This is a genomic window from Amycolatopsis sp. NPDC034160 (assembly GCF_055575355.1).
This window is the reverse complement of sequence record NZ_JBVISU010000006.1, coordinates 281,868-326,329: the sequence shown is the minus strand read 5'-3', so window position 1 is coordinate 326,329 and position 44,462 is coordinate 281,868. Positions and strand designations below refer to the sequence as shown.

Sequence of the window (44,462 nt, the reverse complement as noted above, 5' to 3'; positions counted from 1 at the left end):
GGCGCCCGGAGACCGGTGAACAACCGGCGCATCCCACCGTGCCGGATCACGTCCAGATCCTCGATCGAGTCCCCGCCGGCGACCATTCCGGCCACTACCGACAGTGCTTTCGCGCCCGTGTTCGCCCCGACCGCAATCCCCAGGTCAACCCGGTCTTCGATCAGCTGGCCGAGGCCGATGGCCTCGGCCAGCCGCAGCACCGGCACCAGCCCCGCGCACGACACGAGACCCTCATCATCGAACCTCACCGACACCGATCCGGCGGTATGAGATGATCGCATCCAGCAGATGCCCTCTCGCTACGTGGTTTTTGTTCCGTCGCAAGAACAATCATCCCAAGCCAGAGGGCATTTGCGTACCCAGACACACCCCAAACACCCACACCACACCGGTGGATCCAGGTTGAGTGTCTCGGATCTTGCGTTGATCAAGGGCTGAGACCGGGCGACCCGTCCGACGAGGCGGGAAATCAGGACACTCACCGTTCGGATTCCTCGGACACCCGATAGCCGACGTCCACTCCCGCGGGACCCAGGTAAGAAAGCTTCCAATGCTTGGTCGCGGGCCACGGCAAGGGATGGCCCGCCGGTCGCTGATTCAAGGTCAGGCACAACGGTGTCGCGAAAGCCACTCCCGCAATCACTTCGTTCTCACTCGGTGGTTCGATCGTCGTCTTTCCGCTCGGGGCGTCCGAGCACGGAGTCCACCATCTCCATGGCCTTCTTCTTCGCGTCGTCGAGGTCGAGTGCCCGCGGCGGCGGTGCGGCGACCGGGCGGCCCAGCACCTGGGGAGCGTTGCCGGAGGCGTCCCAGACCTTGGGGTCGACGCCGAGCAGACCCATCGGCTGCCGTTCGTTCTCCGTGTCCTGGCCTCCGCCGACAGCACCGCCTCCGAGCATCGGTGACATGAGACCGCCACCGGTGCCGTGCATGGCCTCCCCGGGCATCCGGGGCGAACCGGTCCCGCCGGGAACCACCGGAGGAAGTCCGGGGGTGGAACTGCTGTCGAAGCCACCGACGGGCCGGAACGCCGGTGAAGCGGGCAGTGCGCTCGGCAAGGAAGTCTCCCCCGCGACCGGCGCGACGACCGGTTGCACCGGAACGCCCAGTGATACCGGAGTGGCGTTGCCGGGAAGTCCGGCGCCGGAGCCGTGCGGTAGCGGAGGTGTTTTGAGGACCTCCGCCGGTGCGGCGGTTCCCGACGGCGAAGGCGCTGTCGCGGGAGCGGGTGCGGAGGCCGAAGGCGGAGGAAGCTCGGAAGCCGAAGCCTCGGCATGGACCGGTTCGTGACTCGCAGGAGCCGCGGACGCAGCGTCGGTCGCGGACACTGTCGCCACCGACGGGGCCGGCTCCGCGGTGCTCTCCGGAAGATCCGCGTCGAAGGTGGCCTCCGCGCGCGCCGAAGCACCCGGCGAAGTGAGGTCCGCGTTCGGGATCTCAGGCTTCAACGGTGGCTCGTCCTGCTCCGCGGTCGCGCTTTCGTCCCCGCGCGAATCCTTGTGCTTGTCCTTCTTCGACTCGGTGTTCCGCGGCCCGGCCTGGACCCCTTGCGTCCGGCCCAGTACCGCGAAGTAGGCGCCGTTTCCCTGCCCGTCGACGGTTTCGCCACTCGACTCCGGTTGCGCGGCCGACGTTCCCTTCCCCACGACCGCGGGCGCCACCAAGGCGGGCGTGCCCTGGGTCGTGTCCCCCAGCAACCCGGCCCAGACATCGCCCTGACGACCCGACCGTCCTTCCGCCATCGGTCCGCCCATAGGCAGCAAGGCGGCGGCAGGCACGATTCCGCCACCTCCGGATGTTGTTGTCCCGTCGCCATGGCGGCCCAGCTGACCGTCGGCGGAGGGCTGGACGGCGCCCGTGGCCGGCGTCGGCCCCGTGGGAGCGGACGCGTTCACCGCCGGGCCCTGACCGTTCATCGGGACATCGGTTTCGGCACCGGGGAACGGAGTGATCGCCGTCCCGATCTCCTGATACGCGACTCCGAGGTCGTGCACCACCTGCCGAGCGGCCGGGAGGTCGCCTTCCCGTTTCTGCGCCTGCAGGTCGCGGATACGTTGCTGCGCGAGCGCGAGAGCGTCACCGGCCCGGCGGAGCGTGGCACCGTAGCCGGGACTGGCCATCGCTTGGATCGCCGTGTTGCCGAGGGCGTTGACATTCCGGACGTCGTCGCCGAAGGCTTCGGCACCTTCGCCTCGCCAGGCATCCCACAACTCACGAGTCCCGCGCGCCAGGTCGTCCTGGATCTGTTCCAACCGTGCTGTCGCCGTGTCGAAAGCCTGCGCACGCTCGTAGTAGGAATCCGGGCTGACCTCGTTGACCAGCTGGACAAGCTGCTCGAAGGTCAGCACTTCGATCTCCGGGTCCACGATCGTTACCGGTTCGGACGCCGTCACGGATCAGCCCCTGTTCAGCACGTGTACCAGGTCGGCCGGAGGCTCCGGCCGGCTTGTTCTCACCGTCCGAAATGGACGGTAGCTTCGCCGCGTTCTTTGTGCGATGCTGTGTTCGCTCTACCTCAGGTGACAGGCCCTTTCTTCCAGGTCCAGGCCCTCGTCCCGGCATCCAAGCTAAGCCCGGCCGCACTGCGGGCGGCCAAGCCGGACCGAGATCCCCGAAAAACGGGGAGAACCACTCACCAAGGGAGAGCCTGTGAGCACCACGCTGTTCGCCCGGCGCGCGCGACGGCCCAAACCGCCCGCCCCCGAGATCGAAACCGAGCTCCAACCGCCTCCTGGCGTGCCCGAGAACACCGGCGGCGGCATCAGCAGCGTGCTGATGTACGCCCCCATGGCACTCGGCTCACTCGCCATGGTGATGATGTTCGTCCGTCCCGGCGCCGGGGCCTTCGCCTACATCGGCGGTGGCCTCATGGTGCTGTCGGCGCTCGGCATGCTCATCACGCAGATGGTACGGAACTCGGTCACCCACAAGCAGAAGCTGAACGGCCACCGGCGTGACTACATCCGCTATCTCGGCCAATTGCGCAAACAGGCCCGCGACGCGCTGAGCGCGCAGCGGAAGGCCGCCCGCTGGATCCATCCCGACCCGCACGCGCTGTGGTCGATGGCGCTGGGCTACCGGCTCTGGGAACGGCGCCCCGCCCACGACGACTTCGGCGAGATCAGGCTCGGCCTGGGCACCCAGCGCTCGACCTTCAAGCTGGTCCCCCCGAACAGCCAGCCGATCGAGGACCTCGAACCGCTCACCGCGCACGCCCTGCGCCGGTTCATGCGCGCCTATAACACGCTCCCGGACGCGCCGATCGCGGTGTATCTCCGAGGGTTCGGGCAGATTCAGTTCTCCGGCGACGACGACGCCGTCCTCGGCCTGACGCGGGCGGTCCTCGCCCAGCTGGTCACCGCGCACGCCCCCGGTGACGTGCGGGTCGCGGTCTGCGCCTCCGAAGAGCATATGGACCGCTGGGACTGGCTGAAGTGGCTTCCCCACCACCAAGACACCGAAAGCCGCGACGCCGCCGGAGCACGACGGCTCGCCGCCGACGACATCACCCAGGCGGAACTCCTGCTCGGCGGGCCCTCGTTCACCGGGCGGCCGCGGTTCGAGGCCGACACGCCGATCACCGCGTCCGAGCCGTTCGTCATCCTCGTGCTCGACGGGGTCTCGGTGCCCGCCGACCACCGGGTCGCGGACGAGGGCTACCGCAACACCGTGGTCCTGGACGTCTCCGGATCGCTGCCCTGGCAGCAGCGGGCCGGAGCGTTGTTCCTGGAGGTCGACGCGGACGAGGTCCGGACGGTGTCGTTCGACCGGGTCGGCAAGCAGCAGACCGCCCGGCTCTGCCGTCCCGACCGGATGAGCGAGGTCGCCGCGAACGCGCTCGCCCGGACGATGGCCCAGTTCCGGATCGGCGAGGTTTCCGAGGACGACGAACCGCTCGCCGTCGACTACGACCTGGCCACCCTCCTCGGCATCGGCGACGTCGCCACCTTCGACCCGGTGAAATACCGCCGCGACCGGATGACCGGCAAACGGCGCTTGCGCGTGCCGATCGGCATCGCCGGGGCGGGTTCCCCGCTCGAACTCGACATCAAGGAATCCGCCGAAGACGGCATGGGGCCGCACGGACTGTGCGTCGGCGCCACCGGCTCCGGCAAGAGCGAACTGCTGCGCACGCTGGTGCTCGCGCTCGCCACCACCCATTCCCCGGAAGACCTCAACTTCGTGCTGGTGGACTTCAAGGGAGGCGCGGCCTTCCTCGGTTTCGACCAGCTGCCGCACACCTCGGCGGTGATCACCAACCTCGCCGAAGAACTCGAACTGGTCGACCGTATGCAGGACGCGCTGACCGGCGAGATGAACCGGCGTCAGGAACACCTGCGCGCGGCCGGCAACTACGCCTCCCGGCGCGACTACGAGGCCGCCCGCGCCCAGGGTGTGCCGCTCGAGCCGATGCCCGCGTTGTTCATCGTGGTGGACGAGTTCAGTGAGATGCTCTCGAGCAAACCCGAGTTCATCGACGTCTTCGCCATGATCGGCAGGCTCGGCCGCAGCCTCGGGGTACATCTGCTGCTGGCCTCACAGCGCCTGGACGAAGGCCGGATCCACAAGGTCGAGACGCACCTTTCCTACCGGATCGGCCTCCGGACCTTCTCCGCGATGGAGAGCCGCAGCGTCATCGGCGTCCCGGACGCCTACGAACTGCCCAACAGCCCGGGCAACGGCTACCTCCGGCCGGACACCCAGACCCTGGTGCGGTTCAAGGGCGCGTTCTCCTCGGCGCCCTACCGGCCGAAGCGACGACAGACCGGGCTCGCCGTCGAGCAGCACATCGTCGCGTTCGGACAGCGGTACATCGAACCTCCGGTGGCGCCAGAGCCCGAAACCGTCGAAGAGGACCAGCCCAACGAAGCCACGGAGACCATGATCGACGTGCTGATCGGCAGGCTACGAGGCATCGGCCCGAGGGCGCACCAGGTCTGGCTGCCACCGCTGAAGACGTCGGCGACCCTGGATCAGCTGCTACCGCCGCTGGTGGACCACCCGACCTACGGCCCGCGTCCGGTCGGCGACCTGAACACGGCGAACATGACCGTGCCCGTCGGGCTCATCGACCTGCCCGCACAGCAACGGCGCGAGCTGCTGATCGCCGACCTGTCGGGCAGCAAGGGCAACGCGGCGGTGGTCGGCGGACCGCAGAGTGGCAAGAGCACGATGCTGCGCACGCTGATCTGCGGCCTCGCGCTCACCCACACCGCCGAACAGGTCCAGTTCTACTGCCTGGATTTCGGCGGGACGCTGTCCTCGCTCGCGGCGATGCCGCATATCGGCAGTATCGCCAACCGGCTCGACCGCGACCGCGTCACCCGCACGGTCCTGGAGATCACCAACCTGATGGCGCGGCGGGAGACCATCTTCGCCGAACACAACGTCGACTCGATGGTCAGTTACCGCCGGGCCCGTGCCGAGGGCCGTTTCCATGACCTCGATCCCTACGGCGACGTGTTCCTCGTGGTCGACGGCTGGTACACGATCCGGCAGGACTTCGAGGAAATCGAGGAGAAGTTCACCGAACTCGCCGCACGAGGACTGAGCTTCGGTATCCACCTCGTCGTCGCGTCCAACCGGTGGTCGGAAATGCGGCCGTGGCTCCGGGACGTCATGGGCACGCGCTTCGAACTCAAACTCGGCGACCCGGTCGACTCGGAAATCAACAGCCGGTTCGCCGCGACCGTGCCGTCGATCCCCGGGCGCGGGATCACCCCGGACCGGCTGCACTTCCTTGCCGCACTCCCCCGGATCGACGGCGACTCCCGTACCGACGACCTCGCGGACGCGACGGTGGAACTCGCCGAAGCGCTGGCACCGCCCGGAGCACCGCGCGCGCCGAAGGTCCGGCTTTTGCCGCAGACCCTGCACGCGCGGGAACTACCGGCCCCGCGCGCACCGTCCCCGGCGGCGGAGATGCGCATGGCGCTCGGCCTCGAGGACCAGCACCTCGAACCGGAGTGGCACGACTTCGACGTCACGCCACACCTGCTGATCTACGGTGACGCCGAATCGGGCAAGACCAACATCCTCAAGCACATCGCCCGTTCGATCGTGGCGCACCACAGCAGCGACGAAGCCCGCATCATGTTCGGCGACTTCCGCCGCGAACTGCGCGATTCGATCCCGGCCGAGTACCAGCTCGAATACGCCGTGGGCGCCGAAGCACTGACGAAATCGATCGCCGGTGCGGCTTCCGTCATCGAGAAACGCATTCCCGGTCCGGAAATCAGCCCGAGCAGGCTTCCCCTGCGCGACTGGTGGACCGGTGGACGGCTCTACATCATCATCGACGACTTCGAACTGTCGGAATCCGCCGGAAGCGCCGGCCCGCTGCAGGGCCTGATGCCGGTGCTCGCCCAGGCCGCCGACGTCGGCGTGCACATCATCCTCGCGCGCAGTATCGCGGGAGCGAGCCGGTCGATGAGCAACCCGGCGATCCGGCGCATGTGGGAACTCGGCACACCGGCGCTCCTGTTGTCCTGCCCGAAAACCGAAGGTTCCTTCCTCGGCAACCTCAAGCCTCGGGTGCTTCCGCCGGGACGCGCGCAGTTCATCAACCGCCGCCGATCGGTCCGATTGGTACAGACGCCGCTGGTGGAGGATGGGTCGGCACCACTGCCATAGAGAGAAACAGGCTCACTCAAGAGGCTCGATCCGCCTCTTGAGTGTCCAAAAAGGACATTTTTCGAGATGGGAGCGCCCGAGCGCGTAAAACTGTGTCGCGAAAGCCACTTTCAGGACATGTGGTGTCCCGAAAGTGGCTTTCGCGACATGAGCAGCAGCGACCTTCCCCAGTACATGATGGCCCCCTTCCTTGCGCCTGACGCAAGGAAGGGGGCCATCATGTACTTCACGCGAGCCGTGAACCCGCAGGTGGGCGTAGATCAAGCTCCGGTGCGAGGGCGGGAGAATTCGACCACCCGGGCCCGCTTCCAGCCGCGGCGCTTGGCACCCAGGCACAGGCGGAACACCAGCAGGCCGAGCAGCGCGAGAACCGGCACGGAGACCGTGGCGACGACGGCGACGACCTCGCCGGGACCGTCCGGGCGGACAGGCACCGGCAACGGCGCCGGTTCGGCCGCGACGACGGGCGCCGCGGTGCCGGATTCCTCGGGCAGCAGTGTCGTCACGGCGGCCATCGCGTTGACCGTTCCCCAGCCCAGTTGTGCGTCGGGCAGCACCGCGGCCGGGTGGTCCGCGGTCGCCTCCAGCCGGTGCTTGACCTGCTCGGCGGACAGTTGCGGCCGGTAGGCGCGCACGAGTGCGGCGACGCCCGCCACGAACGGCGCGGCGTAGCTGGTGCCGCTGCCCACCCAGTGCCCGGCGCCGCCGGGGCCGAGGCTGGTGACCCCGACGCCGGGAGCGACCAGGGAGAGGAACTTCCCGGTCTGCGAGAAGTCCGCCTTCTTGCCGAGCATGTCGATCGCGCCGACGGCGATGACGGTGGGATACGAGGCGGGGTAGGTGATCGGGTCCCCTTGTTGGGCGGTGTTCGCCGCGGAGGCGACCACCACGACGTCGCGCTGGGCGGCGTACCGGACGGCTTCGGCGAGTTCCGGATCCGGGTTGTCGGTGCTGGCCGAAATGTTGATCACCCGGGCGCCGCCGTCGACGGCGGCGCGGATACCCTTGGCCATCTCGGCCGCGGTCAGGACCGGAGGTGAGCCGTCCGCGGTCGTGATCGCGCACCGGATCGGGAGAATCGTGGCCTCGGGCGCGACCCCGGCGAATCCGGTCCCCGGCCGAACGGCGGCGCCGATGATCCCGGCGACGAACGTGCCGTGCCCGAAGCAGTCGTCGTTCGCCGGCTTCCGTTCCGGGGTGGTGACATCGAGGCCGGGCTTCACGCGTCCGCCGGACAGCTGGGGCGTATTCCCGTCGACACCGGTGTCGACCACCCCCACGGTGACGCCGGCGCCTTTCGTCAACGACCAAACCCGGTCCACCGCCATCCGCTGCTGAGCCCAGGGCACGCCGGGCTCGGTGGCCTCCGGTGCCTGCAGACAGCCCTTCTGCTCGGTCGGCAGCGGAGCGGGCGCCTGCTGTGCCGCGGCGGGTGACGACGCCCAGAGCAGGCCCGTGACCACCGTGATCGCCAGAACGCCGGGGCGCCCCGCCTTCCCGTTGCTCATCAGATGTCCTCTCGAGTCCGCTTACCCCGCACCGATCCGGACGGCGGACGGGTCCAGTGCACAGTCGACCACACCGGCCTCAACGAAATCTCTATCCCGCACCCGGGAGATCCTCACGCGTCATCCTCGGGTTCCGGCTTGACGATGTCCTTTTCCGCCATCATGTCTCATCATCTTTCGAAGCTTGCCGTTATTATCCGGACACCCTCTCGCGCAGGATGCGCGTATCCACACACCATCTGACAAGCAGTCCAGCGGTCCGGCAGATGGAAGCGATCCCGCTCCCCGCCTGACGCGGCGGGTGCTCACCCCGGCCTACAAGCTGGCCATGGTCACCGGGTACGAGAACGCCCCAATGGAGAGAAGGGCGCGGTCCTGCGTCGTAAAAGCCTGTGCCCCTCGCACATCATCGAATGGACGCAGGCTCGTGACGCCGGGGTCTTATCCAGCGGCCAGGCAGAGTCAGCAGCCCCGGCGAACGCGGAAAGAAATCGGCTGAACCGATCGAATTGGAGAAACTTCGCCGGCGGAACGAGAAATTGGAATCCGATCTGCGGACAACGACAGGCCGCCGAGGACATCACGATTACCACCTTCACCCAATTGCGTTCGATAGAGATATCGGTGAAGAAACCCTGCGCGCTGACCGGAACATATTTGTTTCGGGGCCGCGACAATGGAGGTGACCGAGCTTGCTCGTGTTGCCTGAATCCGGTGGGCGATCGAGTAGTACTTCCAAACCACGGAAAAACGAGACCGGCTGGACCGTTACCAAGTGCGCGGTTACGAAGCGTGGTATCGGCATATCACCCTCTCCATGGCCGCTGCGGCATTCTTGGTCACGATCCGGAATGCCGCAAAAAAGGGACTCCTCCCCGTGCGGCATTTCACTACCCACATCCTTCACTGGCCACTGTGGCGCCGGACCAGTCAGGCGCGAGCGCGAGCCAGTCACTACCGCCGAAGACAACGTCACAAAGTGTCACTGCAGTCCTAAGGCACGCTCTTATTCGGGTTCTTCTTTAATGACTGGAAGCCCGCTGAAGAATTCGTGACTGTACTCGGCCCAGAGCACGTGGTGCGGGTTATCAGAGGAGTCGTATGCGTTATCCAGTACGATCAGCGCGATAACCATGTCTTCTACATCTTTGCCGTCTTTGCCTGGGATTATGACTTTAAAGGGGATGAGCAGCGAGTTGACCGCGCTGTGATTGATTTCCAGCGGGTACACCCCTGGTACGGTCGGCGCGTTCACAAAACCGACGGAGTTGGTCATCCCTTCCCCGGCGATGTGGGTGGTGTTCGCGCCCCTTGAACGCGTAGCGAAAGTGTAGTGCGGGGCCTGTCGGTATTTCTCTTTCCACTCCTTCTGAGCATCAGGCGTTCTCAACGCCGCCCCCATGTACAAACCCTTCGAGTCGATTTTGCTCCCCGCCAGAGCGCGGTTCCCGGGCATGGCCGCCTCGGTGTCGCTCAGCTGCACCCCTCGCTGTATCCCGTCGGCCAGTCCCTGGTCATGATTCCGAACATGCTCCCGCAACACCGGGCCCACCTCGAGCCGAGGCGCCGGCAACGATTTACCCAGAACCACCCGCTTCAGCTCCGCCGCCACCTTTCTTTCCAGGAATCGTTGCACGGCAGTCATCCTCGTCATCAGCTCCGCGGGCAACCGGGGATCGTCGGGGTCCTCGACGATGCCTTTGAGCATCGCCATGCCCTCCGCCATCTTGGCGGTGATCCGATCGGCGCCTTTTTTCACCGCGGGGTGCACATCACCGTTGTCATCGGCGTAGGGCTCGTCGACCCGGTCCGGATCACGGCGATCACGCAAGATGAACAGGTCGTCCATGCCCGGGAACGGTTCGACCTGGTGCCTTACAGCCCGCAACATGTACGTTCCCTCGCCGACCTCGAGCCCGGACTCGCCCCACACGGTTTCTTCCCTGCCCCGGTCAAGGGTCCGCTGCTCAGCGCGAGCCGGAACGCTCCCGCTGTCGTCGCCGGCGGGGGCCACGCCCGCGGTGTGCTCCCGGTCTTCCAGATCGCTGACCCTGGTCGGCTCACCGGCGCCGGACTGTCCACCTGGCATCATGGCCGTCCCGGGCGGGACGTAGAGCATCGTGTTGCCATCACGATCGAACACGTGGGAGTAGAAATCACGGAAATTATACATTTCCCAGGACGCGTCCTCGGTTCGCGCATACAGGGTTTCAGGAAGCCTGGGCTGGTCGGCCCAGATGTCACCATTCTGGATGTCGACATACACGAGCGTGCCCTCATCGTTGACGATGTTGATCGCATGCCCGTGCAGATCGCCTTCGGCGTCCTCATAATCGAAGGTGACGATCGCGCTGGCCCCGGGCCCCAGCCGCTCAAGCTTGACACCTACCTGGCGCAGATCACGAAGGCTTTCACCCTCATAGTCCTGATGTTTACCGGCGAACTGATCCAGCTTCGACACCGGCTCTTCAGCAAAGACCAGATTCCCCTGCTCGTCGTGTTCAGCGTATATAGAGGCCGCGACCGTCGGCTGACCCCGCCACGTCTGCTCGAGCGCCAACGCCGTATCGTAACAATTATCCCGGCGGAGCTGAAAGTTATCCTTTTTGGGGTTGATTCGCGCGAGCCACGCAACGGGGTTTTTGTTCGCTGTCCGCATCCGCGCGTGCACCCGGAAAAAACCATCCCTGTCTCGAGGGAAAGCGTTCTCCATCTTGGCCTGATACGTGTCCGGCACCGGCTGCACTCCACCCTTGCCATACACGCGGACCTCATCCAGCGACCGGCCCACACCGGAAAGCACCCTCCCGGCCACTACCCCGACCGGGCGAGGCCGCCCCACCCGGTCATACATTTTGACGCTGCCCGCGTAGTCCCCAGCGGTCTTGGTAAGCAACCATCCACCTCTATACCGGACAACGGTGAAGCCGGCAGCGGGCTCGCCATGATCGGTCACCACCACCTCACCGGTGTCACGACTCCACCGCACGACCAGGTCGTGCCCGTAAGTCCTCTCCGTGGGAAGGTCGACCTCCTCCGACAGCAACCGCCCGGAAGCATCCACCACCCACTCCAGACCAACCTCGGACAAGATGATCCGCCCCGCCCCGTCCTGAGCCCATTCCACAAGCTTGGGCGCGTGCCCCGGCAGGATCAGCTCATGAGTCACCCGGCCCTCCGCCACTCCCCCGATCGCCCTCAGCAACTCCAGCACACCCGTGACAGGTGACCCATCCATACCCGCATCCGCGTCACCACCTGTCCCGTCCTGTGGCGAATCCGCCACGACCGGCGCATCCTCCATCTCCACATCGTGGCCGCCCTCTTCCTCCGCCATCTCCACATCGTCGCCGCTCTCGTCTGCCGCGAGAGGCCGCGATGCCGCCCGGCTTCGCGCCATCGCCTCCTGCGCCTCATCCCGAAGTTCCGCGGGTATCGCCGACGCGCCAGCCAGGGACAGCGATTCCGGAATCGAGAAGTCGTCTTCCGTGCCCGGAAGCAATCCCTTGATCGGCTGGTCTGAGATGAGCTTCTTGAGTTCCTCGATGTCCTTGTGATCGATCTGCTCGGCTCCTTGTTCCTGCTTGTTCAGCAGCCAAGCGCGGATCCAGATCAGCGTCGCTTCCGGGAGCACGCCGCGGCTATTGGGCACCAGCGACACGTTGTAAGGAAGTTTGCTTTCGTTCGCCGCGAGGAACTCCATCAGCGTCTTCGGCGAACCAGGTGAGGAATCAGGCCACCACCCGGTCACCCACTCCGGTACCAGCGACAACGCCTCGTCCAGGCTTCGCTGCTCGAGACCGGCGCTCCAGGAGGTTTCGATGGTGCCCTTCGCGGCCATACCGCCGGACAACATCGACATCATCGCCGCAGGGATCAACCGGCCCGTGAGCTGCAAAGACTCCTTTTGCATGGCGAGAAACCACTCATGTACCCAGAGCAACGTCGCCTCCGGATACTGACCCCTCTCGTTGCGGTCCAGCTCGATGATCAGCGGCAGGTCGTCTTTGCGCGTTCGCAGTAACGACAACAGATCGGGAAGGAATTCCGGCCCCCTCCCCGGCCGGAATCCCTTGAGCCAGGCCGGAACCAGGGCCAAGGCCGCCTTCGCGTCGCTCCTCGGCAGGTTCTCGGTCCACGCGCCGACGGTGCTCGGACCGGCCAGTCCGCCGGTGTGCAACGCGAGCCTTTGCACTGAGATTCGCAGGCCTGTCAGCCGCAGTGACTCTGCCTGCACCTCTTGTACCCACACCTCGGCCCACCGCCTCGACGGCTCCCCGAAACCGTTCGTGCCCATCGGCTCCACCGAGACAGCGATCGGCAGCCTGGCACGGTTCGCCTTCAAAAGGGACAACAGATCGGCGGGCTGCCCGGGACCAGGACGATAATCCTTGACCCAATCCGGCATCAACTCGGCAACCGACTCCAGCCGAGACTTAACAGCGTCTTTGTTGTACTCACGCACTGTTCTCTCCGCGATCAGCTCACCGGAGAGAACACTCAGCACATTCGCGGGCACCCGCAAACCGGTCTTCCCCACCGACTCCTTCTGCATACTGTGCACCCATTTATTCAACACCTCCGGCGTCGCCAGATCCAGCCAGCCCGCCTTCTCCAGGTACGCCTTCAACGTCTGCGGCTTGGTCTCATCGTCGTCGGGACGCCACGCAATCACATCGAGCACCTGCGTTTCGGTAGCTTCTACTAGCCACCGCGACTTCTTTCGCGGCCTACTCACAACACTGAGACCGCCCTCATTGGAAGTACCGGCCTCGCCCACCGGAGATTCGCGAACGACCGAATTCGGCAGGTCGGCTACCCAGTGGCCTACGGTCGACTCGGCGACGATTCCACCGATGAACCCATGAAGGTCACTTGCTATGAAGCGACGACCGGTCCGCCGCAACGACTCCGTTTGTACATGACGCAGCCACAACTTAGCCCACTTCTTCAACGGTTCGGGATAACCCTCCGTGTCCACCGGCTCCAGCCAGATGCTGAGCGGTAGCTTTTCCTTGTTCTCCTTCAAGAGGGACAACAGATCGGCGGGCTGCCCGGGATCAGTCCCAGGACGGAACTTCTTGACCCAATCCGGCATGAGCAAAAAAATCTCGTCCGGCCCGAGATCGTCGATGCCTTCGCTGAGCCCACGCGCCCTTGTGGTGGTGATCAGTCCACCGGAAACGAGCGACAGCACATTCGGAGGTACCCGCATACCGGTCTTCTCAATGGCCTCACGCTGGACACTCAGCAGCCACTCACGCCACCAACTCGGTTCTGCTTCAGCCAAGAGGCCCTCCTCTACCAAGAACGCCCGCAAGGTCTCCACCCCATTACCTGGACGCCATTTCACCACTTTCTCCGGAATTCCCCCGGAGCGGCTCGTTGCCGATGACTCCGATTCCGGTATCCGCTGCTTTTGCCGCGCCCTCTCCGAAACGTGACTCTGGTCCGACGGGCCGGGGACAGCTGGATGATCGTCTTCGTGCACGGGGGATTCGTCAACGGCCGGATTCGCGGCCCTCATATCGAATTCTATGACCAAATGCACTGTCCACTTGTGCAGAGCCCATCCGGTGGCGATTCCGCCAGCGTACTGCTCGAACTTTAACAGCGGGATCCCCTTGCCGGTCAGCCGCAGCGATTCCTCCTGCATTTCCAGCGCCCATATTTTGACCCACTCCTGCAAAGGCGCCGTGTATCCTTCGCCCACCTTCTCCAGCCAGATGTTGATCGGCAACTCATTTTTTTTCGACTTCAAGAGGGCCAACAGATTAGCGGGCTGCCCGGGACCAGGACGATAATCCTTGACCCAATCCGGCATCAACTTGGCAATCAACTCCGGCTTATCCTTGGGACCCGTCTCGTTGTACGTACGCGCCCTTCTCCCATCGATCTCCCCACCGGAGAGAACACCCAGCAAATTCGCCTGCACCCGCATACCGGTCTTCTTCACCGCCTCCTCCTGCACACTGTGCACCCATGCACGCAACACCCGCGGCGTCGCCAGATGCGATCGGCGCGTGCTGTCCAGGTACGCCTTCAACGTCTGCGGCTTGGTCTCGTCGTCGTCGGGACGCCACGCCACCACATCCGCCGGAATTTCCGGAGCAGGGCGACGCACCACCGGCGCGCGCCACTCAATGCGGGGCTCCTCCGATGGCCCGGGAACCGAAGAACTGCTGGTCTCCTCCGGGATGGCCTCGCCGACGGACGGATCCGCGTCAAGCTTGGCCAGCTTGGCCATCCACGCGGACACCGTCGGCCTCTGGGCGATACTTCCGCTGAACGAAACGAGGTTCGTCAGCAAGATGCCTTTGCCGGTCCGCCGCAGCGACTCCCTCTGCACCTCCCGCATCCACAGCTCGGTCCACCGCATCAACGGCTCCGTGTATACGGCCCTACCGGCCTTACCCACCGTCTCCAGCCAGATGTTGACCGGCAACTCATTTTTTTTCGACTTCAAGAGGGTCAACAGATCGGCGGGCTGCCCGGGACCAGGACGATAATCCTTGACCCAATCCGGCATCAACTCGGCGATCAACTCCGGCTTATCCTTCGGGGCATCCGCGTTGTAGTTCATCGCCCTTCTCGAATCGACCAACCCGCCGGACAAGATCGACAACAAGATCACGGGGACACGCATGCCGGTCTTCTCCACAGCCTCATTCTGGATGGAGATCGTCCACTCGCGCAGCCACTGCGTCTTGTCCGCCAGATTCATCGTGGCCAGGTACGCCTTCAACGTGTTGACCCCACCGACACCGGGACGCCACGCCACCACCTCAGGCGGAGCACCCCCAGGAGGAACCAGCATCGGTTCTCCGCCAGGCCCGAAGGACACGGACTCGGCGGCGCTGCCCGGCACGGTACCGCCGACTTCCCCCAGGGCACCGGCGTGGGGACTCTCGGTTACGCCATCCAGGCGCTCCGCACGAAGTGGCCCCGGCCGCCTCGTTCTCGAAGCGGACGCGCCGGGGGTTTCGCCAGTTTGCTCCGGAAGCGTTGGCAACACCGCCTGCAGATGACTTTGCGGCAGATCGGCGATCCGGCTGTCTTCGCTATTCGCACTGGCGGTTCCGCCGGTGAGGGCCGACATCCTGCTCGACGGGATCCGCCTGCCGGTCACCCGCAGCGCCTCCTCCTGCACCTCTCGCGACCACACCCGCCACCACCGCAGCAACGGCTCGGCGTACTCATTCCCGATGGGCTCCAACCAGATGTTGACCGGCAACCTGGCCTTGTTCGCCCTCAGGAACGACAACAGGTCCGAGAACGACTCCGAACCCTCTCCCGGCCGGAACTGCTTGACCCAGTCCGGAACCAACCCGTCAATCAACTCCAGCCGGGCCGGCGGAGCACTCACGCTGTACGCACTCGCCCGCACATAATTGAGCAACCCGCCGGACAAAGCCGTCAACACCAGCACCGGCACCCGCATACCCGTCTGCTGCACGGCCTCCCGCTGCACACTCGACACCCAGTCGCCCAACGCCGCCGGACTCAGTTCGTCCAACCCCTCCGCCTCCACGAAGCCCCGCAACGTGTCCGCACCACCAACCCCAGGACGCCAGGACACCACATCCGCCGAGACCGCGGCGGGAAGACTCACCGAAGGCGCGCCGTCCCCATCGAAGGACACCTCCGGATTCTGGACGTTTCGCTGAGAATCAAGCGATTCGCCCCCCGAACGTGAGGATTCCCCACGAGGATCATCGGACGCGAGGTGCCGTGGTTCGTCGAGGCCGAGGTTGGCAGGAGCCGTAGCCGGGAGATGCAGACGATAAGTTCCTTCGATCCGGCCGTCACGGTTCTGCGCCGAAGGCGCGACGTGCCAGACCCAGCCATCACCATCGGCATCCGGCAACACCGGTGTCCCATCCTCGGTATAACCAAGCGACCCCACCCGCACCGCGGTACCCACCCCCGGAACACCCAACCACAACAAATCCACCGGATGCCCCACCGGAACCCTGAACCGCTCCCGCAAACTCACCGCCAACGGCTCCAGATCACCGACCTCATCCGCATACAACCGAATCGCTTCACCCTCTTGCCAACCCGAACCCCGGATCACCCGCTCGATCACCTCCACATCACGCAGACCGTGATCCAGCAACACCACCCCAAACACACCCTCCTCCTTCGGCAACCACCGCGCCGCAACCGCCAACGCCGAAGAACCATCACCGACAAGCACACCCACCGCCGCCAACGGCGACATGGTGAACGGCGAATCCTCCTCGGGCTCCGGCTTGACGATGTTCAGACCCTTGAAGATGTCCAGGTAGGACTTACCGTAGGAGATAGTGATGATACCGAAGGGGTTGAGAACCGGATCGAAGGCGTTGTCCAGAGCGACCAACACCGAACTCATCATCTTTCGAATCTTTCCTTCCCTGTCCGGAATGCGGACCGCGAAAGAAACGAAAAAAGCGTTGATACGAGAGTCGTCGTAGGCGATTTCACCGGGTTTGAGCGCTGTGTTCACGAACGCCGCCGCGTTCGCGGCCCCCTCCGCGCTCATGGTGTACTTGACTCCTCCACCTAGACCCATGTGATAGGAGGGAAACAACCGATAGGTTTGTTTCCAGGTATCTTCCGTCTCGTCGTCATCAATGACCGCACCGAGATACATCGCCAACACCCGGCCGTCACGCACGGACGGCCGATCACCGGGCGCTATTTCGGCCGGAGACTTCGACAGTCGCGCACCCCACTTGTCCACGAGGAATTCCCGCTCATGTTCGACCAGATGCTCCGCCAGCATCCTGGTCGGAACAATCCTGGGCTCCGGGCCCTGTTCCGGGTCCTCCAGCGCGAGCAACTTCACGAGTTCCGCGACATCCCGCTCCAACTGAGGCCACAACGCCGTCATGTCTTTCGCCGACAAGCCCGTCAAACGTGGGTCATCCGGACTAGCGGCTATTTCCTTGAGGAATTGTTTTTCGCCGACCATTTTGGCAGTGACCTGATCCAGGGCGGCCAGCACCGCCGGATGCACACGCCCGTTCTCGTCCGCGAAGGGCGCGTACACCCGGTTCACCGGATCCGCCGCGTCGCGCCACGGGAACTTGTAATCCATCCCAAGTTCCGGCTCCCATCGCAGCTCGTGCTCCACCGCACGTGTCATCTGCAGATCGGTATCCTCCCCGCGCTGGTGGAAGAACACCTCACTCCGCCCCTGGTCCAGGATTCGGACCTCTTCACGCGGCGGCGAAGCCTCCACGACAGGCGCATCCTCCATCTCCACATCGTGGCCGCCCTCATGCGGCGGACCGGGAACCGAAAGACTGCCGGTCTCCTCCGAGATGGCCTCGCCGATGGACGCATCCGCGTCACGCTGTGCCGACTCGTTAATCCACCTTTGCACCGCCGACATTTTGGCGATTTCTCCGATGCGCGAAACGAAGTCCTTCAGCTTGACTTTTTTGCCGTCCTGCCGCAGTCGCTGTGACTCTTCCTTCACCCACACCTCGGCCCACCGCACCAACGGCTCCGTGTATATGGCCTTACCGGGCTTGCCCACTTTCTCCAGCCAGATGTTGACCGGCAACTCCTTTTTTTTCGACTTCAAGAGGGCCAACAGATCGGCGGGCTGCCCGGGACCAGGACGATAATCCTTGACCCAATCCGGCATCAACTCGGCAACCGACTCCAGCCGAGACTTAACAGCGTCTTCGTTGTACCTACGCACTGTTCTGTCCGCGATCAGCTCACCGGAGAGAACACTCAGCACATTCGTGGGCACCCGCAAACCGGTCTTCCCCACCGACTCCTTCTGCATACTGTGCACCCATTTCTTCAACACCTCCGGCGTCGCCAGATTCGACCGGCCCGCCTTCGCCAGGTACGCCTTCAACGTCTGCGGCTTGGTCTCATCGTCGTCGGGCCGCCACGCCACCACAGCCTCCTCCGTGACCTCCTCGGCATCGACCGCCGGCGTTCCCGCAGCTTCTCGCCCGCTGCCGGCCTCCTCCGGGATGGCCTCGCCGATGGACGCATCCGCGTCACGCTGTGCCCACTCGGAGATCCAGTCATGCACCGTCGACTTTTTGGCGATTTCTCCGATGCGCGAAACGAAGTCCTTCAGCGTGCGTTTTTCTCCTGCCTGCTTCAGCCGCAGTAACTCTTCCTTCACCCACACCTCGGCCCACCGCACCAACGGCTCCGTGTATACGGCCCTACCGGCCTTACTCACCGTCTCCAGCCAGATATTGACCGGCAACTTTTCCTTGTTCTCATTCAAGAGGGACAACAGATCGGCGGGCTGCCCGGGACCAGTCCCAGGACGGAACTTTTTGACCCAATCCGGCGTCAACTCGGCGATCAACTCCGGCTTTTCCTTGGGGAGAGCATTCTCGTTGACCGTGCGCGCCCTTTTCGTATGGACCAACCCGCCGGAAAAGATCGACAACAAGACCGCGGGGACACGCATGCCGGTCTTCTCCACAGCCTCATTCTGGATGGAGATCGTCCACTCGTTCAGCCACTGCGTCGTCATCTTGTCAGCCAGATTCATCTTGGCCAGGTACGCCTTCAACGTGTCGACCTCACCGTCACCGGGACGCCATGCCACCACTTCAGGCGGAGCATCTCCAGGAGGAACCAGCATCGGTTCTCCGCCAGGCCCGAAGGACACGGACTCGGCGGCGCTGCCCGGCACGGTACCGCCGACTTCGCTATTCGCACCGGCGGTCTCTCCGGTGAGGGCCGACATCCTGCTCGACGGGATCCGCGTGCCGGTCACCCGCAGCGCCCCCTCCGGCACCTCTCGCGACCACACCCGCCACCACTTCAGCAATGGCTCGGCGTACTCATTCCCGATGGGCTCCAACCAGATGTTGACCGGCAACCTGGCCTTATTCGTCCTCAGGAACGACCACAGGTCCGGGTACGACTCCGACGGCCGGAACTGCTTGACCCAGTCCGGAACCAACTCGTCAATCAAATCCAGTCGGTCCGCCGGAGCACTCGCGCTGTACGCACTCGCCCGCACCCGATTGAGCAACCCGCCGGACAAAGCCGCCAACACCTGCTCCGGCACCCGCATACCCGTCTCTGCCACAGCCTCCTGCTGCACACTTTCCACCCAGGCGCGCAACGCCTGCGGACTCAGTTCGTCCAACCCCTCCGCCTCCACGAAGGCCCGCAACGTGTCCGCACCACCAACCCCAGGACGCCAGGACACCACATCCGCCGAGCCCGAGCCCCCCGAACGTGAGGATTCCCCACGAGGATCACCGGGCGCGAGGTGCTGTGGTTCGTCGAGGCCGAGGTCGGCAGGAGCCGTAGCCGGGAGATGCAGACGATAAGTTCCTTCGATCCGGCCGTCACGGTTCTGCGCCGAAGGCGCGACATGCCAGACCCAGCCATCACCATCGGCATCCGGCAACACCGGCGTCCCATCCTCGGTATAACCAAGCGGCCCCACCCGCACCGCGGTACCCACCCCCGGAACACCCAGCCACAACAAATCAACCGGATGCCCCACCGGAACCCTGAACCGATCCCACAAACTCACCGCCAACGGCTCCAGATCACCGATCTCACACGCATACAACCGAATCGCCTCACCCTGCCAATCCGAACCCCGGATCGCCCGCTCGATCACCTCCACATCACGCAGACCGTGATCCAGCAACACCACCCCAAACACGCCCTCCTCCTTCGGCAACCACCGCGCCGCAACCGCCAACGCCGAAGAACCATCACCGACAAGCACACCCACCGCCGCCAGCGTCACCTGATCAACCTGATCAACCCACTCCGGCGCCTCCCAGACGATCGAATCCCACGGCCCCGACGAAAGCCACTCCGGCAAGGTCTCCACCATCGCCTCGAAATCAAAAACCCCCGAGAACAGATCCAGTTCCGGATTGGTGATATCCGGCAGGAATCCCACGAGATCTTCCGTCGAAGGCGCGATCGCCGGCCGACCGTCCTGCCCGACCGTGACCCGGACCCCGGCCATTTCTGTGGCCAGCCCGCTGCCGTCGGACTCGTGCACTCCAGCGCGCGCGTCCCGCCGGCCGCGATTCCGGGCCTGTTCCGCTTCCCGTGCCAGCCCGGCAGGAATTCCGGAACCGGCGTCGCCGGTTCCGGCCGGCCGGTCTCCCAGCGGTTCACCGACGCGGACATTCGCCGGGACATGCGCACCCGACCGAACCACGTGATCCGAGCGGTCCAACCTCACTTCGGCGGCAAACTCCGCGAGGTCGACCTGCCCGGTCCACCCCCGCGACCGCAGCCCCAGCACAACCGACGTGGCACCGTCCAAGACAATCTTCTGGACAGCGGCCTGCCGTTGCACCTCGATACCCTCAGGCTCGCTCCGCGACGACCCCAAGGTCAAAGTCAACGGCCGCATTTTCGATTCACCCGCCTTGAGCGCCCGAAGCGTCTCAGTCTGCGACATCCACCGCACCCGATCGACCTGCGCGGCCGTCAAGCCCGGCTTCCTCGGCGGGAAAGCGACATCCAGCGAAGTCATTCTCCGATACGCGATGGGCGACTTCGCCTCATCGTCATACCGCAGCAGCTCAAGCCGCATCTTCTGGGTACTGGTACGCGTCCCCAAGCTGATCCTCAGCTTCAAAGACTCCTCGAGCCCGACTTCACTTAATCCCGCCAGCTCCAATTCTTCGCGCATGAGCGCGGCGGCATCGCGCAACCGCGTCGTATGCGCGGGAGTGCCCTCGGTGCGCGGACTGATGTTCAGGACAATCCGCAGATCAGGAGCCTGAAGACGTGCCTCGCGACGCCGGGACACCTCGGGAGCCAACGCCCTCACCGCGGCACGGAACGCCTCCAGGTCCTCCGGCGACAGGGTGAACGAGGTGTCGCGAGTCAGCGGCGCCGACCACTCCACCACCGGCGCTCCGCCGGCCTTGAACGCGGCCAGAGTCGCCGCGTCGACCCGAGCCACCGGCGCCGAGTCCTCGCTCGCCAGCATCGCCAGCAAGGCGGCCTTCAAATCCGCCGTGGACGGTGCCTCCTCGGAATCGAGGTCCCGTACGTCATCGGGCTCGGCCGACGGCTGGTCGAGGCTCATCTCGACCAGGTCTGGGCCGTGGGTCTTGGCGGCGCGGCCGGAGTCTTCGAACGTCACCTCGCCGACGAAGCTGTCGAGGTCGATCTCGGCACCACCGGCCGTCCGCCACGCGGTCAAGACCGTCGCCGCCGCGGCCTCGACCAAGTCCGTCAGATGGCCCTCCCGCTGCTCCCGCAATTCCGGCGAACCATGGAAGGCGGGGTCCAGGACGAAAGTGACCGGGCTCATCCTGTCCTTTCCGGACAGAATCGCCCGCACCACCTCGCCCTGCACCGCCCAGAAAACCTGATCGAAGTACGCCACCGGCAACTTCACCGCCCGCTGCGCGAACGCGACCACCTGCCTGGTCGACTCCCGATACTCATCCGGTCGCAGCTCGTGGTCGGAATACCGCACCAACTCGAAACGCGTCCGCCCGCCTGCGTTCAGCCGTTGCGGAGCTTGATCGATCTTCACCCGGAGATCCGGCCCCGCAACCGGGACCTCCGCGCCCGCCGCCACCAGCGCCTCGATCCCATCGTCGATCATCTTCTGCGCCAGCGCGGCCACCGCCTCCAGCCGCTGCCGCTGAATCGGACGGTGCGTGTCCTTGTGATCGACATGCAGACGCAACCTGAGATGGGGAGCCTGGATTCCTTCCCTCCGGCGCCGCACGATCTCCGGGAGTAATCCGGCCACCGCCCCCTGCAAGCCACCGAGATCCTCCGCGGCCACGACAGTGGTCTCACTACGCCCGGCCACACGCCCCGTCCACTCCACAGTCGGTGGCGCGTACACGACCTCGGCACCCGGCGGCAGCGCCAGGGCGGCGGCATTGCGTACACGCCGCTGAACTGCCCCCGCTCGCCTTGCTTCTTGCTCGGCAGGCCCTTCATCGGCGGCCGGACGCACCCCCTTGAGCCACTGACCCACCACGTCGAGGCTGACCAAATTGCCGGCGAGAAGCCACACAGCAGTGTTCTTGTAAATCCGGCCGGTGCTGGGATCGATCTCGGTCGCCATTCCCTCCACCCAGGCCCGTATCCATTTCAGGGTGGCTCTGTTCAGCCTTCCGGACGCCGGGACCGAAATACCTTCGGGCAGAGTGAGTGTTTTCAGATAAGCCCGCAACGTTTTCGGCCCTGTTTCACGCGGCCGCCATTCCGCCACGTCCGCGGGAACGGTCGCCGAAGCTTCGCCCGAGGTCCGCGCCGGCACCTCTTCGGCGACGTCCGGCACCTCTTCGGCGACGTCCGGCACCACCAGATGCAGGTCCTCCAGCGTTTTGCCCTGCGCGAGCTCCTTCCATAAGCGACCGACCTCGACATGGTCGGTCACCCTCCCGGACAGCCGGACGACATCGCGCGGGGTGTATTCCTTGCCAGAAGGACCCCTCTCGCCGCGAAGCCCTGCCACCCAGACAAGGATCCATTTCTTGGCGGCTCGGCTGTTCCTCGTGTTCGCGGCGGCCGATTTCAGGACGTAGCCCGCCGGAAGCCTGCCCTCGGCCAAGAATGCGTCGAACGTCCGCGGACCGGATCCATCCGCGTTGGGCCGCCACCGCGCCACCTCATCCGGCATCGGGACGTCGGCCACCTTGCCGGAACGCCTGGGCACAGTACTTCCGGGCGCACCACTCGACGGTCCCGCGACCGGCTCCTGCTCCGTGACCACCGGCGCCGCCAGCCCCAGCTCCACCAGTGTCTTACCCTGCTCGAGGTCCTTCCACAGCTCACGGATCTCCTCACGGGTGATCAGCCCTCCGGACATCTGTGAGACTTCATTCTGGGTATAGGGATCACCCAAGGCGTCTTTCGCACCGAAAAACCCTGCCGCCCACGCCCGGATCCAAATCTTGGCGGCCTTGTTCGAAGTCCGACGAGCCTCCGATTTCAGGCTGAAACCCGCCGGAAGCCCCCGATCGACCAGATACGCCTTCAACGTCTGCGGCTTCGTCTCATCCTCGTCGGGCCGCCACTCCACCACATCATCCGGCACTGGGAACACCGCGGGCGCGAGGTGTCGGGGTTCGTCGAGGCCGAGTTCGGCAGGAGCCGTGGCCGGGAGGTGCAGACCATAGGTTCCTTCGATCCGGCCCTCACGGTTCCGCTCCGAAGGCGCGACCTGCCAGACCCAGCCACCACCATCGGCATCCGGCAACACCGGCATCCCATCCTCGGTATATCCAAGCGACCCCACCCGCACCGCGGCACCCACCCCCGGAACACCCAACCACAACAAATCCACCGGATGCCCCACCGGAACCCCGAACCGCTCCCACAAACTCACCGCCAACGACTCCAGATCACCGACCTCACACGCATACAACCGAATCGCCTCACCCTGCCAATCCGAACCCCGGATCGCCCGCTCGATCACCTCCACATCACGCAGACCGTGATCCAGCAACACCACCCCAAACACGCCCTCCTCCTTCGGCAACCACCGCGCCGCAACCGCCAACGCCGAAGAACCATCACCGACAAGCACACCCACCGCCGCCAGCGTCACCTGATCAACCTGATCAACCCACTCCGGCGCCTCCCAGACAATCGAATCCCACGGCCCCGACGAAAGCCACTCCGGCAAGGTCTCCACCATCGCCTCGAAATCAAAAACCCCCGAGAACAGATCCAGTTCCGGATTGGTGATATCCGGCAGGAATCCCACGGGATCTTCCGTCGAAGGCGCGATCGCCGGCCGACCGTCCTGCCCGACCGTGACCCGGACCCCGGCCATTTCTGTGGCCAGCCCGCTGCCGTCGGACTCGTGCACTCCAGCGCGCGCGTCCCGCCGGCCGCGATTCCGGGCCTGTTCCGCTTCCCGTGCCAGCCCGGCAGGAATTTCAAACCTGCCTTCACTGCTTCCGACTACGTGACTGCGTTGCGACGCTCCTACGCGGACACTCGCCGGCACATGCGCGCCCAGCCGGGCCTCGTGAATCGAGCGGTCCAACCTCACTTCGGCGACGAACCTCGCGAGGTCGACCTGCCCGGTCCACCCCCGCGACCGCAGCCCCAGCACAACCGACGTGGCACCGTCCAAGACAATCTTCTGGACAGCGGCCTGCCGTTGCACCTCGATACCCTCAGGCTCGCTCCGCGACGACCCCAAGGTCAGAATCAACGGCCGCATTTTCGATTCACCCGCCTTGAGCGCCCGAAGCGTCTCAGTCTGCGAAATCCACCGCACCCGATCGACCTGCGCGGCCGTCAAGCCCGGCTTCCTCGGCGGGAAAGCGACATCCAGCGAAGTCATTCTCCGATACGCGATGGGCGACTTCGCCTCATCGTCATACCGCAGCAGCTCAAGCCGCATCTTCTGGGTACTGGTACGCGTCCCCAAGCTGATCCTCAGCTTCAAAGACTCCTCGAATCCGGCTTCGTCCACTCCCGCCAGCCGCAGTTCTTCGCGGACGAGCGCGGCGGCATCGCGCAACCGCGTCGTATGCGCGGGAGTCCCCTCGGTGCCCGGACTGATAGTCAGGACGATCCCGATGTCAGGGGCCTGCAGTCCCCCTTGCAGGCGCCGGATCCTTTCGGGCGCCAAGGCCCTCAACGCAGTGCGCAATGCCGTCAAATCATCTGCCGAGAGAGTGAAGGAGGTGTCACGACTCAACGGCGCCGACCACTCCACCACAGGCGATCCGACCGCTCTGAAGGCGGCAAAGCTCATTCCGCCACCCGGTATCAGCGGCTGCGTCGAATTATCGTCCGCGGCCAGGATCGAAAGCAGCAAGGCCTTCAGATTCACGGTTTCCGGTGTCGCCGCGATTCCCGTGCTGTTCTCGTCGGACGGCTGTTCGATGGTCATGCCGACCAGATCCGCACCGAACTTCCTGGCGGCCCGGCCGGAGGGCTCGACCGTCACCTCACCGACGAACCCCTCGAGATCGATCTCGGGTTGCCCGGCCGTCCGCCACGCGGCCAGGACCGTCGCCGCCGCGGCCTTGACCAAACCTTCCAAGTGGTCCGCTCGCTGCTCCCGCAATTCGTCCGACTCCTGATACGCGGGATCCAGGGCGAACTTGATCGGGCTCATCTTGCGTCTTCCGGAAAGAGCCGTTCGTACCGCTTCGCCCTGAACGGCCCAGAAAACCTGATCGAAGTGCGCCGTCGGCAACTTCGCCGACCTCTGCGGGAAGGCGATCACCTGCCGAGTCGATTCCCGGTATTCACCCGGCTTCAGCTGATGATCGGCGAAGCGCAACAGTTCGAAATGTACTTGCCCGCCGGCGGTCAGGCTCTGCGTATCCTTGTCGATCTTCACCCGGAGTTCTCCGGCGGGAGGCGGACTTTCCCCGGCCGGGGTCGCCGCGATGACTCCTTCGTTGATCATCTTCTCCAGCAGCGAAGCGACCTCCTCCAGTCGCTGCCAGTGAATCTGGCTGCGCATGCTCGCGTGATCGACGTGGAGACGCAGCCGGAGGTCAAGGGGCTGGATGCCTTCCCGCTGTCGCCGCATGATCTCCGGCAGCAGCCTGGCCACCACCGCTTTGAGCTGCTCGACATCCTCCGCCGTCCTGATCCCGACGTCGGTACGGCCCTCCACGTTCTTCGTCCACTCGACCGTGGGGGCCCGGTCGACAACGCCGGCACCCTGCAGGGGGGTCGCGGCGAGGCTCGGTGCGACGGCGGCGGCACCGGGCGCGCGCCGTGGCCCCGCGATCCCTTCGGCCGCGCGAGCCTCCTTGAGCCATCTGTTCGCCCGGTCGACGCTGACCAGGCCACCGGAAAGAATGACCACGCCGGTGCCTTGGTAAAGCCGGCCCTTTTTGGGATCGTTCTCGTTCGCCAATCCCTTGACCCAAGCCTGTACCCATTTCATAGTGGCGTGGTTAAACCGCCCGGTCGCCGAAGTGAATGAAATACCTTCCGGCAGCGCGAGTGTCTCGAGGTAGGCGCGCAATGTCCGCGGTCCGGATCCATCCTCGGCGGGGCGCCATCGCGTCACCTCCGCCGGCACCTCGACGTCGGCTGTCTCGCCGGAACGCTTGACCCCGCGGCGTCGCGGCGCGGCGCTCGCCGGCCCCGCCTCCGACGCCTGTCCGGCATCGGCCGGCGCCGTCAATCCCAGGTCCTCCAGGCTTTTACCCTGCGCGAGGCTGTTCCACAGCTCGCCGAGTTCCTGACGATCGATCAGGCCACCGGACATCCGGACGACGTCCTTGTAAAGCAGGTTCTTCCCGTCGCGGTCCGTCTTTCGGTAAAGCCTTGCCGCCCAGGCCCGGATCCAGGTCTTGGCGGGCTTGTTCGACTTCTGGCTCGTGTCCGATTTCAGGACGAAGCCGTCCGGAAGCGGCAGATCGATCAAGAACTGCCGCAATGTCCTTGGACCGGACCCGTCTTCGGCAGGCCACCACTGCAGCACCTCGTCCGGTATCGGGAAAATCGTGGCGGCGGTTCGCGCCCCCGAACGCGAAGACTCACCACGACCCGGCGCACCACCCAGCGCTCCCTGCTGCCGAGGCCACATCACCTCATCGACCAGGTCGCGTGAGATTGCCTCGGCCGAGGCGAGTCCCTGCCCGTCATCGTCATGGAACAGTTCCCAGGCGACCAGATCCACCGCGGCCCGATACCGTGACCGATGGGCACGGTCGGCCCACGACGATCTCTCGACGAATGTCCGGGGTGCCTGATGCCGTCGGTTCACGATTTCCCGCGCCCGCTCGAACACCGGGTCCGACTCCGCGAGCCCGGCCAGCCCGGCCCGCGCCCGCGCCAGCTCCGCCGCCCGGTGCGGCAACGGATTCGCCGGATCGGTGAAGACCTCCGGGCCGAACAAGCCCACGGCAGGCCGTTGCCCGGACACCTGAAGCTGCACCGCGCCCACCGACCTGTCACCGGACGGCCGTTCGATCGACGACACCTTCACCCGGGCCAGGACTTCCTCGGCGGACACACCGGCCGCACCGGGCGGATACGCGTTCAGTCGCCCTCGGATCGCCGACTCCACAAGCGACAACACCCGGCCGGTCGTGGCTCCGGACTCCGGCGACACGAACACGCCGCCTCGCAATGACGGGGTCACACCCCGTCGAGCGGCCACCACGGCATCGACGAATCCCTCCACCATCAACACAACCGCCGAGCGGTCGGGACCACTCAACCCGTCCGAACCATCCAGACGCCCATCCCAGGTCACCCGAGCACGCCCGACGGCCGCCCCGGCTCTCGGCTCGGCAATCGAGTCGGCGTCGCTTTCGCTGTCCAGAAAGGTCTGTTCGGCACTGTCCGAATCGGACTCGCCGACCTCGGTCAAGAACGTGCCCCTGCCGTCGGCCGACGAGATCGCCGCGACGGGCGATCGGCTCTCTCGCGGTCCGGCGCCCGGCTGCGACCGGCCGGCGCCCGGCTGCGCCGCCCCGGGCGTCCCCAGCTCGTTGGCCAACTCCCGCGCCAGCACCCTGAGCAGGCTCGCCGCGGAAGCCGGGCTCTCCCCGCCGAGGTGGTAGTGCACGCGTTCCGCGGTCATGATGGTGTGCAGGATTTCCCGCAGTTCCGCGACCTCCGGCGCGGTGTCCGCCGGTCCCGGGAAATGCGCCGACAGCGTTTGTCGCGCTTCCGCCGCGAGACCGGCGAGCACGCCCCCGGGCACCCGCGTCGTCTCCAGCAGCTCCCGCGCCGAGTCCGCCTTCGACCGCACCCAGTCCGGCAACGAGATTCGCGGCCGGCCATCGGCGGCATCCGGCGGTACCGGCCCATGATCGGCCTTGCCGTACTCGCCGTCAGAATCTGGCAGCTCCTTGCCCTTCGACCAGGAGCTGCCCTTCGAGGAGGAGCCGCTCTCCAACGAATCGGTGCCATCGTCGCTCTCCGAGCGCTGCGGCCCGCGCAGTCCCGCGTTGATCTCCGCCAGCTCGCGTTCCAGCTCTTCCTTCGCCCGGAGCCAGGCCGCCCGGGCCACGTCGGCCGCGCGGGCGGCCACGGTCAGTTCGGCGCGCGCCTGAGCCAACTCTTCGGCGGCGGTGTCGAGATTCGCCTCCTCCTTGGCCAGCTCCGCGGCCAGCCGCTTGCTTCCATCCCTTGCTTCGTCACGAGTGCCGGTCCCGGCCGCCTGGAGCGCGGCGATCCGTGCCCGCCGCGCGGCGATCCGTGGATCGACCGAATCATCCGCGGGCACACCGGCCACCACGCGAAGCCGGTGCTCGACAGCCTGATGGACGAACCACTTCTGGTCGGCGACGCCCTGTTTCCGGTGCAGGATCGTCTCCTTGGCCCGCCATAGCGCGGCGGTCTGCGAGACCCTGTCCTGGGCTTGTGCGGCCTTCGCCGGAAGCGGGATACCCAGGACCTTGGCCAGGTCGGCGTTGATCACCCGGGGCATGGCCGAGGCGGGAAGCCGGACGACCACGGCACTGGTGACCCCGTCGACGTCGGCCACGATCAGGTGTTCGGTGTCGAACCTGGTCAAGCCGCTCCGGCCGGTGTCCTGCAGGGTCACCGTGCGCGAGTCCGCGGCGGCGCCGGAACGCTGGCCGCTCGCCACGGTCGCCTGTGTGCCGGCTCCGCCGGGGATGTGCAGGTTGTCGGCTCGATCGGTCAGACTGCCGTCACCGCCGACGACCTGGCCGCCGGCGGCGCCGGAACGAGCCGTATCGGAGGTGAAGCCGTCCAGGTTTCTCGCGGACTGGTCGAAGCGGACGTTGTCGCTCAAGCCGGCGAGCTGCGCCCCGGTCAGCCGGGAGTAGATCCTGACGTTCGCTTCCTGGCCGCCGGCGAGCGACATGGTGTACAGGTTCGGCAACGGCAGCGAAGCCGCGGACGTCTTCACGAGATTGGCCCGGATGGCCGTGTTGGTCACCGACAGCGCGAGCGTGTTCATCGCGCCGGTTTCGCTGTTGGTCAGCCCGGCCTTCGCGCCGGCGCCCTTGATCGCCTGGACCACCCCCTCCCGGATGTCCGCCGCGCCGCGGAAACCCTCCACGAGCACGTTCACCGGCAGGGCGAGGCCCTCGCTCTGCCATTCCTTCACGCTGGCGTCGGTGTGCCGTCCGAGGGGGATCATCGCGCTCGCGTGTGTCGTGCCACCACCACCGTCGAGCTTCTGGTCGTCGGCGTTGGCCCGGATCGTGATGTGGTCCGTCAGCGCGCTCGACGCGACCTCGCGGCCCGCCTTCTCGATCTTCAGCTCCCACCGCAGCCGGACCCGGTACCGCGCGGCGGGACCGGACCCGGTGGTCGCGCGGATCGAGGTCAGACCGGAGCCGGTGACCCGGCGGTCGGTGCGCTCGCGCGTGCCGCCCACGCCCGCCGAGCCGCCCATCGCGCCGCCGCCGCTGGGATCACCGGTGGAGAACAAGGACCGCCAGCCGGGGCGAGCCCACCCGCCCCTCGACTTCGAACGTTCTTCGACGGCCTTGCTCATGGCCGTATTGGCGATCGCCTGCTCGATCTCGCTGCCGTCGTTCTCGTAGCCGTCGAACTCGACGGTCTCCGCGGTGGCCTTGAGAACCACGTTGTAGTCGTCCGACCACAGCACTCCCGGCTTGTGGATGCGCAAGGGCAGCCCACCGTCCAGCGCGTTGTCGAGCAACGAGGCCGCGTTCACGCCGTCGACCAGATTGCCCAGCCGTTCGGCGTTGCCCATCACGTCGTCCAGCACGGACTCCGGGATCAGGTTCCGGTGCTTGTCCTCGAGTCCGGCGCGCAGGGCGGGCAGCAGACGGGAAAGATCCGGCAGTTCCTCGGCGACGTAAGCGCCGAGCGAACCCGAGGAGCCGAGCGCCAGTTCCGGCGCGGCGAGCTTCGGCACCGTCTCCCGCGGTTCGGCCGCGGGGAGCAACCCCTGCGCCCTGGCCTGCCGCTCGCTCATCCGGAGGAAAAGCGAACCGGGCATGAACTTGTCGGCTCCGGCGGCGGAGACCGCGCTGTCGACGATCCGCTTCTGCCTGCTCTCGGCGACCATCCGCGCGCGGACGTCGTAACGGACGAGCACGGTGCGGCTGTGCTCCGACGCCTTTTCCTTGTGGTCGACCATGACGCTCTGCTCGCTCGACCGGCCCCGTTTCCTGCCCCAGAACTTGGCCGAGCCACCCAGCGCGATCCGCCCGCCCGCCGCCGACGTCGACGTCGCGTCGGGTGCGAAGAAGTTCATGTTCGCGCTGGGCCCCATCGCCTTCACCCGGGAGAACTCCGACGTCGCCTTGGTCGTGCCGCTGAAGGTCACCTTGTCGCGACCGACGCCGGACACCTTCACCACCAGCGGCTCGGTCAGCTCCAGCTGCATGCCGAGGGCACCGATCCGTTTCGTGGCGCGACGCCCGTAGCTGAGGCCGTTGCGACGGAAGGCCGGTATCGACGAGGATTTGAGCAGCGCTCGCAGCGTCTCGGGGGCGAACCACTGGTGCACGAGCTGGTGTCCCTTGCTCCCCGGGAGCACCAGCACCTCGTCGTCGTTCGTGGCGCGGTTGGACAGGTCGACGGCCAGTTCGCCGAGCTCTCCCGCGTGAGCGAAGGCCTCCACGTACAGGAACTCCGGCACCGAGGTGGTCGTGGCGGACAGTTCGTCGATGGTGGGCGTCTGCCCGGGATCGAGGTAGACGACTTTCGAAGGCCCAGGAGCGAATTCAGACGGATCGGTCGTGTGGACCGCGGCGTCGCTCACCCACAGCTCGGTCGTCCCCCCCACCTTGGGCAGGGCGACCTCGGCGCCGGGCCGGCTGCCCGCGATGGTGCGCACCTTCGGGGTCGAGCGGAAGGGCGACCCGGGGGTCAGCCGCCGCACCCAGCGGCGGGGACGCCGGTGGCTGACGATCTCGATGTCGAACGTGATGCCGTGACTGAACACCTGGGACCGGTCGGCGCCGACCTGTTCGACGGTCACGGCGCCACCGGCCGTCCCGGTGTTCTTCCACGACCGGCTGTCGGCGAACTTGACCGGTGTCACCGCGGCGTTGGTGATCGCGCCGACGTCCAGCGCGCCGGTGAAACCGAGGCGTCCGCGTGCCTCCGGCCCGCCGCTCCAGCCGCGCTCGGCCTTCGCGCCGCCGGCGACGGTGGTGCCCGTGGTCTGGATTCCGGCCACGGTGCGCCCGTCCACCTGTCCGAGGTGGCGGCCGGCGTCGAGCGTGCCCTTGACCCGCACGCTGATGAACTCGTCGAAGAAGAAGCCCCGATGTTTGAGCTGGGTCGATACACCCGGTCCGAGCAGGCTGTCCAGCCGGTTCATCAAGGCGGTCGCCGAGAACACCGACGCCAGCTTTCGCTGGTTCGAGAGGCGTTCCTCCACCTTGTCACCGGAGCCGCGGGACGTCTTCGCCTCGTGGCTGCTCCACTTGGGCAGCAGATCTTCCAGGCCCGGAGCCCGCCGCAACGCGTTTTCGATCCGGGGCAGGATGCCCGTGGCAGCTGGCGTGACGCCGGCGCGGATGTGCCCGCCCGCCGCCGCGGCCGCCAGGTACGGAGGTTCGAAGCGCGGTCCCACGTCGATGAAGCGCTTTTCGTACCCCGGGGGCACCGGCAGGTTTTCGGCAGCCGCCTCGTGCAGGTCGAGCCGGACGTACTTCGTCGCCGGCTCCGTCACCCAGTCGCCGTGCGAGGTCTGCACGGCGACCTCGCCCGTCACGCGATAGCGGCCGACGTCGCCCTTGACGTACATGCTGGTTCCCGTGGTGGCCGACCGTCCGCCGGCGGCGGTGTCGGAGATGCTCGCCGCGATGGTTCCGCTCACCCCGCCGTACCCGGCCGCCACCCCGGGCACGCCCGCACCACCGCCGATGCCGCCGACGAAGTCCGGCCCGGCCTTCGAGGTGAACGCGACCGATTCCTCCGCCGTCGCCGTGTCCTGCGTACGGGATTCGCCCTCCGCGGGCACCACACCGACGAACTCCACGTCGTGCGGACGGAACCTCATGCGAGCGGCGTCGCGGTAGGCGCCATGACGGCTCACCAGGTCCGCGGACGTCGCGGCCTCGCCCGGCCACATCTTCCTCGACAGCGCGCGGATGTTCGCGGTGGAGACGAATTCGCGCAAGGCGGCCCGGCCGGGGGCCCCCAGTTCGGTCACCGACGGATGGAGCTTCCGCTGGACCTTGTCGAACAGCGCTCGCTCGTCGAAGTGCACCGCTTCGACGGCGAGGTATCCAAGCCTCTTTTCCCAGCCACGGTAAGGCTTCCCCACCGAAACCCCGTCCGGCTTGGTGATTCCGCTGACCGAGTCCGAGAGAAGCAGGCTGACCTCGCCGGCGGTGGTGCCTCCGGTGACACCGCCGTCTTCGCCGGTGACGGTGATGTAGTAGGTCACGGGCACCTTCGCGCTCAGCGCCTTGGCGTTGGGCCGCCAGATGGTCTGCGCGTTCGCGGACGCGTCGAAGGTGCGTACCCCGACCGGCCGGGCCAGTCCCGCGCCACCACCGGCGATCAGCGGCCAGCCGCTGCTCATCAGCGAGATCGTGGAAAGCCCCAGCCGGTAGGCGGAATTGTCCGCGCGGGACTGCGTGTGGCCGAGGATGTGCTGGTCGCGCACTTCGCGGACGGCCCTGGCGGGCTCCCGCTTGCCTTCGCCGGGCGTCGCGCCGTCGAGGTCCATCACCGCGACGACGTCCACCTCGAACCACTTCTCCCCGACCCGGACCTGGAAGCTCCGTCCGCCCGACGCCCGCGGACCATCGGTCCCGGCCGACCGGCCCGGTGCCGAGCCGAGGAAGGTCTCGAACCTCGCGCGGTTCAGCTTCCCCACGATGGCCTTGACGCCTTCCGGAGCCGCGGTGTCGAACGGCGCCAGCAACTCGGTGATGCGTTCGCCGACCTCGTCGCGGTCCTTCACCTCGCTCACCACGACCAAGCCCAGCGCCTTGCCGTCGCGGGCGTACTCCGGCAGTGCCTCCCGGAACGAGGAACCCGCCGTGCTCGTTTCCGGGCTCGTGAGCGGCGCGCCGTCTCCCCGCCCATCCGAGCGCGAAGTCGCCGACGACGATTCCGACTCGTTCTCCTCGGAAAGTGTGGCCGGGCGGCTCTCCGTGCCGCCCGAGCGCGCGAGCTCCGCCGGTCGGACCGGTTCGTCCTCCTCCCGGATAGTGGCCAGCCGGCGGTATTCCCCCCTGCCCGGATGCGAAGACCCCGCCGGGGCGCCGTCCTCGTTCTTCTTGGCCCAGATCTCGATGACCGGGTGCCCGGCGCCGGGCACGACCTGCGGGGCGTTCGTCAGGCCGAGCGCCGCCGGTCCGGGCCGCGGCGCGGCGCCGGGAAGCGACACCTGCGCGAGGTGGACCGCCGCTTCCAGGGCGGGCACGACCAGCGCCTGGTACGTGTTTTCCGCTTCGTCGCCGAAAACGCGGGCCCGCACCTCGGCTCCCGGGTTGTCCAGAAGGAAACGGGCAACGTCGCGGGCCTGTTCACGAAGTTCGGCGCCCTCGCCCCGATCGCCGGGAGGCAGTTCGACGCGCAGGAGACGCTGTCCGCCGGGCAACGCCGGACCGGCTTGCGGCTGTGTGGCCGAGGCGACAGTGGGCTCGGTGGGCACAGCCGGCGGTGCGGCGATCGGCGCCGTCGAGCCGTATAGGGCCCCCATCGCCTCTCGGAGGGCGGCCCCCTCCAGCGTGCCGTAGCCAGAGTCGTTCAGGTTCGATGCGTCCGAACGCACGTCCGGGTCGGAATCCCCATCGGACGATTGCCTCGCCTGCGACTTGGGGCCCGCACCGGCACCGTCGGAATCGGAGTCCGAGTCCGGCTCGTCCTCTTCCCATACCGGGGGCAGACCGGTGTCGGCGTCCTCGTCGACGACCGGAAGCCGATCCGTGTTCTCGTCGACCCAGATCTCGATGATCGTGTTCCCGGTGCCGCGCAAGACCTCGGGTTTGGTCGCCAAGCCGAGTTCGTTCCGCCCGAGCCGCTGCCCCACAGGCGTCGCCAACTGTTCGAGGTTGGCGAAGGAGTCCAGTTTGGGCATGACCACGCCGGTGAAGTCCAGCAGGGCCGCCAAGGGGTCACCGATCACGCGATAACGCACCCGCGGGGCGCGATCCTCGTCGTGTGCGGCGAGAAGGTCACGGGTGAGCTGGGAAAGCGGCTTCCAGTGTTCGACCGGTACCGTCCGGGTACCCGCCGGGATCTCCATCCGGACGACGCGGCGCCCGCCGTGCAGCGCCGGATCCGCCTGTGCGGCGGCGAGCGCGTTGTCGTAGTCGCGTTTCGCCTTCCAGAACTTCGCCGCGGCGCGCCGTTCGAAGGCGGTCTCGGCGGCGGTGCCGACGGGATTCCTGGCGGCCACCGCCCGGGCCTTTCCCCTGGCCTCGGTCCATTGGCGGTCGCGCCGGGCCAGTTCGAGGACGCTGTTCTTGAGCGATAGGGGCAGCCGGTGGTTCTGGTCCTTGCGGCGGACGTGATAGCCCTTGTCGTAGTCGACGTCGGCCACCTGCGTGGTGCGCCGGGCGAGCGCGCCGGTCGAGACGGGTTCGGCCACCAGCCGGAACCGGGTCGGATAGGACCAGGTGGCGGTGATCGGATCGGCCGCGGCGGAAGGGCCCGGCTTCGGCAATGCCTTGCCGCCCGAGCTGTGGGCACCCTCGTGCTCGTGGCCGTCACCGACGGCGCCGTGGGTCTCGAACCCGAAGAACAAGGCCTGCATACTGCCGAAGACCTGCCGGCCCTCTTCGTAGGTGGTGTGCCCGGGAGCCTGGGGTACGCCCGCGCCGACGACCGGCAGGGTCGCGACCACCTGCGCGGTTTCGGTGCCGCCGCTGGACTCCTTCGTCCGCGTCGAATCCGTGTGCCCGTTCAGGGTGACCCGCCCGCTCACGTTCTCGAGGCTGCCGGGGCCGTCGACCATGGCGTGCAACGTCAGCTTCACGCCCAGTTCCGAGGGGAGGACCAGTTCGGTTCCGGTGGCGTCGTCGGTTTCCGGCAGGACGGCTTCGGAAGGCAGGGCCGAGGCGCTGCCCGCACCGAAATGAGACCGCGCCAAGGCGTTGAGCCGGCTCGGCGTGAGCTGTTCGCGGACCATCGCGAGAGTCCGCGAATCCAGCTCCTTCCCGGTCGCGGCCTCGAGGACGGTTTGGGCGGCGTCGCGCAGAGACTCGACTCGGCCGTCGAAATGGGTGATCCGGAAATCAGCGGGGTCGCCCGGAAATTTCGCCGCGCCGGACGGATGCCGCCACTTGTCGAGACTGTCCTTGGTGGCCTCGGTTTCCGGACGCCGGGTCACCGTGCCCTCGTGCGGAAGGTCGTCGCCGGTGCCCTGGTCTTCCACCGCGGACCGGGTGAGGACCGTGCGTTCGACGGAGATCTCGGCGAGGCGCTCGCCGTGCCGTTCGAAACGGATGTCGAAGGCCAGCTCGACGCTGCGCTCGGCCAAGGCTCCGCTGACCGACTCGGACTGCACCGACTCCGCGGTGCGGCTGTCGGAGCGGCTCCTGAACTGGTTCAGCCAGTCGAGGATGTGCCCGACGCCGTAGCCGAGCGTGGTGAGGGGCGCACCGTGCTTACCGGGGTCGCGCTGAGCCTCCTGGGCGGCCGATTCCGACTGGAACATCATGGCCGCGGCCGGGATGGTCATCAGTTCGACGAAGCTCCGCTTCGCGGTCCGGGTCGTCGCCGCCCACACGGACGCCACCGACGTCTTGGTGAGCTCGCCGTGCACCACACCGACGGGCTTCGGCTCGCTCTTCGGCCGGGCTTCGACGACGAGATCGTAGGTCTCCCCGCTGAGCTTGTTCTCCAGCCGCAGACCCGCGCTGACGCCACCATTGGCCAGATCGACCATCGAGGCCCGGAAGTCGGACAGGAATCGCACGATCGCGCGATGGTTGTCGTGGCCGGTGTCCGAGGCCGCGCTGTTCAGCAGCTGAGCGGCCTTCTCCTTGGTGATCGCGGCCTCCAGCCGCGCGTAGAGCCCGGCCGTGGTGCCCGTCCCATCCGCCGTGTCATACAGCCGATCCGTGAGATCCACCGGTTCGCTGACCCCGTCGGCCCAGTTCGAGCCGCCGAGGCGGTGGCCTTCGGGGACCTCGCCGACGTGACCGGCGGGCAGGGGGGCCGCCGGTGCGGGAGGCGCGAGGCCACCGCGGCGAGCGTCTTCGGCCGCCTGCTGGATCCGCACTTCGTGCAGTTGTTCGTCGGTCAGCAGGACCCGCGCGGCACGCGGCAACTCGGACCGGTACGCGGCCGTCTTGGGAGGCCGGGTCGCGCGGAAATGCCACCGGTCGAGAAGACCTCGCCTGGCCGTCTCCACCGAAACCGTCGTCTCCAGCGTGGCTTCGACCACGTGAACCCGGCGCGGCTCGAGGGCCTGCGAGCTCGTCGTCGACACCGACGTCTTGCGGCTCACCCGCTTGCTCATACTGGAGCGCCACAGGTTCAGTTCCGCGAGGATCGGTCCCGCTCCGCGCATGACCGTTCCGGGTGGATTCGCCACGCCCTCGCTGATGGCGAAGATCGCGGGTTCGAACTCGTTCGCGATCCCCCAGGCGCGACCCTTCTCCGACGAGGTCGAGGTCGAGGTCCCGGTTCCCTGTTTCGGCTGCTGCCAGAAGGTATCGAGCACTTCCGGGTCACGAAGGCGATAGGAGACCCCCACGGCCGCGGTGCGGGCGGCCTTGCGCCGCTTCCACCGCAAGCCGTCGATCCGCGTCGGACGGTTGAACACCCGTGGATCCGAACGTAGGGCCTCGACCGAGATCGCCTGTTCGATCAGCGCTGAGTTGTCGCCGTCCCGGTACTTCCAGATCGGGTCGCCGGACGCGCGCTTGAGCGTCCTCCTGACCCGTTTGCGTACCTGGTCGAGCCCGCTCACGGAAAGCACCTGGACGCCGTCGAGGACGCGGGAGGTTCCGGTTCGGAGATAGTCGGCCTGGTTCAGCGGCTTCGACGGCAGCCGAGTGCCCCCTGTCGCCGACACCGACCGCAAAGCGTTCCGCTCCGCCACCGTCAGCTCGAGCACTACGTCGGCGACGATCGTCCGGGGAGCGCGGCCGTCCGCGGCGGCCCGCGAGTCGACGATGGGCAGGTTGTGGTCCGCGGGAACACCCCTGCCCGGCTTGCCGATGGTGAGCCCCTGGGCGAGATCGTTGTACCGGGACCAGTACGAACCCGAAACCTTCAGTTCGACCTTCGCCGCGTAACGGTATTTCGGCTCCGGGACGACCGCGCCGGACTCGTCCAGTTCCGGGCCGACGCTCCCGCCGGTGACCGACTCCGTGTCCCGCGTCCGTCCGGTGGACGTGGTCCGGTCGAAGGACACCTTGTGCGTGCCGGTCATCATGACGGTGTGGCCGCCCAGCCTCCCGTAGATCCGTTCGCGAATCCCGCCACTGACGTTCCAGCCGCGGTTGACGGTGTCCCCGCCGCGCTCGGCGTCACTCAGCGCGATGGTGCCCGCGCCGCCCTTGACCGGCCCCAGCGGCTCCCCGAGTGGCGTCAGCAAGCGGGCGTCGATCTGGAATCCCGTGTGGTACTCGTGCCCCCGGCCCGGTTCGGGCGCCAGTTCCAGGAACTGAGACTGGTCGAAGAGCAGGTTCGGCAGCCGCCGGGCGAGGTTGTCCGCCGACACCGCCGCGTCGATGGCTTCCCAGCGTCCGAGCTGCCGTTCCAGCTTCCCGGTCAAACCCTTCTTGAGCTTCCGGTCGCCGAACGACGTCACCAGTCCCGCGTCCCGCCACGCCCAGCGCTTGTGCCCGGGGATCGACTTCGCCGAGTCACGCAGGATCGACTTCAGCCGGGCCGTGGCCTCCTCCAGTGGCAGCGGCGCCCCGACCGTGCCGGCACCCGGAGCGGGTCGGCCGGTGTTCTCGTCAGGCAGCAGACCTGCCTGACGGGCGTCGTCGAGCTGGGCCCATTGGGTTCCCTCCACGGCTTCGACGAACGTGAGCGGCGCCCGTCCGGGCACCCGCACCTGCAGGTCGTAGACGGTGCGGTAGCGGACCACGCTGTCCTGGTAGGACCGGGTAACCGCACGGCCCGACTCCTGGCCGTGCGTGGTGGTCCGACTCTTGCTGTACCCACCCCCGACGGCGGGACCGGCTCCCGCGGTGGCCAGGCCGTAGTCGAAACCCGGTCCGCCGGCCAGTGCCCCGCTGACGTCGCGGCCGGCCGTGCTCGACGCGGTCTTCGAGCTGGTTTCGGTCTCTTGCTCGCGGAACTCGGCGTCGTCGATCCTCTCCAGATACGCGACCTTGCGGGCGACGGCACGCATCTGCACCTTCCGCGACCGCGGCGAGACGAGCCGTTTGAGCGGATTCCCTCCGCGGACCAGGGCGTGCGAGGTGGTCCAGCCCGCCTCCGGGTCGGCATGCGGAGTCACCGCCATCTCCGCGAGGCTCGCGGTGATGGTGCCCGTGCCGAGGAATTCCCGCAGTACTTCATGCGAGTCCTTGTCCAGTTTGCCCAGGCGGGTGAGGACCTGCTCGAAGATCTTCCGCGGCGTTCCTTGCTTCAGGGTGACCGCTTCGGTGGCCGAAGGGGGCAAGGCGTCGGGCATCGGCACCGGGCGGCCTTCTTCACGCAGCCCTTCCGGCACGCTGAACTCCGCCGCGACCGGCTTGTGCAACGGGCTGTCGCCCGGGTGCTTGATGTTCAGCCGCAGGTCATCGCTTCGCGGATTCTCAGGCTCTACGATCACGGTCATCGGCACCTTGACCGAGCGTGTTCCCTGATAGCCGCTCGCGCCGTTTCCTGGCCGCTCCGGCAGTGAGACGCTGATCTGCTTGGAGCCGCCCAGATCCTGGCCGTGCCCGCGGACGGTGGAAACATCGGTCGGCAGCGAGAAGACCCCGGTGGCGAACAGGCCGGGCACCATCGGCGTGAAGAAGATCCAGGTGGTCTTCGGGTTCGTCTTCGTACCGGTACGCGCAGCCGTGCTCCCGGCTCCCCCACGGGTGACCGGTTTCGTCGTCCCGGTCCGGTCCGCCGTCGTCTGCCTCGGCCAGTGGAGTTCGTCGACCCGGATCCGGATGGGCCTGCCGCCCAGGGTGAACACGCGGCCCTCGCCGAAGAAGGAGCCCACGTCGTTGCCGAACGCGTGCTCGAGATCGGCGAGTTCCCTCGCGGTGGGCGGCTTCGAGGCGAACGAGCGGGCCGATGCGACGACCTGGTCGACCTCCTCGGTCCGGCTCAGCTGGGTGGTGAGGCCCGATGCCTTGGCTCGGCGGAAGTAGGCCGGTGTCGCCCGGGCGACTCCGGGCAGGGCAACGGTTTCCGTGCCCTGCGTGAGCTGCGGCCGGGTTTGCGCCACCAAGGGATCCTCGGTGGCGCGCGGTCCCAGGTCGTCCAGTTCGATGGACCCGGGAACCATATCCGGTGGCCGAATATCCATAGTGGACGATAATTGCCCGCTTCGGGAGCTCTCCCCGATACGCGCGACGGTGTCCCGGCCCGCCCCGCCGGGCAAGGTGCGCCGGGACCGCGGAGAGGTCCGCGAAGTGCCCAGTTTCACCGCGAGTTCCTGGGACAGCCCCCGGGCGTCCTCTTCGGACAAGCCGTTGGCCAGATATCCCGCGATGACGTCTTTTACCAAGCCGTTGACCGCGACGGCCTCCGCCTGCTCCGGAGCCGGACTTCCTTCCCATACCGGGACGTGGTGATACCGCGACACGATGCTCGTGGCCTGGGCCACATAGCGCTCGAATTCCTGCGCGGGCTTTTTTCCGAAGAGACTCCTGTTCAGGCCACCGTCGTTACGCAGCCACTCGAGCACACCGTCACGACCCGGTGGGATCGACGGGAGATCCTGCCCTGTCTCCATCGGACGATCCACCGTCTCACCGGGAGGCTGCTCGATGAAGGCAGGCAGTTTCTCGGGGTCGAAACCTATCGCCGTGAATAAATCGACATCGAGCTGCTCGTCGTCGTTCCACAGCCAATCCGCGTCATCACCGCCCCAGAAGTCACCGTCCGAGACGCCGGCCATCTCCTGCGACGGTGCTTCCGGAGCCTCGGGCAACTGGACCGGTTTTTTGGCTCGAATTTTCACCGCGTCGGACCACGTCGTAAGGATCTTGCGCGGGGCGCGCTGCCGGTCCAGAGCGTGCTCCGGCCCTTCGATGTCCAAGAAGAGCCACGGGCTCCAATCCCACGGCACCAGATCCTGCCGGAACGCGATATGGTTTTCGATGAACTGCCTGATCTGCTCATCCGACGCCTGAGGCAACGCGGCCCGGACCGCGGTGTTCACTTCGACCGCGATCAGGTCCCGTCCGGCCGCGGCCGACTGCGCCGCGGTGCGAAGATCGAGCACCAGCCGGACCCGCTGCCCAGGGTCGTTGTTGCCCCGCACCCGTTCGGCCAAGCCCTGCACCAGCCACCCCAACCAACGGCGCGATTGCTGCGGCAAGCCCGCGTAGCCGGGAAGGAAGACCGTCTGGAGACTCGTCGCGGCCCGATAACTATCCGCCGGCAGATACTTCGCCCGGTGCACCGTGATTTCGACTCTGGGCACGACGCCTATTCGCACATTGCTTTCCACCCAGTCGAAGGAGAACCGCTGCGCGTCCGCGTCGATACCCTTCTCCCGCAGCGCCGCCCGCACCCGGCTGTCCAGCAATTCGAACAATACGGGCCCGGCCGTCGCCCTCCGCTCCCGTGCGTCGGTCATCCGGATTCTGATCTGCAACGGTTCACGGCCGGACCGCTCCAAATACTCGCTATTCCGGGCGATATCCTCCAGGAGTTTCGCCAGCGAAGCCTCGTCGTCGGCAGACCACCACCGCGTATCGGTCACCGAAAGCTCGGCTCGCCAGCCTGCCACCGGCGGAGGATCGCTGATCCTCGTCACCTTCGCCGACCGAGGACCTTCCGTGACGACGGGCAACGGAATCACCTCGCCGGCCGGGACCTCCCTTGTCGTGGGCATCCGGGTCCAACCAAGCCCCGTCAAATCCGCGAACAGCACCGAATTCTTCCCCGTCGCCTCCTTCCGGAGCGCGATGTGCCCCGTGATGAAGGCCTCGACCGCCTCCGGGGAAGCCTCCGGCATCGCCGCCCGCACCGCCGCGTTCACCTCGGCCGTGACCCAGTCCGCGCGGCTGTCCATCATCGCCGCCGCGCTGCGCAGATCGAGCACCAGCCGACCGGGATCGTTGCTCTTGGCAACCCACCGAACCAGACTCGCCACCATCCATCGCAGCCGCCGTCGCTCGGCGTGCGGAAGTGCGTCCCTACGCGGCAGGAAGGAAAAGTCCAGTTTCCGCGCGCTCCAGTAATCCCGCACAGTCAGGTTCGGCGACTCGTGCACGGTGATCCAGACGTCGGCCGCAGCCAAGTTGCGCGCGCGGGATTCGTCGTGGTCGAAGTCGAGCAGCAGTTCCCCGGGGATACCTCCGGCCAGCACGGCGGAACGCAACTCACTGTCCAGCATCGTGAACACGGCGTCGCCGTGCGCCCTGAGCACTCTTTCCACGTGGGTGAAATGAAGCCTGACGTCCCACGGTTCCCGCCCCGGCACGAACTCGAACTCGCCGACGAGACGATCCACCAGGCTCACCAGGGATTCCCGGCTCGCCTCGGTCAATCGCGGCGGATCATACGACGACAGCACCCCGGTCCACTCGCCCACCACCTTGGCGGGCGCCCCGACGTCGGTCGTGGTGGCCTGCGTTCGCAAGGAAGGTCCGGTGACCACTGGCAATGGGACCAGCGACCCCGAAGCCCCGGACGGCTCGGGCAGGCCGAGAGATCCGGGCACATCGGTCACCTGCTCGCCCCACGGCAGCGACTTCTCGCGCTCCTCCGGACCCCGGTCCAGCTCGTCGTGCACCAGGCCTTCGATGGTCATCACCAGCGCCGGCCCCTCGGCCGAGATGTCGTGACGAGACTCGATGTTGGCCTCGATGAATTCGGTGACCTGTTCCTCCAAAGCCTGCGGCATCGCCGCCCAGACCGCGGCGGTCACCTGCGCCGTGACCATGGCCTCCCGCACGGAAACCGGGTCACCGGGCGCGGAAAGCAGAGTGAGGACCAGGCGAGGTCCCGCCGTCACGGCGCCGCTCTCCCGCACCCGCTGGACAAATCCCGCCAGCTGCCATCCCATCCGACGCCAGGAAGCCTGCGAGAACGCCACACTGTCCGGCAAGAAAGGCAGAGTCTGCACCCGCGCGGCCCGGTAGTACCGCACAGGCCGGTTCGGCGATCGACGTACCAGCACTTCGACACTGGGCGACTCGCCGTCGAGCAGGTCCCTGTCCAACCGGTCGAACCCGAACCGCACCGCGTCCGCGTCCACCCCCCGGTCCCGCAGCGCTGCCCGCAACCGGCCGTCCAGCGAGTCGAGGAGCGCGAGCCCGAACCGCGCTCGCCGCTCGGCGGTATCGGCCAGCCGGAACAGGATGTCCAAGGGCTCCCGCGTCTCCCGCTCCAGCATCTCGGTGTTCCGGGCGATCCGATCCACCAGGCCGACCAGCGAAGCCTCATCCACCCACGACCACCGCGGCGGGCCATTGACTTCCAGTTCGGCCCGCCACGAGGCCTCCACGTCTGCGGACACCCCGTCCGCTCCGGCAGGTTCACTCCGGACGACCTCGATCTCCGCTTCAGGGGCCTCCGCTTCACGGGCCTCTTGGGCCGCACGCGAAGCGATCCGCATCAACTGCGCCTGCTTTTGCCACTCTTTCCCCCGGGACGACGACACCACACCGTCCTTGACCACGTCCACCAAGACGGCGGGCTTCACTTTCTGCCGGATGTACGCGGTGATCTTGACGGACTCGTCCAGGATCCTGCGGGCCCGTTGAGCACCTTCGGGCCCTGGTAACTGCTTGTAGAAAGCGGCGAGGAGGAGTTCTCGTATTTCTTTCACCCCAAGGCCGGCACCACCCTCCCAGGTCTGCACCACTGCGACGGAAAGGGTCTCGTTCCCGCTCTGCGGCGCCTCGTGCCGACCGATGAATCCCGTCGCCAACCAGGTGATCCGCTTTCGGGCGGCTTCCGGCAGAATGACGAGTTTCGCCGTGAAGAACTCCGTCAAGGACGTCGCCGTCAGATAGTGGTTCATTCCCTGCTTCGGTGTCCAGTGTGAGGTGATCGCCACCGGCAGCGACTCTTTCCCCCTCTTTTTGTGGACTAGATAGGTGACGGGCAGTTCATTGAGAACAAGGTTTCGGGCCAGCGCCGCCCGCACCACCATTTCTGCGAGCCCGTCGTGTTCGGGCAAGCGAACTCCGGGAGTGATCTTGGTGAACGATTTCCAGACGTGCAAACGGACATCGTTGAGTTGGTGTCCCTCGTTAGCGCGTTCTTCGACCTCGGTCAGAAGTTTGTCAATGAACTCATCCAGCTTCTTTCGAGCGTCTTCGACGATCGTGAAGGGTTCTCCGGTCTCCAGCACTCCTTCCCATCTGTCGATTTCGACATCGGTACGGTGCCTGAGTCCAACGATCAGTGCCCTTGGCTGCGAATTCGTTGGCGTGTCTTCGACTTGCTCCGCCGCGGGCACGGAGTGGTCCGGCACTCGAGCGAGTTCGACCAGAGTGACGAAAAGACCGACATGTCTGTGGTTCTCCGTCCGGGTGACCCCCAAGACGACATGCCGGGCGATGAATTCCTCGACCTGTTCGGCCGAGTACTGTGGCCACGCCGCCCCTACCGCCGCGTGTATCTCGGCCGTCACTCCCGAGATCCGTCGTTCGGCCGCTCCGTCGCTGGTCACCAGATGCAACTCGAGACGCACCTGCTCGTGGGAATCGGCGTTGTCGTCCAGCCGTTCGGCCATGCCCTCCACCAGCAACCGCAGGCGGCGAACCTCAGCGGCGGACAACACGTGCTTTTGCCTCACGTCGACGAGCGACAGGTCCAGTTCACGCGCCGTCCGATAGCTCTGTTCAGTCCGGTTCGGCGAAGCATGCAAGGTGATGCCGAGTTCCTTGCCCTTGGGAGGTCGGTGCGTTTCGCGGTCGAAGGTGAGCTTCCATTTGTCGAGACCGTGAGTTACCTTTTCGGCCGCCGCGCGTAATTCGCTCTCCAGCCGCGACAATTCGGCATTCTCTGTTTCTGTCCAGCGGTCCGCCCGCCGGTAGGAGTGCAGCCGCGCGTCCGGCATCTCACGTCCCTGTTCGACCGCCTCCTTGACCGCGGCCGCGAACCGGTTCTTCAGTTCCTCCAGCGCCTTCGTGCTGTCTTCGGACAACGGGACCGTGGCGCGCCAGCCGTCCACCGCCACGACTTGATACGCCCGCCCCCGGCGCAACTCACCGTCGGCTTTCGGCAAGGCCGGATATCCGGCCGGGACATCGAGCGCCGGCTCCTCCTCACGGGCATCGTCGTGGTTTTCCTGAAGACCGTGCCTCGTCGGAAGGTCGTCGAACCAGTCCGGTAGCCAATCGAGTTCGTCGAATCCCGGGTCATCCATCGTGGCGATACGGG

General features: G+C 66.6%; 4 protein-coding genes and 2 pseudogenes (1 of these 6 only partly in view). 2 read left to right on the top strand and 4 right to left on the bottom strand.

Translation table 11 applies throughout. The features are described 5' to 3' along the window. Positions 1 to 248, bottom strand: a pseudogene (locus tag ACZ54P_RS16350) (IS1380 family transposase); the annotation flags it as partial. 402 nt (positions 249 to 650) lie between these two features. Then, on the bottom strand, positions 651 to 2,393 hold the full coding sequence (locus tag ACZ54P_RS16345) for a WXG100 family type VII secretion target (RefSeq protein WP_465462343.1): 1,743 nt from the start codon (positions 2,391 to 2,393) through the stop codon (positions 651 to 653). A gap of 256 nt (positions 2,394 to 2,649) precedes the next feature. Here ACZ54P_RS16345 and eccCa point away from each other — a divergent pair, with 256 nt between their 5' ends. Next, positions 2,650 to 6,633, top strand: coding sequence for a type VII secretion protein EccCa (gene eccCa / locus ACZ54P_RS16340; RefSeq protein ID WP_465462342.1), 3,984 nt, complete (start codon positions 2,650 to 2,652; stop codon positions 6,631 to 6,633). Between the two features lie 260 nt (positions 6,634 to 6,893). Here the strand turns inward: eccCa and mycP are convergent, their stop codons facing one another. Further along, positions 6,894 to 8,141 (bottom strand): type VII secretion-associated serine protease mycosin, encoded by a 1,248-nt coding sequence (gene mycP / locus ACZ54P_RS16335; protein WP_465462341.1) that lies wholly within the window; start codon positions 8,139 to 8,141, stop codon positions 6,894 to 6,896. A 652-nt stretch (positions 8,142 to 8,793) separates the two neighbouring features. Between mycP and ACZ54P_RS16330 the strand changes: the two are divergent. Then, positions 8,794 to 9,021, top strand: a pseudogene (locus ACZ54P_RS16330) (IS701 family transposase); the annotation flags it as partial. A 126-nt stretch (positions 9,022 to 9,147) separates the two neighbouring features. On the opposite strand, the gene ACZ54P_RS16325 reads toward ACZ54P_RS16330, so the two are convergent. After that, positions 9,148 to 44,462 carry the 3' portion of a toxin glutamine deamidase domain-containing protein gene (locus ACZ54P_RS16325; RefSeq protein WP_465462340.1) on the bottom strand. Its footprint extends 6,991 nt past the window's final position, so 35,315 of the gene's 42,306 nt are visible here — the last part of the coding sequence; the start codon falls outside the window, past its right edge; it ends in the stop codon at positions 9,148 to 9,150.

What these genes read in the sequence shown, in the direction of transcription:
- mycP (WP_465462341.1), bottom strand. Translation starts at nt 8,141, where the DNA reads ATGAGCAACGGGAAGGCGGGGCGCCCCGGCGTTCTGGCGATCACGGTG.